Annotated in this window: 54 protein-coding genes, 2 tRNA genes and 1 pseudogene (2 of these 57 running past the window's edge); 23 read left to right on the forward strand and 34 right to left on the reverse strand. The window is 68.4% G+C overall.

The window, feature by feature from the left end; translation table 11 throughout:
* Positions 1-20 (forward strand) — tRNA-Leu (locus ACFY3D_RS20960); it begins 53 nt to the left of the window's first position.
* 139 nt (positions 21-159) lie between these two features.
* Here ACFY3D_RS20960 and ACFY3D_RS20965 read toward each other — a convergent pair.
* The 5 genes from ACFY3D_RS20965 to ACFY3D_RS20985 form a co-directional block, all read right to left on the reverse strand.
* Positions 160-1,566 carry a tyrosine-type recombinase/integrase gene (locus ACFY3D_RS20965; protein WP_389981529.1) on the reverse strand — a complete coding sequence of 469 codons (1,407 nt, stop codon included), beginning with the start codon at positions 1,564-1,566 and terminating at the stop codon, positions 160-162.
* Entirely contained in the window at positions 1,566-1,751 is a 186-nt protein-coding gene (locus tag ACFY3D_RS20970) for a helix-turn-helix transcriptional regulator (RefSeq protein WP_389981531.1), read from the reverse strand. Before ACFY3D_RS20970 ends, ACFY3D_RS20965 begins: the two co-directional genes overlap by 1 nt.
* Positions 1,752-1,913: 162 nt before the next feature.
* On the reverse strand, positions 1,914-3,107 hold the full coding sequence (locus ACFY3D_RS20975; protein WP_389981533.1) for a DUF3631 domain-containing protein: 1,194 nt from the start codon (positions 3,105-3,107) through the stop codon (positions 1,914-1,916).
* Positions 3,108-3,139: 32 nt separating this feature from the next.
* On the reverse strand, positions 3,140-4,042 hold the full coding sequence (locus tag ACFY3D_RS20980) for a bifunctional DNA primase/polymerase (protein WP_389981535.1): 903 nt from the start codon (positions 4,040-4,042) through the stop codon (positions 3,140-3,142).
* On the reverse strand, positions 4,039-4,326 hold the full coding sequence (locus ACFY3D_RS20985) for a hypothetical protein (RefSeq protein ID WP_389981888.1): 288 nt from the start codon (positions 4,324-4,326) through the stop codon (positions 4,039-4,041). The genes ACFY3D_RS20980 and ACFY3D_RS20985 overlap by 4 nt, the downstream gene beginning before the upstream one ends.
* Before the next feature lie 42 nt (positions 4,327-4,368).
* Here ACFY3D_RS20985 and ACFY3D_RS20990 point away from each other — a divergent pair, with 42 nt between their 5' ends.
* Positions 4,369-4,602, forward strand: a complete 234-nt coding sequence (locus ACFY3D_RS20990; protein WP_389981890.1) for a hypothetical protein — start codon at positions 4,369-4,371, stop codon at positions 4,600-4,602.
* A 156-nt stretch (positions 4,603-4,758) separates the two neighbouring features.
* Here the strand turns inward: ACFY3D_RS20990 and ACFY3D_RS20995 are convergent.
* The 11 genes and pseudogenes from ACFY3D_RS20995 to ACFY3D_RS21045 form a co-directional block, all read right to left on the reverse strand.
* Positions 4,759-5,235, reverse strand: a pseudogene (locus ACFY3D_RS20995) (DNA cytosine methyltransferase); the annotation flags it as partial.
* Positions 5,232-5,450: a hypothetical protein gene (locus ACFY3D_RS21000; protein WP_389981537.1), complete on the reverse strand. Its 219-nt coding sequence runs from the start codon at positions 5,448-5,450 to the stop codon at positions 5,232-5,234. The gene ACFY3D_RS21000 and the pseudogene ACFY3D_RS20995, both read right to left, overlap by 4 nt.
* Before the next feature lie 140 nt (positions 5,451-5,590).
* On the reverse strand, positions 5,591-7,504 hold the full coding sequence (locus tag ACFY3D_RS21005) for a cell division protein FtsK (RefSeq protein WP_389981539.1): 1,914 nt from the start codon (positions 7,502-7,504) through the stop codon (positions 5,591-5,593).
* Positions 7,456-7,872: a hypothetical protein gene (locus ACFY3D_RS21010; protein ID WP_389981541.1), complete on the reverse strand. Its 417-nt coding sequence runs from the start codon at positions 7,870-7,872 to the stop codon at positions 7,456-7,458. The genes ACFY3D_RS21005 and ACFY3D_RS21010 overlap by 49 nt, the downstream gene beginning before the upstream one ends.
* Positions 7,869-7,997 carry a hypothetical protein gene (locus ACFY3D_RS21015; protein WP_389981543.1) on the reverse strand — a complete coding sequence of 43 codons (129 nt, stop codon included), beginning with the start codon at positions 7,995-7,997 and terminating at the stop codon, positions 7,869-7,871. The genes ACFY3D_RS21010 and ACFY3D_RS21015 overlap by 4 nt, the downstream gene beginning before the upstream one ends.
* The gene (locus tag ACFY3D_RS21020; protein ID WP_389981545.1) at positions 7,994-8,983 is read right to left on the reverse strand and encodes a hypothetical protein; all 990 of its coding nucleotides are present in this window, start codon (positions 8,981-8,983) and stop codon (positions 7,994-7,996) included. The genes ACFY3D_RS21015 and ACFY3D_RS21020 overlap by 4 nt, the downstream gene beginning before the upstream one ends.
* 12 nt (positions 8,984-8,995) lie before the next feature.
* A complete protein-coding gene (locus ACFY3D_RS21025) occupies positions 8,996-9,160 on the reverse strand; it encodes a hypothetical protein (RefSeq protein ID WP_389981547.1) in 165 nt (54 codons plus the stop codon).
* A gap of 2 nt (positions 9,161-9,162) precedes the next feature.
* Positions 9,163-9,303, reverse strand: a complete 141-nt coding sequence (locus ACFY3D_RS21030; protein ID WP_389981549.1) for a hypothetical protein — start codon at positions 9,301-9,303, stop codon at positions 9,163-9,165.
* Positions 9,304-9,320: 17 nt separating this feature from the next.
* The gene (locus tag ACFY3D_RS21035; protein ID WP_389981551.1) at positions 9,321-9,779 is read right to left on the reverse strand and encodes a DUF3307 domain-containing protein; all 459 of its coding nucleotides are present in this window, start codon (positions 9,777-9,779) and stop codon (positions 9,321-9,323) included.
* A 196-nt stretch (positions 9,780-9,975) separates the two neighbouring features.
* On the reverse strand, positions 9,976-10,320 hold the full coding sequence (locus ACFY3D_RS21040; protein ID WP_389981553.1) for a WhiB family transcriptional regulator: 345 nt from the start codon (positions 10,318-10,320) through the stop codon (positions 9,976-9,978).
* A 215-nt stretch (positions 10,321-10,535) separates the two neighbouring features.
* Positions 10,536-10,706 (reverse strand): hypothetical protein, encoded by a 171-nt coding sequence (locus ACFY3D_RS21045; protein WP_389981555.1) that lies wholly within the window; start codon positions 10,704-10,706, stop codon positions 10,536-10,538.
* A gap of 298 nt (positions 10,707-11,004) precedes the next feature.
* Here ACFY3D_RS21045 and ACFY3D_RS21050 point away from each other — a divergent pair, with 298 nt between their 5' ends.
* Positions 11,005-12,411, forward strand: coding sequence for a hypothetical protein (locus tag ACFY3D_RS21050; protein WP_389981557.1), 1,407 nt, complete (start codon positions 11,005-11,007; stop codon positions 12,409-12,411).
* Here the strand turns inward: ACFY3D_RS21050 and ACFY3D_RS21055 are convergent.
* The 3 genes from ACFY3D_RS21055 to ACFY3D_RS21065 all read right to left on the reverse strand — a co-directional run bounded on the left by ACFY3D_RS21055 (position 12,408) and on the right by ACFY3D_RS21065 (position 16,484).
* Positions 12,408-13,316, reverse strand: coding sequence for a phosphotransferase family protein (locus ACFY3D_RS21055; RefSeq protein WP_389981559.1), 909 nt, complete (start codon positions 13,314-13,316; stop codon positions 12,408-12,410). The two genes, ACFY3D_RS21050 and ACFY3D_RS21055, sit on opposite strands and share 4 nt — an antisense overlap.
* Positions 13,313-14,044 (reverse strand): GntR family transcriptional regulator, encoded by a 732-nt coding sequence (locus tag ACFY3D_RS21060; protein WP_389981561.1) that lies wholly within the window; start codon positions 14,042-14,044, stop codon positions 13,313-13,315. The genes ACFY3D_RS21055 and ACFY3D_RS21060 overlap by 4 nt, the downstream gene beginning before the upstream one ends.
* A 154-nt stretch (positions 14,045-14,198) precedes the next feature.
* Complete coding sequence (locus tag ACFY3D_RS21065; RefSeq protein ID WP_389981563.1) at positions 14,199-16,484, reverse strand: tetratricopeptide repeat protein; 2,286 nt, start codon at positions 16,482-16,484, stop codon at positions 14,199-14,201.
* A 573-nt stretch (positions 16,485-17,057) separates the two neighbouring features.
* Between ACFY3D_RS21065 and ACFY3D_RS21070 the strand changes: the two genes are divergently transcribed.
* From ACFY3D_RS21070 to ACFY3D_RS21090, 5 genes are all read left to right on the forward strand, one after another.
* Positions 17,058-17,159: transfer RNA gene (locus ACFY3D_RS21070), tRNA-OTHER, on the forward strand.
* A 212-nt stretch (positions 17,160-17,371) separates the two neighbouring features.
* The gene (locus ACFY3D_RS21075; protein ID WP_362509416.1) at positions 17,372-17,755 is read left to right on the forward strand and encodes a helix-turn-helix domain-containing protein; all 384 of its coding nucleotides are present in this window, start codon (positions 17,372-17,374) and stop codon (positions 17,753-17,755) included.
* A 147-nt stretch (positions 17,756-17,902) separates the two neighbouring features.
* The gene (locus ACFY3D_RS21080; RefSeq protein WP_389981565.1) at positions 17,903-18,688 is read left to right on the forward strand and encodes a Bax inhibitor-1/YccA family protein; all 786 of its coding nucleotides are present in this window, start codon (positions 17,903-17,905) and stop codon (positions 18,686-18,688) included.
* Between the two features lie 187 nt (positions 18,689-18,875).
* Positions 18,876-19,103, forward strand: coding sequence for a DUF4287 domain-containing protein (locus ACFY3D_RS21085; protein WP_350950018.1), 228 nt, complete (start codon positions 18,876-18,878; stop codon positions 19,101-19,103).
* Between the two features lie 68 nt (positions 19,104-19,171).
* Positions 19,172-19,582: a PPOX class F420-dependent oxidoreductase gene (locus tag ACFY3D_RS21090; protein ID WP_350949991.1), complete on the forward strand. Its 411-nt coding sequence runs from the start codon at positions 19,172-19,174 to the stop codon at positions 19,580-19,582.
* Between the two features lie 106 nt (positions 19,583-19,688).
* On the opposite strand, the gene ACFY3D_RS21095 is transcribed toward ACFY3D_RS21090, so the two are convergent.
* The 3 genes from ACFY3D_RS21095 to ACFY3D_RS21105 form a co-directional block, all read right to left on the reverse strand.
* A complete protein-coding gene (locus ACFY3D_RS21095; RefSeq protein ID WP_389981567.1) occupies positions 19,689-20,909 on the reverse strand; it encodes an acetyl-CoA C-acetyltransferase in 1,221 nt (406 codons plus the stop codon).
* Positions 20,910-21,096: 187 nt separating this feature from the next.
* Positions 21,097-22,440, reverse strand: a complete 1,344-nt coding sequence (locus tag ACFY3D_RS21100) for a PQQ-binding-like beta-propeller repeat protein (protein WP_389981569.1) — start codon at positions 22,438-22,440, stop codon at positions 21,097-21,099.
* A gap of 59 nt (positions 22,441-22,499) precedes the next feature.
* Complete coding sequence (locus ACFY3D_RS21105) at positions 22,500-23,474, reverse strand: SGNH/GDSL hydrolase family protein (RefSeq protein ID WP_350949988.1); 975 nt, start codon at positions 23,472-23,474, stop codon at positions 22,500-22,502.
* A gap of 134 nt (positions 23,475-23,608) precedes the next feature.
* On the opposite strand from ACFY3D_RS21105, the gene ACFY3D_RS21110 reads away from it, so the two are divergent.
* Entirely contained in the window at positions 23,609-24,979 is a 1,371-nt protein-coding gene (locus ACFY3D_RS21110) for a cystathionine beta-synthase (protein ID WP_389981571.1), read from the forward strand.
* Positions 24,980-25,003: 24 nt separating this feature from the next.
* On the opposite strand, the gene ACFY3D_RS21115 is transcribed toward ACFY3D_RS21110, so the two are convergent.
* Positions 25,004-26,299: a histidine kinase gene (locus tag ACFY3D_RS21115; protein ID WP_362898860.1), complete on the reverse strand. Its 1,296-nt coding sequence runs from the start codon at positions 26,297-26,299 to the stop codon at positions 25,004-25,006.
* Positions 26,300-26,619: 320 nt separating this feature from the next.
* Between ACFY3D_RS21115 and ACFY3D_RS21120 the strand changes: the two genes are divergently transcribed.
* Positions 26,620-27,759, forward strand: coding sequence for a cystathionine gamma-synthase (locus ACFY3D_RS21120; RefSeq protein WP_350949985.1), 1,140 nt, complete (start codon positions 26,620-26,622; stop codon positions 27,757-27,759).
* 188 nt (positions 27,760-27,947) lie between these two features.
* On the opposite strand, the gene ACFY3D_RS21125 is transcribed toward ACFY3D_RS21120, so the two are convergent.
* Complete coding sequence (locus ACFY3D_RS21125) at positions 27,948-28,376, reverse strand: hypothetical protein (protein WP_389981573.1); 429 nt, start codon at positions 28,374-28,376, stop codon at positions 27,948-27,950.
* A 169-nt stretch (positions 28,377-28,545) separates the two neighbouring features.
* Positions 28,546-28,734 carry a hypothetical protein gene (locus ACFY3D_RS21130; protein ID WP_389981575.1) on the reverse strand — a complete coding sequence of 63 codons (189 nt, stop codon included), beginning with the start codon at positions 28,732-28,734 and terminating at the stop codon, positions 28,546-28,548.
* A 272-nt stretch (positions 28,735-29,006) separates the two neighbouring features.
* Between ACFY3D_RS21130 and ACFY3D_RS21135 the strand changes: the two genes are divergently transcribed.
* On the forward strand, positions 29,007-29,429 hold the full coding sequence (locus ACFY3D_RS21135; protein ID WP_389981577.1) for a DUF6292 family protein: 423 nt from the start codon (positions 29,007-29,009) through the stop codon (positions 29,427-29,429).
* 128 nt (positions 29,430-29,557) lie between these two features.
* On the opposite strand, the gene ACFY3D_RS21140 is transcribed toward ACFY3D_RS21135, so the two are convergent.
* Positions 29,558-31,501 (reverse strand): hypothetical protein, encoded by a 1,944-nt coding sequence (locus ACFY3D_RS21140; RefSeq protein ID WP_350949981.1) that lies wholly within the window; start codon positions 31,499-31,501, stop codon positions 29,558-29,560.
* 9 nt (positions 31,502-31,510) lie between these two features.
* Entirely contained in the window at positions 31,511-32,908 is a 1,398-nt protein-coding gene (locus ACFY3D_RS21145; RefSeq protein WP_389981579.1) for a sigma 54-interacting transcriptional regulator, read from the reverse strand.
* Positions 32,909-33,269: 361 nt separating this feature from the next.
* On the opposite strand from ACFY3D_RS21145, the gene ACFY3D_RS21150 reads away from it, so the two are divergent.
* Together ACFY3D_RS21150 and ilvA are read left to right on the forward strand one after the other, a co-directional pair.
* Positions 33,270-34,451, forward strand: coding sequence for an FIST N-terminal domain-containing protein (locus tag ACFY3D_RS21150; protein WP_389981878.1), 1,182 nt, complete (start codon positions 33,270-33,272; stop codon positions 34,449-34,451).
* A 56-nt stretch (positions 34,452-34,507) separates the two neighbouring features.
* Positions 34,508-35,716 (forward strand): threonine ammonia-lyase, encoded by a 1,209-nt coding sequence (ilvA, locus tag ACFY3D_RS21155; protein WP_350949979.1) that lies wholly within the window; start codon positions 34,508-34,510, stop codon positions 35,714-35,716.
* Positions 35,717-35,779: 63 nt separating this feature from the next.
* On the opposite strand, the gene ACFY3D_RS21160 is transcribed toward ilvA, so the two are convergent.
* The 3 genes from ACFY3D_RS21160 to hppD form a co-directional block, all read right to left on the reverse strand.
* On the reverse strand, positions 35,780-37,255 hold the full coding sequence (locus tag ACFY3D_RS21160; protein ID WP_389981581.1) for a M1 family metallopeptidase: 1,476 nt from the start codon (positions 37,253-37,255) through the stop codon (positions 35,780-35,782).
* Between the two features lie 73 nt (positions 37,256-37,328).
* Positions 37,329-38,024: an RDD family protein gene (locus ACFY3D_RS21165; RefSeq protein WP_389981583.1), complete on the reverse strand. Its 696-nt coding sequence runs from the start codon at positions 38,022-38,024 to the stop codon at positions 37,329-37,331.
* A gap of 101 nt (positions 38,025-38,125) precedes the next feature.
* Positions 38,126-39,235: a 4-hydroxyphenylpyruvate dioxygenase gene (gene hppD, locus ACFY3D_RS21170; protein ID WP_362898873.1), complete on the reverse strand. Its 1,110-nt coding sequence runs from the start codon at positions 39,233-39,235 to the stop codon at positions 38,126-38,128.
* Positions 39,236-39,337: 102 nt separating this feature from the next.
* Between hppD and ACFY3D_RS21175 the strand changes: the two genes are divergently transcribed.
* Both ACFY3D_RS21175 and ACFY3D_RS21180 read left to right on the forward strand, forming a co-directional pair.
* On the forward strand, positions 39,338-39,817 hold the full coding sequence (locus ACFY3D_RS21175; protein ID WP_350950016.1) for an Lrp/AsnC family transcriptional regulator: 480 nt from the start codon (positions 39,338-39,340) through the stop codon (positions 39,815-39,817).
* 102 nt (positions 39,818-39,919) lie between these two features.
* Positions 39,920-42,100, forward strand: coding sequence for a transglycosylase domain-containing protein (locus ACFY3D_RS21180; protein WP_389981585.1), 2,181 nt, complete (start codon positions 39,920-39,922; stop codon positions 42,098-42,100).
* Between the two features lie 578 nt (positions 42,101-42,678).
* Here ACFY3D_RS21180 and ACFY3D_RS21185 read toward each other — a convergent pair.
* The gene (locus ACFY3D_RS21185) at positions 42,679-44,691 is read right to left on the reverse strand and encodes a thioredoxin domain-containing protein (protein WP_389981587.1); all 2,013 of its coding nucleotides are present in this window, start codon (positions 44,689-44,691) and stop codon (positions 42,679-42,681) included.
* Positions 44,692-45,345: 654 nt separating this feature from the next.
* Between ACFY3D_RS21185 and ACFY3D_RS21190 the strand changes: the two genes are divergently transcribed.
* Genes ACFY3D_RS21190 through ACFY3D_RS21200 form a run of 3 tightly spaced genes read left to right on the forward strand, consistent with a single transcriptional unit; the run spans position 45,346 to position 47,981 of the window.
* Positions 45,346-45,918: a DUF2243 domain-containing protein gene (locus tag ACFY3D_RS21190; protein ID WP_389981589.1), complete on the forward strand. Its 573-nt coding sequence runs from the start codon at positions 45,346-45,348 to the stop codon at positions 45,916-45,918.
* On the forward strand, positions 45,876-46,769 hold the full coding sequence (locus tag ACFY3D_RS21195) for a cytochrome c oxidase assembly protein (protein WP_389981591.1): 894 nt from the start codon (positions 45,876-45,878) through the stop codon (positions 46,767-46,769). Before ACFY3D_RS21190 ends, ACFY3D_RS21195 begins: the two co-directional genes overlap by 43 nt.
* Before the next feature lie 51 nt (positions 46,770-46,820).
* Positions 46,821-47,981 carry a hypothetical protein gene (locus ACFY3D_RS21200; RefSeq protein ID WP_389981593.1) on the forward strand — a complete coding sequence of 387 codons (1,161 nt, stop codon included), beginning with the start codon at positions 46,821-46,823 and terminating at the stop codon, positions 47,979-47,981.
* A 203-nt stretch (positions 47,982-48,184) separates the two neighbouring features.
* Here the strand turns inward: ACFY3D_RS21200 and ACFY3D_RS21205 are convergent, their stop codons facing one another.
* The 3 genes from ACFY3D_RS21205 to mca form a co-directional block, all read right to left on the reverse strand.
* Positions 48,185-48,502, reverse strand: a complete 318-nt coding sequence (locus ACFY3D_RS21205; protein WP_362924282.1) for a GNAT family N-acetyltransferase — start codon at positions 48,500-48,502, stop codon at positions 48,185-48,187.
* A gap of 137 nt (positions 48,503-48,639) precedes the next feature.
* The gene (locus ACFY3D_RS21210) at positions 48,640-48,840 is read right to left on the reverse strand and encodes a hypothetical protein (RefSeq protein WP_350950386.1); all 201 of its coding nucleotides are present in this window, start codon (positions 48,838-48,840) and stop codon (positions 48,640-48,642) included.
* A gap of 34 nt (positions 48,841-48,874) precedes the next feature.
* Positions 48,875-49,771, reverse strand: a complete 897-nt coding sequence (gene mca / locus ACFY3D_RS21215) for a mycothiol conjugate amidase Mca (protein ID WP_362898887.1) — start codon at positions 49,769-49,771, stop codon at positions 48,875-48,877.
* A 227-nt stretch (positions 49,772-49,998) separates the two neighbouring features.
* Between mca and ACFY3D_RS21220 the strand changes: the two genes are divergently transcribed.
* The 5 genes from ACFY3D_RS21220 to ACFY3D_RS21240 all read left to right on the forward strand — a co-directional run.
* Complete coding sequence (locus ACFY3D_RS21220) at positions 49,999-50,427, forward strand: DUF4307 domain-containing protein (protein ID WP_362924286.1); 429 nt, start codon at positions 49,999-50,001, stop codon at positions 50,425-50,427.
* A 112-nt stretch (positions 50,428-50,539) separates the two neighbouring features.
* Positions 50,540-51,040 carry a transcription elongation factor GreA gene (gene greA / locus ACFY3D_RS21225; protein WP_350950305.1) on the forward strand — a complete coding sequence of 167 codons (501 nt, stop codon included), beginning with the start codon at positions 50,540-50,542 and terminating at the stop codon, positions 51,038-51,040.
* Between the two features lie 198 nt (positions 51,041-51,238).
* Positions 51,239-52,534 (forward strand): C40 family peptidase, encoded by a 1,296-nt coding sequence (locus tag ACFY3D_RS21230; RefSeq protein WP_389981595.1) that lies wholly within the window; start codon positions 51,239-51,241, stop codon positions 52,532-52,534.
* Positions 52,535-52,836: 302 nt separating this feature from the next.
* Positions 52,837-53,364 (forward strand): hypothetical protein, encoded by a 528-nt coding sequence (locus ACFY3D_RS21235; RefSeq protein ID WP_389981597.1) that lies wholly within the window; start codon positions 52,837-52,839, stop codon positions 53,362-53,364.
* 290 nt (positions 53,365-53,654) lie between these two features.
* Positions 53,655-55,131, forward strand: partial view of a phosphoenolpyruvate carboxykinase (GTP) gene (locus tag ACFY3D_RS21240; protein ID WP_389981599.1) — the 5' portion only. Its footprint extends 323 nt past the window's final position; the window shows 1,477 of its 1,800 coding nt (coding positions 1-1,477); it begins with the start codon at positions 53,655-53,657; its stop codon lies beyond the right edge, outside the window.

The following is a 55,131-nucleotide window of genomic DNA, read 5'->3' on the forward strand; positions in this document are numbered from 1 at the left end:
TTCGAGTCCCTCCGGGGGCACCTAGGAAGGTCTGCCTTAAAGGCCCGTGACCAGTGAAAACTGGATCACGGGCCTTTTGGCGTTGTCCGGCTGTCTACGGCTGTCGCCGAACGGCTACGGGTGATCGTCCCAAATACGTCCGCAAAATTTTGAGGTTACCTAATTGTGATCGGTCTCCTTGAGAGCATCCGAGACTCGCTGACGGGCGAGGTCTTCCTGTCCTTCGATGCACTTCGCGTAGACGTAGAGCAGCACAGCGACGCTGTGTCCCGCCCACTCGGCAACCTGGGTAGCGGGTACCCCGGCATTGAGCCATGTGGACACAGCCGCATGGCGTAGGTCGTAGGGCCGTTTGGCCAGAGGTGAGGCGAACTCCTCCTCGGTGAGGACTGCCTTTCGGGCTCCCCGCCACGTCCGGTGGTAGGTGCTCTCGTATAGGTCGCTGTCGTCCCCGATCGCGCGAAATAGCCGCCCGTCCGCAGCTGTGCCATGCCTTCTGAGATGGTCATGTAACAGACGGGTCAGTGCCGGTGGGCACGGGATATTGCGGGTGTCTCCCTCCTCTCGATGTTTGAGCGGGCCGGGATCGCGACGCTCCCCGCTGTTGGACCACGCGGAGCCGGGAGCCGGGTTGGCTTTCTCCAGAATGAGCTCTCCCCATCCCTCCTCGGGAAGGAGGAGGTTGTGCTTGCGGAGGTTGACGGCTTCCTCCGGGCGCAGTCCCGCGTAGTACATGACCCCGAAGAACGCCACCAGCCGTAGCCCTGTTCGATCCTGTCCGCCAGCGGTGATGGGCTTGCCCTGCTTCCCGACCGCTTCCAGGAGTCTGCGGGCCTGGACCGGGTTAACCACCTTCCGCTTGTCCACCTGTTTGACGGATTTTGACGATCGGCGCGGCAGCGCTTTGACGGTGTTCTCGCCGAGTAGTTCGCGCTTCATGGCGTATTCCAACGCATTGACCAGGACACCGCGGATGCGCTGCACGGTGCTGGGCGCGGCGCGCTTGCCGTCCCTCTTGGTGGAGAGCACCGCCATGACCTTCCGGGCCGTCTCGGAGTCGGAGAGCACAGCCACCTCACATGTGTTCTCGCGCAACCAGCGCACCGCCATGAAGAGATCGTCAGGTGGGTCACCCGCCTTCCGGCGCGGGGTGTTGAGAACCCATTCCATCAGTGCGCGCTTCAGGATCGCCTGCTCTGGGCGGTTCTTCCCAGCGGTGAGAAGAACGAGGGTCGCGTCTCGGAGCGCGGTGGCCGTGATTCGGCGAGAGTGGCCAGCGAGGTCGGGCCATTTCATATCCATGTAGGCGCAAATGAAGTCGTACCAGCTCATGGTGTTCTCGTCTCGCGCCCACGAGACCGGGCGGCCGGTGTCGAGGCTGAACGCCTCACCCTTGCGGGTAGCGGTGAGCAGCTCCGAGCGGAACGCGTCGGCCTGAGCGGCATTCCGGTACGGTTCCCGCCAGCGCCTGCCGCCCACCTTCCAAACCACGTAGTAGCTGGTGACCTTCTGGCCTTTGTAGACATCGGTCTTGTAGACCCTGACGTCGTAGGTGATGCTCTTCATCAGGCAGCGTCCTCCAGGCTGGCCAGCCAGCGGTCATAGTCGGCGCGACGGACACGGAGATCTCCGTTGGGGAGCTTCATGCACTTGGGGGCGCGACCCTTCTGGCGCCAGTCGTAGAAGGTGGATCGGCTGATGTCGAGGTCTTCGCAGATGTCGGCGATGGTGAGCTTTTCGCCCTTGGGCATGGGTGTCTCCTGGCAGGTCCGCGGCAGGTCGGAGCAGTTTGGGGAGGGGGAGCCGTCCAAGCCGTCCCAGCATCGTTTGTGCTGGTCAGGCTGGGACGGCTCGCTGTGGTGGGACGGCTTAGCCGTCCCAAAGACAGGAGGCGATGGGAATCGTTGGGACGGCTAAGCCGTCCCACGGATGGAAGGCGTCCCGCGCTGACCTGCAATGACGAGGTTGGGACGGCTTGGACGGCTACCCCCCTCGAACAGGGGAAGCTCGGTGTTCTTCGGGGTGTCCGGGAGGTTCGGCAGGGGGCAGTAGCGCGCCCAGGCGTCGAGGAAGTCGGCGCGCTGGTAGCCCTTGGCCTGGGTGCCGTCGAGGAAGCGGATGTTGGCCGAACGGATGTCGTACTCCCGCAGAATCACGCCCAGCTTCATCGCGCTCAGTCCGGCGGGGCCATAGTCGGCCCACGGCGCTTCGGGGTCGGCCTTGAGCCGCTCCAGCAGGACAGAGGTAGGGATGACGGTGTCGGTGCCGAACGCGGTCCGGCAGTCGGTCAACAGTCGGACCTTGGTCGAGGGCTGTCCCTGGTCGTCGGCTTCGGCGGTCAGAGCGAGCACCGCGGCGCGGGCGCGTTCGGGCCAGTGGCCTCCGGCGTGGTCGGCGACGGCGACCAGGGGTTCCCAGGTGTCGGCGGCGCGGTCTTCCACCGGCATGGCGGGTTCGGCCTGCTCCAGGGTGGGCAGGTCGGCGCGTAGCCACGCGGACAGGTCTTCGGCCAGCTGGCGCAGCAGGGGCCGGTCTCGGCGGTGCCGGTAGGGGGCCACCGTCTCACCGGGGCCGCGCCGGCGCATCCGGACTACGACGGCGCGGTCTTCGATGGTGTCGGGCATCGCGCCGATTCCGGCGAGTGCGGCCATGGCGAACGTCGGGATGGACTCCACGCGGCCGGTGTTGGCGTCGTAGCGCTTGGCCGGGCGGTTGCGCTGATGTCCGGCATTCAGCAGCCCGCGCAGGTCCTCGTTCCCGTCCGCTTTCGGGCCGAAGATGGTGTCGGCCTCATCGACCAACATCGTGGGCGGGTCGTCGCTGATCGAGCGGTAAACCGCGGCGCTACTGCTGTTGACGGTGATGAACGGGTCATGGCAGCACGCTTCGACCACGTCCAGCAGCCGGGACTTGCCGCACCGCTTTTCCGGGGCGCGGATCACCAGCCGCGGGGCGTGTGCCCACGCGGGTTGGCCGTGGGTGGCGGCGATCCACAACACCACCGCGTCGGCGGCCTGCGGGGTCGGCAGGATCACGTAGCGGGTCAGCGCGGCCAGCAGCGCGTCAAGCAACATCGCGCCGTGACTGACGGGTTCGGTCGGGCTCATGAGATCTGCTCCTGTGCTGTTGTGCGGGCTGGTCATGCGGCGACCGTGCGGGGCCGCTTGGCACCGGCTTTCAGCCCGGAGGCGATGGTGTGGACGGTCTCGGCGCGGCTCAGCCCGGCATCGACCCCCTGTTGTTCCAGCAGGGTTGTCACCTCGGCCTCGGCGAGCGCGCCACCGGCGACGAGTTGGCCCAGGGCGATGGCGGCCAGGTAGAGCGAGCCGTTGCGCTGCCCCTGCGGGGCGGTGGCGACACGGTCCAATTCGCGGGTGATCGCGCTGTGCAGGTAGGCGCCATGCCGGGTGTCGGGCAGGGCCAGGCGTACCGGTTGCGGCGCCGGTCGGGGCGGGGGTGAAAGCTGCTGGAACAACCAGGGGGGCAGCGGGGCCGGGGTCGTGTTGTGAACCACCTCGTAGCTGCCGGTGCCGTCCGGGAGATCCACGAAGCTGCCAGGTCCCAGCACGTAGCCACCATTGGCGCGGGTGTCGATCAGCCAGCCCAGCCCGTTGCCCTTGTCGCCCTCGGTGTTGCCCAGCCGGGCGCGGTCCGGGGCGGTGAAGTACAAGTGCATGCCGCCGCGTCGGGTACGCACGGTGAAGGTCTCGAACGGCAGGGGTTGTCCGGCGCGCTCGCACAGGACGGCCAGCACGTCGGCACCTTCGTTGACCCCCGGCAGGTCCCAAGTGGGCGGCGGGCTTTGCCCGTCCTTTCGGGTGTCGAGATCGATGACGACCAGGTTGGAGGGGCCGCAGGCAATGCCGATGTTGTAGGGGGCGTGAGACCAGCAGCGCCGGATCACGTCGGGGTCGGTGGTGGCGTTGGTCTCCCAGTCGGTGAAGCCCTTGATCGGGGGCTTGTCGCCGATGGAGATGGGGAAGACGTGCCAGCCGCGGGCGGCGGCGGCCAGCGCGTAGCGAAGCTGGGGGTTGGGGTTCATGACGCGATGCCCTCCGGAGCCGATGTGGTGGCCGAGGGGTAGGCGGGCAGCAGGGTGTGCAGGGCGGCGATGGCTTGGGCGGGGACCACGCCGTTGCCGAGGGCGTGGAGCTGCTGGTTGCGGGTCAGGGTGGGAACGTCGGTGACCCATCCGGCGGGCAGGCCCATTACCCATTCGACGAAGGCGGGGGTAAGGCGTCGTCGATCGTCAGTTGGCCGGGGTGCGGGGCAGCCGAGGATGTGCTCCCAGCGTCGGATGGCTGGCTCGTATGCACCCCATGCCACGCCCTCGGCGCTTCCTCCAGGCTGGTCAGTTCCCTTGGCAAGATGCCCGAAGCCAGCTCGATCGCCTGGTCCAGGCTGGGCGAGGACCGGCTGTCCGGGCGAATGATCGCTGACCGGCTCGTCCTGGTGGCTGCGACTCTCGGCGTCGGGAGCAGGGAGGCCACCTCGGCGGCCAGGCACAGCCCGTGCGTGCTCGCCTCCTGCGACGGGGAGCGCTTGGTCTGCCGGTTCTCCCGCTCCGATGCCCTCGGAGTGGGCAGCAGCGAGACCGTGTGACGCAGGTTCATCCCGCCCTGGGCGGCATGTCCTGCTCCGGTGCCCTCGGACGTCGTCGGGGTGGGCAGCAGCTCGGCCACCGCCGGCAGGCCGTCGGGGTAGCCGCGGCCCTTGGAGTCGCGGGCTCCGAGGGGCGGCGGGCCAGGCCAGGCAGAACCAGCGTTCGCGGCGGTGCGGGGCGCCGACGTCGGACGCGCGTAGACATGTCCATTCCGCATCGAAGCCGAGCGCGGCAAGGTCGGCGGCGACGACGTCCAGGCCGGGTCGTCGAGCAACGATCGCTGCCACGTTCTCAAGGACGACGAGTGCGGGTCGTAGTACGCCCACGGCGTGGGCGACGGTCTTCCACAGTCCACTTCGAGTGCCTTCCTTGATGCCGGCGCCACGTCCGGCATACGACAGGTCTTGGCAGGGGAAGCCCGCGGTGAGGACGTCCACCGGCGGGACGGTGGCCCAGTCGACGGCGGTGATGTCGCCGAGGTTGGGCACGGTGGGGTAGCGGTGGGCCAGGATGCGGGACGCGCCGGGGTCGGGGTCGGCGACCCAGACCGGGCGGGTGTCGAGCACGGCGCAGACGGCGAGATCCAGGCCGCCGTAGCCGGTACACACCGATCCGGCGGTGAGGGCGCTCATCGGGTGCCGTCGCGGTGCAGGCGACGCAGGTGGACGAACAACTGCCAGCCGAGGCGGGGCCGCATGCCGGTGCCGTCGCAGGCGCGGCAGGTGCGGTTCCTGCCTCCGGGACGGCACCGGGTGCAGGTCCCCCACGGGGAGATCAGACACCGGGCGAGGTAACAGAATGTGACGACGAGTAGGCAGAGTCCTAGCAGGACAATGGCGGTTGCCATACGGGCCTCCGGGGCCGTTTCCAGGGGTTTTCGCAGGTGGCGCTCTAGGCGCTAGGTCGCTGGTAGGTCCGCGAATGGGCCTCTAGCGGGGCCTCTAGGTCTAGAGGGGGCAGCCTCTAGACCTAGAGGCGATCAGCGGGTCAGGAACCGGTCCCGGACCCCTTCTTTCCGTCACGCTCGGTGATGGCGTTCAGGATGTCGTCGCGGACGATGCCGATCCGGTTGGCGCCCTTACCGCCCCCGGTCGGGGCGCCCCACACCTGGCCGGTCTTGACGCCGTAGGGCTTGAGCGCGTTGGTCAACTGTGCGGTCTTGGCGCCGCCCTCCTGCTCGGCCCACGGCCCATACACGTCAGGCCGCAGCTCGGCGAGGCGGTCCACCACGATCTCGTTCCACACCTTGGCCTCGCCCGCGGCCAGCACGGCGGCGATGTCGGCCAGCAGGTCATAGGCGGGCGCGGTGGCTTCGGGCTGCTCTCCGGCGGCGTGGCCGGACAGGGTTCCGGCGGCCTTGCGCAGCGCGTACGCCCGATCGGCGATGAGCTGGGTGTTGGGGGTGTCGAGGTAGGCGCTCTTGACGACCTTGGGCATCGGGGTCGCACCGACCAGGTAGCCGGTACCGGCGTCGCCGCCCTTCTCCGGCGGGCCGGGGACGAACAGCGTGGAGCGGATGCCGTTCTTGTAGGCCGACGTGCCCAGGATCATGTCGTTCTCGACCTGGCCGGCCACCCGCAGGCAGAACCGGATGGACACGTTCGCCGAGATGCCGGTGGGCAGGCTGTCCTTGTCGGGCCGCTGGGTGGCCAAGATCAGCACCACGCCCAGGGCGCGGCCCAGTTTGATGATGAACTCCGCGTCCTCGCCGGCCTGCTTGCCGTACTTGGGGTGGGCGAACAGGTTCTGGCACTCGTCGATGATGCAGGCCAGCGGATGCAACCCCAGAGAGCGCCTGTCGGCGATGGCGCGGGTGACCTTGCGGTCCGGGCACAGGTCCGGCGGCAGCGTCTTGAGCACCCCAGCCCGGCGCATGACCTCCTTGCGCAACAGCGCCAGAGAGTCGGCGGCATAAGCGATGGCTTCGTCTTCGATGCCGGAGACGTAGCGGTGGCAGACCTTCTCGTACGGGTCCAGGTCACCGGAGCCCTTCAGCTCGTGAAACCACGGCTCGGCGGTGACGTCGAGCACGATGCCCGCGGCCAGCTCGCGCACCGAGGCGGTCTTGCCCTGGCCGGGAAGGGAGCCGATGAGCACGTTGTGCTCGATCAGCGGCACCGTGATCAGCCGTCCGCGGGGGTCGTTGCCGAACGGGATGCCCTTGAACACATCGTGGGAGGTGGCCTTGAGCAGGGGTGAGGTGACGATGGTCTTGGACAGGTCCTTGTCGCCCACCCACAGGATCAGTCGTCCCTCGTGGACGGAGGAGTCGCCCTCGGGCCAGATGCAGCCCAGCGGACGGCGCAACGAGCCGGACAGGCGGTCGCGCTTGTCCATGACGTCGCCCACGGTCACCCCGTAGGGCAGGTCGATGTCGGCGCGCCAGCCGGGGCCGTCGCGGGTGATCGGGGCCACGAACCGGATCGCGTCGCCGGGATGCTTGGCGATGGCCTGGGTGATTCCGGCGATGCCCAGCGCGCTCAGGGCGCGGATGACGATGTCACTGGTGAGCTTCTCCACGCGGGTCGGCAGAACCGCGCGGTCGATCAGGGGGCGGTCGGCGGGCTTGCCGATGACGCCCAGCACGGCCAGCGCCACGGCCAGCGCCGACCATTGGGCGACGGTGGGGGCGGCGGCCACCAGCAGGGCAGCGATCAGCAGCGTGACTAGCGCGACCCCGGACACCCACACTCGCAGCCGCACCCGAGAGTCCCGCTGCCTGCTCAGCTTCAGGTACGCCTCGGGGTCGGCCTTCTGCACCGCGGTCAGCCGGACCGGCTCGCCCTCCAGATCGAACGTCCAGCGCACCACACCGGAGATGAGGCGGGCCAGGCCGCGCGGCGCGCGGGCGGTCAGCCGACCGGCGTACAGCGGGGTGCGGGCGAGCTGGTAGCCGGCCACGTAAGCGGAGTACTCGCCCGCCCACGCCAGAGTGTCGAGGGCTTCGCGGCGCGAGCGCAGCCACAGCGGGATGATCGGGCGGCGGGTGCGGGACTTCTCGGCCAGCTCGGCGCGCCAGTCACGCTCGGCCTCGCGGGGGCATCCACCCGGATGACCTCGCCCTCCAGCACCGGGGCGTACCGCTCCGGTGCGGCGGGGGTGGGCGGGTAGGGGTGACGGCGGTCACGGACGGTCTCCAGGGAGACCACCTCGGCCCCATCGGCGGGCGGCTTGTCGTCGACCGGTCCGCCCTGCTCGGGGATCGCGGCGGCCACTTTCAGAGTCCATTCCGGGCGGTGGCCGTTGGTCTCGGTCGGGATGTCGGTCATGATGAGGTCACCTCGTGCTGATTGATGGCGGCGGGGTTGCGGGGCGCGGCCACGTTCTTGGCGGAGTGGGGCCGCGTCCCGTAGAAGCGGTTGGTGGGGGCGTCGGTGCTGGGGCGGTGGATCACGTCGCCTCCTTGACGAGGGCGTCGCGCACAGAGCGGGCGGTGTCCATCCCACATCGAGCCGCGCGGCGGATCGCTGCGGCGCTGGGGTAGGCGGGCAACTGTCCGGCGGCGATCAGGTGCCGCACGTGCGCGGTCACGGCGTCGAGGCCCTGGCCGGGGTCGTCGGAGTGCTCGCGCGGGTCGGAATCGGCGCTGGTGTTCGCCCTGTACTCCAGGGGAGTAAGGGGGTTACCGGATCTTGCATCCGTGCCGTGATCGAGGCGGGTGAAGGCGGCCAGGATGATCGGCAACGCGGTCACGATGGCGACGGCGACGACCGGACCAAGGATGTGCAGCACCAGCCGGGAGATGCTGAACGTCTCGGCGACGCCGGGCAGGTAAGGCCAGGCGTTCATACCGAGGGTCAACGCGAGGAACAGCCACTCGATCCGGACCAGGGTGGGCGACTCGATCGGCTGCCCGCGGGTGCCGAGGTAGGCGCGGGCGCCGACCACGACCAGCAGGGCCAGGCTCATGAACGGCTCGACCAGCCAGGCGAACACCCACGAGGGCGACCAGGCCGGGGCGCCGTCGGCGGCGAAGGTCTGCACACCGGCCGTCGACCACGCCAGCGCCAGGGTGAGCGAGACCATGGCCGCGGCCACCAGGACGCGACGCATCCGCGCGGCCTGCCAGGCACGCATAGCCGGGTCCTGACCCAGCTCGTGCAGCCGGGCCGCTTCGCGGGCCTGCTTGCGGCGCTTACGCACCTTGGCCGTGTCCACCAGCAGCGGCGCATCGTCACCCTGGAGATCGGCCAGCAGGTGCGCCTCGGCCACCTCGGCACGCAACCGCTGCACACGCTTCGTCTGGCCGACGGTCTCGATCGGGCGAGCGGACGGGATGGCAGGGAGCGGCGGAGCCTGCTCGCCGAGGTGACGTTCCAGCTCGGCCAGGCCACGCGCGACATCGTCAGGGGAGGGTTCCGGGGTCGGAGTGGTCATCATCTGTCCGTCCTCCTACTTGGTGGTGGGCTTGGTGATGAAGGCGCCGCCGGGGAGCCGCACGGCCTTGGTCTTGGTGCTGGACTCCTGGTGGACGATGTGGCGCCCGTCGCGGTCGCAGGTGACGGACTCGCCGCCGTCCCTGGCGATGAACGTGGCCTCACACTTCTTGCCGGCCATGGCTACTTCTCCTGCTCGGTGTCGTCGGTGTCGGTGGTGGTGGTGTCGAGGGTGAGGGCGGTGATGCCGACCTGCTGGCCGTCGATGATGATCCGGCCGTTCTTGGTGACCTTGACCGGGCCGTGGTGGTGGTAGACGGGCATGGAACGGGACCTGCCTTTCAGGTGGCGATGATGAGAGCGGCGATGAACAGGAAGCCGATGTGCCAGGACTGATCGAGGGCGTAGGCGCCTGTGCCCAGGTGCGGGGCGTCGGCCGTATCGGGGCGGGGTGCGCCCAGGTGGTAGAAGTCGCCCTTGCCCAGGCGTTCGGCCAGCGCGGCGAGGGTGACGCGCCGGTCGGCCCAGTAGTGCGACAGGGCGTCCACGATCAGGCCGGTCAGCAGCGTGATCGGGTGCAGCGTCAGGTCGGCCACCAAAGCGAGCGCGGCCAGCGCGGCGGCCTTGGTCAGGGTGAGGGTGGCCACGTGCCGCAGGCAGGCCAACCGTCCGGCAACGGTGGGGGCGCCCTTGGCGCACGCCTGGTGGTGGGTCTGCACCCAGTGATCCCCCACGGAGTGGGCGGCGTACAGGGCGACGAAGACGGCGGCGAGGGTGGCCAGGGTGTTGGTCGTGCTCATGCTGATCTCCTTTCTCCTTTTGCTCAGATGGACTGAGAGCGGGCGAGGGTGCGGCACAGTCGGCAGGCAGCCCGGCAGCGGGCGCCGTGAACGGGACAGCGCTGGACCTGACGGCCGGTGGTGGTGCCGCAGCGGCGGCAGCCGATGGCGCTGGCCGAGCGGGACCGGCAGTCCAGGCAGACGAAGCGGGCCATCTTTAGGCCACCTCCTGTCCGTTGCCGGACGGGGAGCGGCGGTACAGGGACAGGGCGCGGATCTCCTCGGCGGTCAGTGCCGCCCACACGCCCTCGGCGGGGCGGGTGAACAGGGCGTAGGCCAGGCACTGCGAGCGAGCCGGGCAGGTGGCGCAGATCCGCTTGGCCGCGGCTTCCCGCTCCCGCCGTGCCGTCTCCGGCTCGGGCTCGAAGACGTCGGGGGTGGTGAACAGGTCGGCGGTGGTGTCGTCGCAGGCCGGTCCGGCGGCGAACATCGCCACCCGCAACGCCTTGCGGTGCGCCTTCTGGGCGAGGTAGGCGCGGCGCAGCGTGGACAGGGAGGTCATCGCCGGCACCTCCGGCACGTGGTCGAGGTGCGCGGGTTGATGCCGCCGCAGCGGCATACCCAGGTGCTCGCGGTGCCGGGCGGCAACCAGGGAGAACCGCTGGCGGTCCTCTTCCTGATGGACTGGTGGGTCATGATGGTGGTGCTCCTTTTCGGGGAGTTCGGGAGCGGCCCATGTCTTGGCGGATGGGGGCCGCTCCCTCTCGTTTGGGCGGATCAGCCGAGGGCGCCGGCGAAGGTCACCAGCGAGTCGGTGACCGTCATCAGGCCGGTGAAGGCGCTCGTCGCGAACTGAGCGGCGTGGGTGGGCTCCCGAACGATGAAGAACAGGGCCACGATCACGAGCAGGACGGGGAGAAAGCGGCGGGGCTTCGGGGTCGGAATCATCGAGCGGACTCCCTCTCGGGTCTACGGGCCTGCTAGACAGGTCCTGTGAGATATAGAACATGTACAGTTGCCAAGAGTCAAGACTTGGGGATCCTGTTTTCTGGGGAGGTCCCGCCGTGTGGCTCGTCGGCTCTTGCTGAGACCAGAGAACCTCATGCTCAAGAGGGGCGGGCAGGGTGATTGCGGGGGTGCCTGGGTGCTCGGGGGGTGCTTTTAGGGGGTGATTGCGGGCTTGACCAGGGAAATAAGCCCGGAGGATTTTGGGCAAATAGGTGGTCTAGTGGCTTTGACCTGAGTCATGCTGACTTTGTCGGCAATGACGGAGGTGGCAATGTCTCGCGTGCCTAATCTCGGCTTGGCTGATGCCATGCGCAGGGCTGATTGCTCGAACAAGAGGCTCGCGGAGCGCGTTCGACTCGTCGCCCAAGAAGAAGGCGTCATACTCCGATGCACGCATGTGGACGTCAAGCGGTGGCTTGATGGTGTCCAACCTCGCTCGTCGACCGCCGGCTTCATTGCAGAGGCGCTCAGTCGTAAGGCCGCGGTTCGGTTCTCTCTCGAAGACATCGGGATGGCGGGTGTTGTCACGCCTGCAACGCTTGAGCGAGGACTTGAGTACTCAGATGATGTTCCGGATGCCGTTTCTCGGCTCCTTGGCATCACCCGGAGAGATTTGGCAGACGATCCACTTGCTTTGGAAGCTTCCATTGTTCCTACGGCCTGGGTTCAGCCGCTTCTTACATGGTTGCTGTCCAGAGCAGAACCTTTGCCCGTAAGAGCTGGCGCGCAGGCGTCAGTAGGGGAGTCTGACGTAGCCGCAATCCGCACGACTACCCAACTTTTCATGAAGCTGGATTTTCAGTACGGGGGTGGTCATGCTCGCGCGTCTTTAGCTCAATATTACGTTCGCGAGGTCGGCCCTCTTCTGGAAGGAAAGTTCACGGAGCCGGTTGGTCGGATGCTGTTCTCCGCTGCTGCTGAGGTCGCCCAGCTCCTTGGTTGGACCGCGTACGACATAGGCCGTCATGGGCTTGCTCAGCGATATCTGATTCAAGCTCTGCGCCTCGCTCAAGCTGCCGATGACCGCATGATGGGCGGGAGAATCTTGGGCAACATGAGCCACCAGGCGAATTACCTAGGAAATTTTAGTCAAGCAGTGCAGCTGGCGCGTGCGGCCCAGGAGGGTTCTAAGGGAGTCGCGAGCGCCACCACAATGGCCAGTTTTCTTGCGATGGAAGCCAGGGCGCACGCGGGTAGTGGTCATGACCCATCGTGCTCGCGGGCTCTGCGTGAGGCTGAAAAGCTCTTTGAAGGACGAAACATCTTCGATGATCCCGAGTGGATCAGCTATTTTGATGACGCTGAGTTAGCGGGTGAGGGTGCCCACTGCTTCCGTGACTTGCGAAACGCCCGTGTGGCGCAAGAGTTCGTTGGGCGTTGCCTGGAACTTACTGATCCTGTCTACGTCAGGACCTTGGCGTTCATCAGGTTCGTTGAAGCGGCGACGTACATTCATCAAGGAGAGCCGGGCCAAGCGGTCGCACTGGCTAAGCAGGCGATAGAGCTTGCGGGCTCCCTGAAATCGGGGCGCTACCTTCGATACGTTTCCGACCTGTGTGCAGAGCTTGAACCATTCCGAACCGACAGTGAAGTAACGGCATTTCGTGAGCTGGTCTCTCGGAAGTATCCATCCCTCAAGGTCTAGAACGGGCTCCATCCACGAGGTGTGTCGTCATTATGAAGAGATGACAGGCGTATCTGGAATTCGCGAGCGATCTTGTCGCTCTCATTGACGTTTTGCATAAGCCAGGTTGTCATTTTGAGTTCGTTGATTGATCGTAGAACTGTGAAGCCCTCCCACTCCATGACATCGAACCCGTACGACTTTGCAAAGCTCGAATAGTCATCGGGAGTATGCCAGCCAATAAGATGCTCTGTTGCGGTTACAGCTAGATCGGATTCGGGAGGGCCGAAGGCAAACCGCTCGAAGTCGATGAGGAATATTCCGCCGTCAGTCGACTTTATTAGGTTTTGCTGGTGGGCGTCACCATGGACAGCGCAGAACTCAAGTGGGTAATGAAGGTTTTTGTGCTGCTCTCGTAAGTCGAACAACCGCTTAATGAGAAATTCTTGATCCTCATCGCGCAGTGTATCGGCTTTGGTTATACGCTCTGTCACTCTTCCGAAGATATCGAACTTAGGTAAGGGAAGATCCGGGGGAACGGGAAGGTGGTGAAGTTGCCGAAGGATACGAGCGAGGTCACCTGTGGTTGCTTTTTCTCCGCTGTCATTAATGAACTGCCAGAAGGTGACAGGTCGATCGCGAACTATGATCGGCTGTTCGTGATCGGTGGGTTCGGCGGCGGGCAGTCCCGAATCGCGTAGCCACTTCGCAACGGCAACCTCTTTGGTCGCGTCGGCGAGCACCTCGGCGCTTCGAGCGATTCGGACGATCACCTTCTCGGCCGGAAGGTCGAAGATGGCGTTTTCGCCAAGGCGGATCAGTCGTGCTTCTTCGCTCTGTAGCCCGGTCCTACGGCATGCCTCGCTCAGTGTCTTGCTTGCTTCGGTGACGGTGAAGGGGAGGGCGGCCGGATCGGCTGTTGTCACGTGGGGAGCCTCTTCGCTGGGGTTGCGGTTGCTTCGCTGCCATCAGGTTGAGTTGTGTGCTTGGTGACGATCCGTCCCTGTCCGCGCCTGCTCTCAACATGGCCCTCTGCCTCTAGGGTCGCAATCGCGCGTCTCACGGTGCCGCGCGCAACCTCGTACCGCTGGGCGAGCTGGTTTTCTCCGGGGAGAGGGGCGCCCACCGGGATGCCGCCGGAAACGATCTGTTCGCGGATCAGGTGGGCAATCTCATCAGCTCGGGTCAGGGGTGTCTGCGCATTGCCCACGAACCATCCTTTTCCGTGAACCGCCGTGATCACCCCTTCACCTGCCAACACCTGAAGTGCTTGCCGTACGGTGCCCTTCGATACGGCGAACTGATCGGCTAGAGCTTCCTCGCTGGGAAGACGCTGCCCCTGACCAAGCGACCCACCTTCTATCTGTCCGCGAAGAGACTGGGCTATGGCCTCGTATCGCGCCGCAATGGGGCCACGCCCGCCAGCTGTTTCCCCTACGACTCGCCGGCCCTTGCCCATCTCGCTCGCCACCACTCCGAGACTCTCCAGCTCGGCAAGAGCTTGCCGTACGGTCCCGCGTGCAACGCCATAGGAGCGCACAAGCGAAGCCTCGGATGGCAACATGCCACCAGCAGGAAGGTCGCCACTCTGGATCTGGGCACGCAGATCATCTGCTATACGGGCGTAGACGGGCCGGTCATTCCCCTGACTCATCGTGCTCCCTTGGCGAGACATCGCTCTAAGGCTAGGACACTGGGGACAACATCAGCTGGGAGGCGACCGAGTGGATCAGGCTGCTGTGACGAGCGAGAAGCTGACAATACGCGCTTTAGTCACCACCTCAGGCTAGGAGTGGCAAGCTTTTCCGTCAGTCACCCTTGATGTCTTTGACTTCATTCAGGATTCGGGCCGCTTCGTCGGGCCGGTCCAACTTCAAGAACATCAGCGCGAGGTTGTTCAGTGTGCCAACCATCTCGGGGCGGTGGCGGTCGGGGTAGGTCTCGGCTAGTTTCCGGTAGATGGCCACAGCCTCCTCAGTTGCTGATAGTGCCTCAACTGGACGTTCCAGATCTGACAGTCGGTTTCCGAGGTTGTTCAGCAAGCGGGCCAGGATAGGGCGGTGGCGGTCGGGGTAGGTCTCGGCTAGTTTCCGGTAGATGGCCACAGCCTCCTCAGTTGCCGATAGTGCCTCAACTGGACGACCCTGGCCCGACAACCGGATGCCGAGATTGCCTAGCGCGCCAGCCAGGGTAGGGCGGTGGCGGTCGGGGTAGGTCTCGGCTAGTTTCCGGTAGATGGCCACAGCCTCCTCAGTTGCCGATAGTGCCTCAACTGGACGCTCCAGATCTGACAGCCAGATGCCGAGGTTGTTCAGCAAGAGAGCCATCTCGGGGCGGTGGCGGTCGGGGTAGGTCTCGGCTAGTTTCCGGTAGATGGCCACAGCCTCCTCAGTTACCGATAGTGCCTCAACTGGACGCTCCAGACTTGACAACTGGCTGGCAAGGTTGCTCAGGTTGCCGGCCAGGCTAGGGCGGTGGCGGTCGGGGTAGGTCTCGGCTAGTTTCCGGTAGATGGCCACGGACTCTTCAATTACTGGTAGTGCCTCAACTGGACGCTTCAGATCTGACAACCGGCTACCGAGATTGCCGAGCGCGCCAGCCAGATAGTGGTCGTGGCGGTCGGGGTAGGTCTCGGCTAGTTTCCGGTAGATGGCTACAGCCTCCTCAGCTATTGCCAGTGCCCCAGTCAGGCGCTCCAACTCCGCGAATGTCAGGCTGAGGTTGCTTAGCGAGCGGGCTAGGGCGGGGCGGTGCTCCGAGTTGGTCTTGGCCAGCTCCTGGTAGATGGCCACGGTTTCCTCAACTTGCGATAGCGCCTCAGTGGGACGCCCCAACTCCCAAAGGTGACCACCCAAGCTGGCGAGCGCCTCGGCTAGGGCGGGGCGGTACTCCGAGTTAGTCTTGGCCAGCTCCCGGTAGATGGCCACGGCCTCCTCAGCTACCGGTAGCGCCTCAGTCAGACGCCTCACCTCGGCTAAATGCATCCCAAGAGCTGCTAACCAACGTGCCTGTTCCGCGACATCTGCATCAGCCGGAACACTGTCGAGTAATCGCCGCGCAAGTAGGACATGCGCGTCAGCCAACATCAGGGAGGGGCGAGGCAGCGCCTCGTACAACGCCAGCAGGGTTTCACGCGGTGCCGGGACCGATCCCACCTCGCCAGCGACCGACGGCAACAACTTTTGCAGCATCTCACCAGCGGCCTCCAGTTCCTGCGCCGCTCGTGCCAGCGTCACCAGCGCCCTCCGCCCCTGCTGCGCATCCAGTTCGTCCAGACATGCCTCCAGTAATTCCGCAGACCTACTGAACTCCCGAGTGATGTGCAGCTCCGCTAGGCGGTCCGGCCGCAATCGCCCCAACCACTCTCGGTCCTCATCTGGTGGATATAACTCTCTTAACCAATCGGCCACCCGCACTGACGCCATCCCGTCAGGTACTCGGCCCACTACCTCTACAGCTTGCGCCCGGTCCTTTGCCCCCAGCAGCGTGCTGACCGCTACGGTCTGTCTAACCGTCTCCTCGCTCAATCCGAAAAGGCCGTCCATCAGTCCTTGGGCGCGGGCGCTCTGTATCCAAAAACGCCGCTCATGCCCCAAAACCTCCTCCAACACCTCATCCACCCGCACCACAACCTCGCCCACACCTGGTCGCGTTGACCTCAACACCGCCACCAGCGCCGCCGCGTGTAAGTCCAAGATCCGTTGTGGCCCATCACCTAGCACTGCCTCAAACCTTGCAGGCCGCTGCACTTTCAGTGCAGCGGCGAAATAAGGCACTGCTGTAGCCACGATTTCCTGATCAGACGTGCCTGCCTGGACTCCTTCTGCCAGCTCTATTTCCATAGCCCCAGCAGCTGTCACCATCTGCCGTACCCGCGCTGACTCCGCGCCCAACTGCCGCCACCATTCCCCTGCCGTGCGCGCCAGCAGCAGTACCCGTACCCGGCGCCCGTCATCATTGGCAACCTCACGTAGCAGCGCCGCCAGTCCTGTCCGGGTTTCGGCATAATCCACCACTAGTAACACCTGCTCATCAGTCACCGCTCGCCACCGTGCCAGCGCCTCTGCTTCGGTGTCATCGGCGACCTGCAGCATCCCCCAACTGCTCCCTAATTCTTCAGCCAGTTGTATCGCTAGTCGGGACTTGCCGACTCCACCTGGGCCAGTCACTAACCGTAACCGTTCGGCATTGGCGTCAGCACACCATGCCTTTAGCTCCGCCAACTCCCGCTCTCTGCCAGTGAATGGCACCACACCCCGCGACGGATGCAACAACGACGCTGGCCCATGTCCATCTGGCGACGGCTCCGCCGTCTTCTTCAGGGCTTCAACAGCCTCAGTATGTGCGCGGTGACGTTCTAGTAGCGTTGGAGCGAACGCTCCGCACAGCCCACCGATCACTGCCCCTAGCATCGCCCCCAATGCCTTACCGTCCAACGCGGCGGCCACCACTGTCCCCAGTGCAGCCATCAAAACGATCAAAAATGTACGCCACCAACCGGCCATGTCGTCATCTGTAGACCATGCCAACAGGTCAGAGTGTGCTTCGTTACCTAACCGCAAACCAGATATCTCAGATCATCGCGATCCTCCAGTGGCCCAGCCCTTGGCAAGCTGGCTCCATCAGAGCTTGATCATCATCAATACGTCCACAGATCCTGTCCTCAAGCTCCCTGGATTGGACTAAGCACTAGGTCGGAGCGTCGTAGATCCTGACTTGACCCACCCCTTAAAAGGGTTCGAGTGAGGGTTCGAGTCCCTCCGGGGGCACTCATGATGATCTGCGGAACAAGGCCCGCGACCAGTGAAAACGTGGTCGCGGGTCTTTTCGTGTTATCCGGCTCCGTGCGACCCGTGCCGAACGGTCGGGAGTACCCCTCCCAAATGTGCTCGCAAAACTTTTGGAGTTACATAACTGTGATCATTCTCCGTAGAGTGCGGAGGGCCGGGATTCGATGTATCCCTGGTATAAAATAGTAACCATGAGTAGCGAGGCGAACCTGGAGTCCGTGCTGGGGGCGAACGGGGTCGCCCGGCAGTTGATCGGTCATATCGGGGACAAGTGGTCCCTGCTGGTGATCGCGGCGCTGGGGCACGAGGCCCAGCGCTTCTCCCGGCTCAAGGCGCGGATCGAGGGGATCAACCAGCGCATGCTGACCCGGACGCTACGGGCCCTGGAGCGTGACGGCATCGTCGAGCGCAACGTCTACCCGACCTCGCCGCCCACGGTGGAGTACGTGCTCACCAGGATGGGGCGCGACCTGTCGGTGGCCGTGACCGGCATCTGCGAGTGGGCGCGCCGCAATCTCGAAGAGGTCGAGGCGTCGCAGCGGCTCTTCGACGAGCGAGCGGCAAGACAGATGTGAGGCCCGGGAACCGAAGGCGCCACCTGTTCGTTGGCACCATCGGCGGTAGCCGTACGGTCGCCTGGACAACATGGATATCAGCACGATACGGCCGTGTGACAACCGATCTAATACGCTGATCGCGTAGGTCGCAGCGTGGAGGCAGCGATGGAGAGCAAGAACCCCGTATTCAGTCGGCAGGCCAAGGGCCAGCAGCAAGGTTGGGGCATGCCGACCCCCACCCCTGACCAGCTTCAGGGCATGTACAACACGCCGTCATACGCGCCGCCCGCACAGCGGACGATGACGATTGACGACGTGGTCGTGCGTGGTTTCATCACGCTTGGCACGCTTGTCGTCTCGGCGGCGGTCGCCTGGGTGCTCAACCTCGGCATGGTCGCGGCGATCGCCGGTGTCATCGTCGGCCTGATCCTCGCCCTGGTCATCTCGTTCAAGTCCAGCACCAACCCCGTTCTGATCCTCGGCTACTCGGTCGCCTACGGTGTCGCCGTCGGTGTGATCAGCCACGTCTACAACGATCTGTACAGCGGCATCGTCTTCCAGGCGGTGGTCGGTACGGCTCTGGCCTTCGCCGCCATGCTGACCGTTTACTCGCTGCGCATCATCCGCGTGACGCCCAAGTTCACCAAGTTCGTCGTGGCCGCCGGGCTGGGCCTGATGGGTCTCATGCTCATCAACCTGGTCGCCGGGTTCTTCATCGAGGACGGCATCGGCATCCGGTCGGGCGGCCCGCTGGCCTACGTGTTCAGCATCGCCGCGATCCTCATCGGCTGCTTCTTCCTCCTCCTCGACTTCGACCAGGTCGAGCAGGGCGTGCGGAACGGAGCTCCGGAGAAGTACTCGTGGCTGATGGCCTTCGGCCTCACCGTCACCCTGGTCTGGATCTACCTGGAGATCCTGCGCCTGCTGAGCTACTTCTCGAGTAGCGACTGACGACAGCACGGAGAGGGCCCCGCCGGACGCGTTCCGGCGGGGCCCTCTCGTTTTTTCCGGCGACGGACGAGTGAACGGAAGGCAAAGGGGGATGGACGAACCACGAAGGAAGAGAGCATCTCAGGGCTTGCCATCTGGGCTTTCGTGATGCACTGTCGAGCAAAGGAGCCTATCCGTGGAGGTGCCCATGTCGTTGAACCACTCGATGGAGACGCAGAGCAAGCTGATCGCCAGGGTTCCGGACATCACCGGACGTGCACTCCCAGAGTGGTTTCAAGCCATCGACAACGGCCCGTCGTTCCTTCGCTGTGACGAGCGGGCCACCTGGCTCGCCAACGAGCACGGGCTGACCCACGGCTACGCCGCGGCCATCGTGCACGAGCACGAGCGGCACCGCCGTACCCGCCACCTGTAAGCCGTCTATCTCCGTGAAGCCCGCGCCGCTTCGGTGGTGCGGGCTTCGGCGTGGGTCATGATGGAGTCATGGATCATGACAAGGCGCGCGGGTTCATCCGCGCCAACCACCGAGCGGTCATGCTGACCTCGCACGCCGACGGCCGCCCGCAACTCTCCCCGGTCACCGTGGGGCTCGACGCGGAGGGGAACGCGATCGTCAGCACCAGGGAGACGGCGGCGAAGGTACGCAACCTCCGCAGGAATCCGCAGGTCTCGCTCTGCGTGACGACCGACGCCTTCTTCGGCGAGTGGATCCAGATCGACGGCGTCGCGGAGATCGTCTCCCTGCCCGAGGCGATGGATCTCCTGGTCGGCTATTACCGTGACATCTCCGGCGAGCACCCGGACTGGGACGACTACCGGGCCGCGATGGAGCGGGAGCGGCGGGTGATCCTGAGGATCGCGATCACCCGAGCCGGCCCCGACGTGCACGGCTGACCGCGTCCCGGGACACACCCCGGCCGCGCGCTCGCCTGACCGGGGTGGCCCGCGTCGGGAGATCTCCCCGGTACGCGGTGCCCGACGACACCGCGCCCGGCCCGGTTCAGCTGAGGCGTTCCAGGACCATCGCCATGCCCTGGCCGCCGCCGACGCACATGGTCTCCAGGCCGATCGACCTGTCGTGGAAGGCGAGGCTGTTGATCAGCGTGGAGGTGATGCGGGCGCCGGTCATCCCGAAGGGGTGCCCGACCGCGATGGCGCCGCCGTTGACGTTGAGCCGGTCGATGTCGATCCCCAGGTCCTGGTAGGACGGGATGACCTGGGCGGCGAACGCCTCGTTGATCTCGACGAGGTCCACGTCGCCGATGGCCATGCCCGCCCTGGCCAGGGCCTGCTTCGAGGCCTCGACCGGGCCCAGGCCCATGATCTCGGGGGACAGGCCGGTCACCCCGGTGGAGACGATCCGGGCGAGCGGGGTGATGCCGAGTTCGGCGGCCCGGGTGTCGCTCATCACGATCACGGCGGCGGCGCCGTCGTTCAGCGGGCAGCAGTTGCCCGCGGTGACCGTGCCGTCGGGCCGGAAGACCGGCTTGAGCTGGGAGACCGCCTCGTAGGTGGTCCCCGCCCGAGGGCCGTCGTCCTTGCTCACCACGGTCCCGTCGGGCAGGGTGACCGGGGTGATGTCCTTCTCCCAGAAGCCGTTGGCGATGGCCTTCTCCGCCAGGTTCTGGGAGCGGACACCGAACTCGTCCTGCTCCTGCCGGGAGACGCCCTTCAGCCCGGCGAGGTTCTCCGCCGTCTGGCCCATCGCCACGTAGACGTCGGGCATCAGGCCGTCCTCGCGCGGGTCGTGCCAGACTCCCCTGCCGCCCTCCGCGGCACTCGCCGTGCGGGCCTGGGCGTCGAGGAAGAGCGGGTTCGTCGTGTCGGGCAGCGAGTCCGAGCTGCCCTTGGCGAAGCGGGAGACGCACTCCACGCCCGCGGAGACGAACACGTCCCCCTCGCCCGCCCTGATCGCGTGCAGGGCCATCCGGGTGGTCTGCAGCGAGGACGAGCAGTAGCGGGTCACGGTGGTGCCCGGCACGCCGTCCAGGCCGAGCAGGGTGGCGACCACGCGACCCATGTTGAAGCCCTGTTCGCCGCCCGGCAGGCCACAGCCCAGCATGAGGTCGTCGATCGTGGTCGGGTCGAGCTGGGGGACCTTGGCGAGCGCGGCCTGGATGATCTGTACGGTCAGGTCGTCGGGGCGGATGTCCTTGAGGGACCCCTTGAAGGCGCGTCCGATGGGCGAGCGCGCGGTCGCGACGATGACTGCCTCGGGCATGTGGCTCTCCTGGGTTGATGTCTGCTCCTCCTGCGGAGCGTACCGCGCGGTATGCCCAAAACCGCGCCCAGGGGCGTTGAAACAGAACTTTGTACGGGGAGCGCGAGGCCCCTTCCCGACCGGAGGAAGGGGCCCAGTCGCCCTGTCGGTGACGAGTGACGGCGGTACGGCCGTGGACGCCCGGATGTCAGCCGTACATGCCGGGGGAGGTGCCGTCGCCGTCCCTGATCCCGTGCAGAGCGCCCTTCTCGTCGCGCCACATCCGCCAGCCGTTCTGACTGCCGGTGAACCAGAGGGGCGGGGCGCCCGAGCCGGACACCCGCTTGCCGTCGGCCAGCCTGTACTCGCACAGCGAGGCCACCGAGTAGAAACCGGGGTTCTGGCCCTTGAGCGCGAGCGGCTTGGGATCGGTCACGCAGAAGGACCAGGCGCGCTCGTCCTTGACGTCGGCCGCGCGGGCGGTGGGAAGGTCGAAGGCGCTACCCGGCTCGCCGTGCCGCAGGAAGCCGACCTTCTCCATGCGAGGCGGGAAGGCGAGCCACCAGCCCGCCTCGGGCACCTGGTCGGCGGAGATCTGGCCGAGCACCCGGCCGCTCCCCGCCTCCAGTCTGGCGAACCCGCCGTACCGGCCCTCCTGGTCGACCGGGCGGACCACCGGGGCGAAGCCGGGACTGCCGCTGGGATAGACGCGGACCACCGACGGGCGCATCCAGTTGACCGTGCCGTCGGAGAGCTTGACGGAGAACAGGCCGAAGGCGGAGACCTTGCTCGTCTTCGGATTGGTGTAGGGGGCGACGTATCCGACGAGGTTTCCCGCCGTCGCGCCGAAGGACCAGCCTCCCGACAGGTCGACTCCGGCGCCGAGGGGCTGCTCGACGGGGAGCCGCCAGACGGCCTTGCCGGTCTTGAGGTCGTACGCCTCCAGCACGGGGTGGCGGGCCAGACGGAGGAACACCACGCGCGAGGCGTCGGACCACTCGGCCTCGGCGATGCCGGGGATCTTCCACATGGCCTTGCCGGTGGCCGGATCGAGGACGACGACGCGGGCGCTCGCGAGCGCGGTGTTCTCGGACACGCACACGAACGCCCCGCACCGCTGCGGGCCGAAGGTGGAGTGCACCGGGCGACGCCACCTGCGGGCCCCGGTCCTGGCGTCCAGGCCGACGAGCGTGGCCTTCCACCGGCCCCGCCTGGCGGGGTCGATCGTCACCGCGACGGTCTGTCCGGTGGAGGTCTCGACGATCGCGGGGGCGGGCACCCCCATGCCCGGCAGGCGGCCCGCCATGGTCGAGGGGTGGGCCCACAGCTTCCTGCCCGTGGCGAGGTCGAGGGCGACCGTCTCCAGCGTGCCGTCGGGCTTCATGGAGGTCGTCGTGGCGACGCCACCGGCGGCGGTGGTGCGGCTGACCGCGTTCACCTCGGTGTTGTGCCAGGTGGGATGGTCGGGGGTGGCCGCTTCAGTGCCGGAGCAGCCGCCCAGGGTCAAAGCTCCGGCGAGCACCAGGGCCGGTTTCGCGAGGGGCCGGATCACGGGTATTCCACTCCAATGCGGGCGAGGCGTTACGGCTTCGCAGCGGAGGGTGACCGTGTTCAGGCGTCGTTGGGCCGCATCCACGGCCTTCGGCCGAGTATGGTCACCCACCGTCCGTGAGGTCCGGTCGCTCGCCCGGCGACACGGGTCGCGGAGACCTCGGCGCCGGGCTCCTCCGCGGCCTTGGCCGCCGCGAGGTAGATCGACTCAGTGCGCCGGACCCGGGGCTCGGGCCAGAGTTCCAACGCACTGCATACGGAAGGTAGCACCGCGTAAGCGATCTGGAGATAGCCTTGGGTAGATGGGTGAAAACGATCAAGGCCGAACATCTCCGTGGGGTTCGTGTCGAACTCCGGCCCCAGCAGGTCGGCGAAGGCCACCGTCCGCCCGCCCGCCTCGACCACGGCGACGGTCTGCGCGGCGGCGAGCTGGCGGCTCCATCGCCGCGTCACCCAGCGCAGAGGCTGTGCGATCGGCCGGACCGTGCCCAGGTCGGGGCAGGTGCCCACGACCACCTCCGCCCCCGCCTTCCGCAGCCGTTCGACCGCCTTGCGCAGGTGCCGTACGGCGTGGGCGGGCCTGCTCTGCGAGGTGACGTCGTTCGCCCCGATGAAGATGACCGCGATCTCGGGCCTGGCCTTCAACGCCTTGTCCACCTGCTCGCCCAGCTCCGCGGAGGTCGCTCCCGACCTGCCCGTCACGGTGAGCCGAACCGGCCGCTCGGCGATCACGGCCAGCCCGTTCGCGATCAGCACGGCGGGTGTCTCCGCGGGTTCCGAGGTGCCCAGGCCGACGGAGGTGGAGTCGCCGAGCATGACCATCCTGACGGGCTCGCCGTCGAAGGCCCCGTACACCCCGTCCGAAGGCGGTCCCTCCATGCCGTGCGGGCGGCCGACGGTGCGGCGGGCCACCAGTGCCTCGGCCAGCAGCAGGCCGTAGGTCGCCGCGCCGAGCGCGGTGAGGCCCCCTCCGCCCAGGGCGGCCGCCGCGGCGACGCGGCGGGCGACTCGCGCCGTACCCGGTGTCCAGCTCACGTGGCGTCGCTCCCTCCGTACGGGGCGGTAGCGTTGCCTTTGGTGACACAGCCGAGTCCCTGCCACCCCTACGGGGATCGCGGCGATTACGACAACAAGCCGACCGAGCTTTGGTATTTCGAGGTGATATCCCGGTGCGCGTACATGACTCGCTTGTCGAACTGATGGGCAACACCCCTCTCGTCCGACTGAACAAGGTGACAGAGGGCATTTCCGCCCAAGTGCTGGCGAAGGTGGAGTATTTCAACCCTGGAGGGTCGGTGAAGGACCGCATCGCGGTCCGGATGATCGACGCCGCCGAGCAGTCGGGAGAGTTGCGTCCCGGGGGCACGATCGTGGAGCCCACCTCGGGTAACACCGGGATCGGCCTCGCCATCGTGGCCCAGCAGCGGGGATATCGCTGCCTGTTCGTGGTGCCCGACAAGGTGGCCCAGGACAAGATCTCGGTTCTGCGCGCCTACGGCGCCGAGGTCGTGGTCTGCCCGACGGCGGTCTCCCCCGACCACCCCGACTCCTACTACTCGGTCTCCGACCGGCTGGCCAGGGAGACGCCGAACGCCTGGAAGCCCGACCAGTACTCCAACCCGCGCAACACCGAGAGCCACTACCACTCCACCGGCCCGGAGATCTGGGACCAGACGGAGGGCAGGATCACCCACTTCGTGGCGGGCGTCGGCACCGGGGGCACGATCAGCGGCACCGGCCGCTACCTCAAGGAGGTCTCCGGCGGCCGGGTAAAGATCATCGGGGCCGACCCCGAGGGTTCCGTCTACTCCGGCGGCACCGGGCGACCGTACCTGGTGGAGGGCGTCGGCGAGGACATCTGGCCGGCCAACTACGACACCACGATCTGCGACGAGGTCATCGCGATCTCCGACAAGGACTCCTTCACCATGACCCGCCGCCTGGCCCGCGAGGAGGCGCTGCTGGTGGGCGGCTCCTGCGGCATGGCGACGGTCGCGGCGCTGCGCGTGGCCGAGCGGGCCGGACCGGACGACGTGATCGTGGTGCTGCTGCCCGACGGCGGCCGTGGTTACCTGTCGAAGATCTTCAACGACGAGTGGATGGCCGACTACGGCTTCCTCACCACCTCCAGCGAGGAGGGCCTGGTCAGGGACGTGCTGACCCAGAAGAGCTCCGGCATGCCGGAGTTCGTGCACACCCACCCGCACGAGTCGGTCGACACGGCCATCTCGATCATGCGCGAGTACGGGGTGTCGCAGCTTCCGGTGATGAAGGAGGAGCCGCCGGTCATGGCCGCCGAGGTGGTCGGCTCGATCCTGGAGCGCGACCTGCTCGACGCCCTGTACCGGGGCCGGGTGCGGCCGACCGACCCGCTGGCCGCCCACATGTCGCAGCCGCTGCCGACGATCGGCGCGGGGGAGCCGGTCTCCATCGCCGTCGAGGCACTGGAGAAGGCCGACGCCGCGGTCGTCCTCGACGACGGCAAGCCCGTCGGCCTGATCACCCGGCAGGACCTGCTCGCCTTCCTCGCCAGCCACTAGCCCGTTCTTCAGGAGAGGGCGGGGTCAGAGGGGAAACTCCGCCGTCACCTCCCAGGCCCCGGAGCGGGTGGGGCCGGCCAGCAGACGGCCGCCGAGAGCCTCGACGCGCTCGGCCATGCCCACCAGGCCGAACCCACCGCCGAGGCGGGCGACCCTGACGTCGGCCAACGAGCCGTAGTTGCGCACCCGCAGCCGCACGGCGCCCCCGGTGGGTGAGGCGCCTTCGCGAGGCGGGGGGCCCGCCGGGGCGGAGGCGGTACGCCGGGCCCGCGGGTCCTGGTCGTTCCCCGTCTTCACGCGTACGCTCTCGGCCCAGGCGCGCAGGTCGGAGCCGTCGGTGAGCTTCAGGTCCGCCTCGACCCAGTCGGTGCCGGGGGCGTGCCTGCGGACGTTGGTCAACGACTCCTGAAGGACCCGGTGGAGGGTGGTCATCACCTCCGGGGCGACGGTGCCCTCGGCGATGCCCTGGCCGATGTCGAAGGTGACCTGGGGGCCCGCGGCGGAGAAACGCTCGACCATCGTGCGCATGTCCATGAGCGTGCTGCCCGGTGAGCGGGCGGCCCCGTCCTCCGCGCGCAGCACGCTGACCAGGCGGCGCATCGAGGTGAGCGCGTCGGCCCCCGCGTTCGCGATCGCCTCCAGGGAGGGGACCACGGCCTCGGGTTTCTGCTCGGCGACGACCTTGGCGGCCTGGGCCTGCACCACGATCCCGGTGATGTGGTGGGCGACCAGGTCGTGCAGCTCCCTGGCCAGCTCCAGGCGTTCGGACCGCCGTACCGTGTCGACGGCCTCCCTGCGGCGCTCCAGCTGGAAGCGGAGGTAGGCGCCGATACCGGCGGCGCAGGACCAGCAGACGAAGAGCAGGAAGCCCGAGGCCGTCGCCGGTTCCCCGCTCATGAAGTTCAGGCGGACGGAGGAGGTTTCGAGCACGATCATCGTCGCCAGGGAGAACAGCGCGGCCCGCCGCACCGGCTCGATCGCGCGCAGCCCGCCGACGGTGAGGACCAGCAGCGACCCGATCTCGGCCACGCCGGGACTGCCGTCGCCGTCGGTGATCCCGATGATCAGGGACGACAGGAACGACACCGTCAGCAGGGTGACGAGCCCGCCGACCCGCCAGCGGCGGCGTCGCGCCACCGCCACGACGCCCACCAGGCCGCACACGGGGCTCAGCAGCATCGCCGGGTTGAGGCCGCCCCTCGACGACATGATGGCCGAGACCACCATCACGTCGATCAGCAGGAGCAGGACGAGCCAACCGATCAAAGCGATCTCGCTGAGTCTTTTGACCCAGTAGATCAGCCGGTTCGTCTCTCCCACGGTCCCCGAGCCTAAGCCTCGCGGAGGAGTGGTCATATCGGCCGTTCGGCCGAATCGTTCCCCGGGGAACCGGTCGTTCAGCGGAAGCGGCGCGGGGAACTCGTCGCCGATGCTTGAGAGGTCGAAGGGGGAAAGAGATGACCATCATCGGGATCGTGCTCCTGCTCGCCGGGCTCGTGGTCGGTGCGGCCTTGACGCTCGCCGACCCGGTCCTGCTCTCGCGGATCGGCGGGGAGCGCGCGGAGTAGGCGGCCGGAGGCTCCCTGGGTGGCGTTTTCCGCTGCTCTGGGGCACCCTGCGCCGCGAGTAACGTTGACCTCATGAACCAAGGATTCGAGACGCTGGCCATCCACGCAGGTCAGGAACCCGACCCCTACACCGGGGCCGTGGTGCCGCCGATCTACGCGGTGTCCACCTACAAGCAGGACGGCGTGGGCGGGTTGCGCGCCGGATATGAGTACAGCCGGTCCGCCAACCCGACCAGGACCGCGCTGGAGGAGGCCATGGCCGCCGTCGAGGGCGGCAGCCGTGGTCTGGCCTTCGCCTCGGGCCTGGCCGCCGAGGACGCGGTGCTCCGGGCGATCTGCAGGCCGGGCGATCACGTGATCATCCCGAACGACGCCTACGGCGGCACCTACCGTCTGTTCGCGAAGGTCCACGAGCGCTGGGGGCTGCACTACGACCCGGCGCCGCTGGGCGACCTGACGGCGGTGGCGGCCGCCGTGACCCAGAAGACCAAGATCATTTGGGTGGAGACGCCCACCAACCCGCTGCTCGGCATCGCCGACATCGCGGCACTCGCCCAGCTCGCGACCGAGTGCGGCGCGCTGCTGGTGGTGGACAACACCTTCGCCTCCCCGTACCTGCAGCAGCCGATCGCGCTGGGCGCGGACATCGTCGTGCACTCCACCACCAAGTACGTGGGCGGTCACTCAGACGTGGTCGGCGGCGCGCTCGTCGCGCGGGACGCCGGAGTGGGCGAGGAGCTCGCCTACCACCAGAACGCGATGGGCGCGGTGGCCGGGCCGTTCGACGCCTGGCTGACGCTGCGCGGTCTCAAGACACTCGGGGTGCGGATGGACCGCCACTGCGAGAACGCCGAACGGGTGGTGGACCTGCTGCTCGCCCATCCTCGGGTGTCCTCGGTGCTCTACCCGGGCCTGGCCGACCACCCGGGGCACGAGGTGGCGGCCAAGCAGATGAGGCGTTTCGGCGGCATGGTCTCCTTCCGGATGGCCGGAGGCGAGGCCGAGGCCGTCGAGCTGTGCAACAGGACCAAGCTGTTCACCCTGGGCGAGTCGCTCGGCGGCGTGGAGTCGCTGATCGAGCACCCCGGTCTGATGACCCACGCCTCGGTGGCGGGCTCGCCGCTGGAGGTGCCCGGCGACCTGGTGCGCCTGTCGGTCGGCATCGAGTCGATCGACGACCTGCTGGCCGACCTCAGCCAGGCGCTGGGCTAGGATCGGGCGCCGGTCCAGGAGCCGGATCCTGGGCCGAGAGCAGGCGTCCGGCCGGGATCGAGCGCCGGACCGGGTACGGGCGCCCGGCCGGGAACCGGCGCCGGGCAGACAGCGGCCACCGGGTCGGAAACGGGCGCGGCCGGGAAGCGGCCGTGGCCCGGAAGGGGGCGCGGTGGGAAAACGCGGGCTCAGGCCGGGCTTCCCCAGACCATCAGCACCAGGATGACCATCCAGATCAGCACGATCACGCCGGAGAGGGCGGCGATCCGGCCGACCTGCACCTTGGCGTCGTCGTCCGGGCTCTCATTGGTGAGGACCCGGATGGCGGTGCGCTGGTCCCGCTCCACCATGACCAGCAGCACCGCGGCGACGATGAAAAGCGTCATGGATACCGACAGATACGGCCTTCCAAGGAATTCGCGGCCCAGCAGCGCCCCGAACAGGAAGACACCGACGGACGCGAAACCGTAGATGCGCGTGGTCTTGTGGAGATAACGCAGGACATCGACGTTCTTGGCGCGGATGAATCTGGGAGTCGACATCGTGGCGGCGGTGATCGGCCCCAGGGCGAAGATCGCGAAACCGATGTGCAACCAGAGCAGCAGGTGGTCTGTCATGCGCCAGACATTAGTATCCGGTGATCTCGTCTGGGTACGGCTCGCACGGTGTCATCCGACGGCGTGGTCTTCCTTAATGATCGTTTGAAGGGTCTTCCCACGGAGTGGGCGGACGTGCTCCTCGTCCTTCGTCTTTTCGCCGGCTCCGTGGCCGAGATGTCGCCATCGTTCACGACAGGGACGGTTCACCTTCGACGGTGTCGTACCTGCCCGGACGGTCGTCATCGCGCTCATGGTCCGAGGCACTGCGATCCGAGATCGCGTTCTCCTCACGCGCGTGTGGCACCATGCACACCTCGAAACAGACGCAGACGATGAGCATCAGCACCACGAGAATTCCCGCGAGCATCGGGCTCACTTCTTCCCCCTCCACAACGGTGTTCTTCCTTTATCGGGTAGACAGCGCGGACATCGATGCGGTTGTCACGAAAAGGTCACGGTTGAGGTGAGGGGTGGAATTGACGGTACGCGATTGTCGATCTTCGCGTTCCGCGCGGAGCACGTCCGCGGCGTTAGTAGGATCGTGGGCGAGCTCGTTACCGTGTGATGAGACCGGCGGTGGTGAAACCGTGGTCGTGCCGGACGGGCGTTCGACCAGACAGAGCAAGACGGCACAAGGGAGTGCCCGCCGTGGGTGTCAAACATGTTGAGCCGTATACCGAGGAGTGGCGCGACCAGCCGTCCCGCTATGCCGGCCTCGTCGTCGAGGCGCTGGGCGAGGCGGTCGAGAGCTGGTGGCAGGGTCCCTGCGACCCGCGCACCGTCACCATTCGCCTGACCGGCGGCGACGCGCTGGTCTGGGACGAGGAGAGCGGCTGGCGCCGTGGCCGCTACGCGAGCGGCGACCCCGCCACCCCCACGGTCCTCACCGACGCCCGCTATCTCGGCGGAGGTCTGCTGCCCTCCCCTGAGCGGGTCCCCTCCGCGATCGCCGACGCCCGCGCGGGCGTCGGCAACAGCACGGCATGGCGACCCTGCTACCGCTCCTACCGCCACTATCGCGACGGCTTCGATCTGGCGCTCGACGGATACGCCGCCTACGCCAACGCCTGAGCCCGCCTCGGGCCGTGAGCCCACGTCGACCCGGGCCCGCCTCGGCGAGTGCGGCGGGCCCGCAGGAACAGGAACACGTCAACGCCTGGTCCGCCTCGGGCCGGGAGTCCAATCACCCCGGGCCCGTCTCAGCGGGTGCGGCGGGCCCGCAGGAAGTCGCTGACGACGTACTCGCCCAGGCGGTCGGCGCCGGGGGAGAAGACCCGGCCGCCGTTGCGTCGTCCGACCTCGTTCACGAACTCCTTCAGTCGCTCGTCGTCGGCGAGCATGAAGACGTTGAGCGTCGCCCTGCGCCGGGTCATCTTGTCGACCTCCGCGAGGGTCAGCTCCAGCGTCTCCTGGGTCGGTGGCCACTCGAAGGCCGCCGAGCCGTTGCGCCGCAGGTGGGCGGTGGGTTCGCCGTCGGTGACCACGAGCACGACCGGCTCGAAGTCGGGGTGGCGGTCCAGGTGGCGTCCGGCGATCAGCAGGGCGTGGTGCAGGTTCGTTCCCTGGACCATGTCCCACTCCAGCCCCGCCAGTTCGTCGGGCTGCAGCACCCTGGCGTAGTTGGAGAAGCCGATGATCTGCACCGAGTCCTGGGGGAACTTCGAGGCCACCAGCGCCTGCAGCGCCATCGCCGTCTGCTTGGCGGCGGCCCAGGTGCCGCGCAGCGCCATCGAGTAGGACAGGTCGACCAGCAGGCACACCGCGGCCGCCGTGCGCCGCTCGGTCTCGGCGACCTCGAAGTCGTCGACCGACAGGGTCACCGCGCCGCCCCCGCCGCGCCGGACCCCGTTGATCACGGTACGGACCACGTCGATCGGCTGCTCGTCGCCGAACCGCCAGGGCCGTGAGGACCCGGTGAGCTCACCGGCAGAGCCCGCGTCCACCTGGTCGTGGTCGCCGCGGCGCCCGCTCTCCAGGGAGGAGAAGACGCGGCGCAGCGCGGTCTCTCCCAGGCGTCGTACGGCCTTGGGGGTGAGCTCCAGCTTGCCGCGCCGGCGCAGGAGGTAGCCCTGCTGCTCCAGCTCGCGCTCGACCTGCCTGAGCGCCTCCAGGTCGTCGACGGCGGAGCGGCCCAGGGCGCGCCGGATCGCCGCCTCGTCGATGTCGTCCAGGCGGGCGCCGGGGTAGTCCTGGCGGAGCGCGGCCTCCAGCTGGGTCAGGTCGGCGAGCTCGTCCAGCGCGCTCACGGCGTCGGACATCCCCATCGGCTCGTCGCCGCTCAGCCGCTCGGGGGTGTTCCAGGCCAGGTCGGGGCGGCGGGCGTGGAGGGACTCGCCCAGGCGGCGCATCTGCTCGTCCAGCCCGGCCTGCTGGAGGGTCTGCTCGATCAGGTGGTCGAGCTCCTCGCGTTGGGCCGGGGTGAGGGAGGCGAGCAGGCGCTGGGTGGCCGCCGCCCGCCGGGCCAGGGTGTCGACCAACTCCTCCAGGTTCCGGGGCGACTCCGGGAACATGTCCCCATATTTCGACATGAACTGCTCGAAGTCGGCCTGGGTGTGCTCACCCCGGGCATCCCGGTCGAGCATGTCGTTCAGATCGGACATCATCTCCCTGACCCGCTCCATGGCGGCCGGGTCGGGGTTGGCCAGAGACTGCCGCATGCCGCGGAACTGGCTGTCGAGCACCTCCCTGCGCAGCAGGTCGCGCAGCTCCTCGAAGGTCTGCCCGGCGGCGGCCGAGCGCCACCGGTAGGCGCCCAGCTCCCGGATCGCGCTCGCCGTGTCGTCGGGAAGAGCGGCCAGCTCCGCCTCGCGCAGCCGGGCCTCGTCGGAGGGGTCGGGGAACAGCTCGGCCCGCTCCTGGCCGATCGCCTTGTCCAGCAGCGCCCTGGCCCGCTCCAGCGTGCCGTCGATACGGCCGCGCTCGCGCAGCTCACGGCGCCGCCTTCGCACCTCGCGGAGAAGCTCCTCAAGGCCACGACGATCCTGCGCGCCCGGCAGGCCCTCCTTGAGCAGGTCGCGCAGGGCATGGGACGGGTTGGAGCCGGACAGGATCGCGTCACCCATCCGGTCCAGCGCGGAACGGACGTCGTACGGCGGGGCGAGCGGGTCGGGCCCGTCCCGGTATTCGCCATAGCGATAGCTCATGCGGACACCTCAGGTGCGGTAGACCGTCGTGCCGTCCACCTCGTCCTTGGACAGCCGACGCAGGAGGTAGAGGCCCTCCATGGCGAATTCCAGCGCGGCGGCGGCGTGCCCGGGGGACTCGTCGCCGATGCCGAGCTGGGACATGATCTTTGCCAGGCCCGGAACGGGGCCGACCCTGCGCAGCAGCTCGCCCGCGGGTACCGCCACGCCCGACTCGACCTGGACGCCCTCGGAGAACTTCTCCAGCAGCGGGTTCAGGTCGCTGCCGCCGAGCGTGCCGCGGAACGTCTCGGCCACCGCCCTGCGCAGCAGGTGCGCGAGCACCTCGGTCTCCCGGCCCTCCTCGCTGACCTCGAACTCCACCTTGCCGCGCAGCGTGTGCACGATCCCCGGCAGGTCGGCGACCCTCGCCACCGCGTGATCCTCGCCGGTCAGCGCCGCACGCCGTACGGCGGAGGCGGCCGCGGTCTCGGCGGCCGCGATGGAGAAGCGGGCCGAGACCCCGGAACGGGCGTCCACCGCGGTGGACTCGCGGACCAGCCGGGTGAAGCGGGCGATCACCTCGATCAGGTGGTCGGGCAGGTCGGCGCCCACCTGGTCGAGCGCGGCCTCCTGGCGGATCAGGACCAGCTCGCTCTCGATCGACAGCGGGTAGTGGGTGCGGATCTCGGCGCCGAAGCGGTCCTTCAGCGGGGTGATGATCCGGCCGCGGTTGGTGTAGTCCTCGGGGTTGGCGCTCGCGATCAGCAGGATGTCCAGGGGCAGGCGCAGGTTGTAGCCCCTCACCTGGATGTCTCGCTCCTCCAGCACGTTGAGCAGCGAGACCTGGATGCGCTCCGCCAGGTCGGGCAGCTCGTTGACGGAGAACACCCCGCGGTTGCTCCTGGGGACCAGGCCGTAGTGGACGGTCTCCGGGTCGCCGAGCGTACGCCCTTCGGCGATCTTGATGGGGTCGATGTCGCCGATCAGGTCGCCGACGGAGGTGTCGGGGGTGGCGAGCTTCTCGCCGTACCGCTCGTCCCGGTGCTTCCAGGAGATCGGCAGCTCCTCGCCCATCTCGTCGGCCAGGCGGCGGCAACGGACGCACGAGGGTTCGTAGGGATGGTCGTTGATCTCGCAGCCCTCGACGGCGGGGGTCCATTCGTCGAGGAGCCCGGTCACGGTGCGGATCAGCCGGGTCTTGCCCTGACCCCGCTCACCGAGCAGGACCAGGTCGTGTCCGGCGAGCAGCGCTCGCTCCAGGTATGGCAGGACGGTGTCGTCGAAGCCCACGATGCCGGGGAACCGCGGCTCTCCTGCCCGCAGGCGGGTCAGGAGATTCTCACGGATCTCGGCCTTTACCGTACGGTGAATATGGCCGCTCGCGCGCAGCTCGCGCAGAGTACGTGGCTCTGGGATTTGAGGCACGGGATCGAGCCTACGTCCACAACGCCCGATCCGGCACTCTCATCCCTCTTTCGGATCTTGACGATTGCGTGAGGGACAACGTGAGTGCTTGTCTCCCCAGTGGGGAGAATCGCTCCAAGACAAGGTATCGGCCGGTTCCCCCGCCCGGGAGCCGGGGCACCCCCGGAAGGGGCCGCCACGTGGGATCTTCGGCATTCGCGGTCGCACGGCACTGACGGGCCTCACGCTCTCGGCTAACGTCGGTTCACAACGATTCATGGCAGGCTTCAGGGCTTCAGGACGGGCTTCGGACAAGATCCGGACACTCTCCGGCGAGCCACACGACGAGGGACAAGAGGGAGAGGCGAGACAAGTGGCGTTGATGACGAGCCGCTTCGCCGACGGCCTCGCGGTGGGGGCCGATCTGGTCTCCGCGGCCGAGGCGGCGGTACGCCAAGCCCTGTCCGGCTTGTCCGGACCGGCCGACCTGCTCTGTTTCTTCATCTGCGGCGACGATCCCGACGACGTCTCCCGCGCGGGGCTGCGCGCGATGAGCATGGCCCCCGGCGCCGCCGTCCTCGGATGCAGCGCCACCGGGGTCATCGGCGACGGGCAGGGGGTCGAGGTCACCCCCGCGGTGAGCGCCTGGGCCGCCTCCCTGGGCGGGGCCCGGCTGACGACCTTCGCGCTCGACACGCTGAGGGCCGACGACCGCTTCGTGGTGGTGGGTCTGCCCGACCGCGCCCCCGACGATCACGCGGCCATCCTGCTCGCCGATCCCTACAGCTTCCCCACCGACGGCTTCGTCGAGCGCTCCGAGGAGGTCATGGGAAATCTTCCCCTGATCGGCGGCCTGGCCAACGCGATCCAGGGCCGCGGCGCGGTCCGGCTGTTCGCCAACGGGGAGATCCACACCGAGGGAGCCGTCGGGGTGCTGCTCAGCGGTGCCCTCAACGTCAGCACCGTGGTCAGCCAGGGCTGCCGCCCGATCGGCCCGACGATGACGGTCACCTCCGTCGAGGACAACCTCCTGCTCGAACTCGCCGGGCAGCCCGCCCTGGCGCGGCTGGAGGAGATCGTCAGTGCCCTGGACGAGGACGACCGCGACCTGGTCGCCTCGGGCCTGCAGATCGGCGTCGCGATGGACGAGTACGCCGAGAAGCATGAGCGCGGCGACTTCCTGATCCGGGGCGTGCTCGGCATCGACCCCGAGCGGGAGGCCGTGGCGATCGGCGATGTCGTCGAGATCGGCCGCACCGTCCGCTTCCAGGTCCGCGATGCCGCCACCGCCGACGAGGACCTGTACGAGTTGCTGGACGCGCACCGCGCGGAGTTCGGCCGGGTGGACGGCGCGCTGCTGTTCTCCTGCAACGGCCGGGGCTCGGCCATGTTCGGCAGCGCCGACCACGACGCCGTCGCCGTCCGCGACACCCTGGGTCCCATCGGGGTGGCCGGGTTCTTCGCCGCGGGAGAGGTGGGCCCGGTGGGCGGCCACAACCACGTCCACGGCTTCACCGCCTCGGTCCTGGTCTTCTCCTCCCACCAACCGGCCGGCGGTTCGTGACGTGAGCCGGACCGCGCCGTCCGGGCTGTGGGTGCGCTCGTCGTACGATGATCCGCATGTCAGGCACCCAGGTGACCTACGACGACGTGGTCGCCGCGCGTGAGCTGCTGGCCGACGTCGCTCTGCGTACCCCCCTGCTCCACTCCCACGTGCTCTCCGAGATCATCGGCGGGCCCGTCCACCTCAAGTGCGAGCACCTGCAGCGTTCCGGGTCGTTCAAGATCCGGGGGGCGTACGTCAGGATCGCCGGGCTGACCGAGCAGGAGCGGCGTCGGGGGGTGGTCGCGGCCAGCGCGGGCAACCACGCGCAGGGGGTCGCGCTCGGGGCGGGGCTGGTCGGCGCCGGGGCGACGGTCTACATGCCCCTGGGGGCGCCGCTGCCCAAGGTGGCCGCGACCCGCTCGTACGGCGCCGAGGTGCTCTTCGCGGGCGAGACCGTGGACGTCGCGCTGGAACGGGCGCGGGAGCACGCGACACGGACCGGGGCCGTGTTCATCCACCCGTTCGACCATCCCGACGTGATCGCCGGGCAGGGCACGATCGGGCTGGAGATCGTGGAGCAGCTGCCCGAGGTCGGCACGATCGTGATGTCGCTGGGCGGGGGCGGGCTGGCGGCAGGGGTGGCGCTCGCGGTCAAGTCGCTGCGGCCGGGCGTGCGGATCGTCGGGGTCCAGGCGGAGAGGGCCGCCGCCTACCCGGCGTCGCTGGCCGCCGGGCATCCGGTGGAGGTCAGGCCCGCCTCGACGATGGCCGACGGCATCGCGGTGGGCCGTCCGGGCGAGCTGCCCTTCGAACTGATCCACTATCTGGTCGACAGCGTCGTCACCGTCACCGAGAGCCAGATCTCCCAGGCGCTGGTGCTCTGCCTCGAACGCGCCAAACAGGTCGTCGAGCCCGCGGGCGTGGCCGGGGTGGCCGCGATCCTGGCCCACCCGCACGTCTTCGAGCCGCCGGTGGTGGCCGTGCTCTCCGGGGGCAACATCGACCCGCTGCTGATGGCGAAGGTCCTCAGGCACGGCCTGGCCGCCGCCGGGCGCTATCTCACCCTGCGGGTCCGGCTCTCCGACCGGCCGGGCGCGCTGGCGGCGCTGCTGTCGCGGCTGGCGGAACTCGGAGCGAACGTGCTCGACATCGTGCACGGGCGGCTGGGCATGCACCTGGGGGAGGTCGAGGTCCAGCTCCAGATGGAGACCAAGGGGCCGGTGCACTCCGAGGAGGTGCTGGGCTCCCTGCGCGTCGAGGGATACAAGATCATTGTCACGTGAGGGCGCGGCAGTGGACGGACGACCTTCCCGGCCAGGGCGACCGCCCTGACCAGGACGGCCTTCCTACCAGGTGGTGGGCTTCTTCGCGGTGAACAGCCAGGCGTCGAAGAGGGCGCCGAGCTTCTTGCCGGAGATCTTCTCGGCCATCGCGACGAACTCCGGGGTCGTGACGTTCCCGTACCTGTGGGTGGTGTTCCACTCCTTGAGGAGCTTGAAGAACGCCGGGTCGCCGATCCGCTGCCTGAGAGCGTGGAGCGTCATGCCGCCCCGGGTGTAGACGGAGTCGTTGAACAGGTCGTCGGGCTTGGCCTGGCCCGGGGTGTAGCCCCAGATGGGATCTTCGGCCTCGGCGCCGTAGTGCCTGCGGAAGAGCTGCTCGGCGGTGGCCTCGCCCTCGTGCTCCGACCAGAGCCACTCGGCGTAGGTCGCGAAGCCCTCGTTGAGCCACAGGTCCTTCCAGCGCGTGATGCTGAGGCTGTCGCCGAACCACTGGTGGGCGAGCTCGTGGGCGATGATGGCGTCGTCGGGGTCGAACCCGCCGTACATGGGCTTGGTCTGGTTCTCCAGCGCGTAACCGGCGGGGAAGTCGTCGACCACGCCTCCGGTGGAGGAGAAGGGGTAGGGGCCGAAGACCGTGCTCCAGTAGTCGGTGACCCTGCCCGACACGTCGTACAGCTTCTTCAGCGAACCGCGGAACCTCGGATCGACGGCCGCCAGGTTCTTCACACCCCCGGGGGTCGTGCCCTGGAGCATCTCGAACCTGCCCAGCGTCACGGTGGCGAGGTAGCTCGCCATCGGGTGGCTCTCCCGCCACTGGAAGGTCGTCTTGCCCCCGGCCTTCTTCGGCGTGCCGACGAGCTCGCCGTTGGCCAGCGCGGTCAGCCCGGCGGGAACGGTGATCTCGAAGTCGTAACTCGCCTTGTCCGAGGGGTGGTCGTTGCCGGGGAACCAGGTCTTGGCGCCGTTGGGCTGGCAGGTGACGAACGCGCCGTCCTTGGTCGGGATGAAGCCGTACGTGCCCAGGTTGGAGGAACCCCTGACCGGTTTGGGCTCACCGGCGTACGCGACCTCGACGGTGAACGCGGCGGCGTTCGGGATGAACGCGGCCGGGGTGACGCTGAGCTCGGTCCCCGCCCTGTCGAAACTCGCGGGCTTGCCGTCCACGGTGACCCGGCTCACGGTGAAGCCGGAGAGGTCGAGGTTGAAACTCGCCAGGTTCTGGGTGGCCCGCGCCTCGATCCTGGTCACTCCCGACAGGTGCTTGGAGGGCGGGTCGTAGCTCAGCTTGAGCCCGTAGTGGCCGACGTCGTAGCCGCCGTTGCCGTCGGTGGGGAAGTCGGGGTCGCCGATCCCCGCGGTGCCGGGTGTGGCCTCACCGCCACCACCACCGCCACCGGCGACGACGTCGGAGGCGACCGGCTTCACGGAGCCCGTCGGCGGGACGCTCTCCCCGTTCGACGCCGAGCAGGCGACCGTGCCAACGGTCGCGAGCGTGCTGAGAAGAGCGGCGGTCGCCGCGGCCAGCCGTTTGGACGCCATGCGTTAAAGCCCCTTTCCCGGCCGGACGGCCGAGCCCCGTGGAATGGCACACTACGCGACCGACCTGCGTCGATCAGGCGTCTATGACAAGCGTCCTGGCGGCGAGGTCGTGCACGGCCTGCTTGCGTGGGTGAAAAAGGATGAAAGCCACATCTATCCAGCCCAGGCAGCAGGTGGAGTACATCAGCCAGGAGACCAGTTCGCGCAGCGCGACCTGTCCGACACCGGCCCTCCGCCCTTCGGTGTCCGTCACGCGCAGCCGAAAGATCTTCTTGCCGAGCGTCTGCCCGTTCCAGTAGGCGGTCAGCAGCCAGTAGTACAGGAAGCCGATCACCGTGAACAGGAAGGTCTCCGCGTAGGGTACCTGCACCGACAGCCCGCTCGCGGCGCCCGTGACGGTGTTGACGGTCCGGTAGGTGAAGGGCGAGGAGATGAGCCCGACGATGAGAAGGTCGAGGATTCCCGCGAAGAGGCGGCGCCAGCGGCCTCCCAGCCTCATGGCGTCCGACGGGGGAAAATCACCGGGCGGATACCCCTCGGCCGTGTAGCCGAAGACGGGATCGAACCCCCGCCCGTGTTCCCGGCCATGGCCGGGACCCCGCTCATGGCCGGGACCGAGGTCGGAGCCGAAGCCGGGCCCCTGGCCGGGGCGGGGATCGTGACCGGGGCCCGAAGCCGGGTTCGAGCCCTCGTGGCCCGGCCTGAGCGGCTCGGGATCGGACCACGGGTCCGATCCCCGGTCATCCGGCGGTGGCGGTACTGATCCCATCCAAGGATGATCACCTCAGGGTCGCCATCGCAAAGTCAAGGACGGTTATCGTGTTCCTTTCAGTGCGGAGACCTCGCCTTCGGACGTGGGCAGGAAGCCGGTTACAGGTTGCCTCGCAGGTCCTGCTCGCGCTCGATCGCCTCGAAGAGCGCCTTGAAGTTGCCCTTGCCGAAGCCGAGTGAGCCGTGCCGCTCGATCAGCTCGAAGAACACCGTCGGACGGTCCTGCACCGGCTTGGTGAAGATCTGCAGCAGGTAGCCGTCCTCGTCCCGGTCGACCAGGATGCCGCGCTTCTTCAACTCCTCGATCGGCGCGCGGACCTCACCGATGCGGGCGCGCAGCTCCGGGTCGTCGTAGTAGGAGGCGGGGGTGTCCAGGAAGCTCACACCGGCCTCGCGCATGTGGTCGACCGTGCTCAGGATGTCGTTGGTGGCGAGCGCGATGTGCTGCACGCCGGGGCCGCCGTAGAACTCCAGGTACTCGTCGATCTGTGACTTCTTCTTGGAGATCGCCGGCTCGTTGAGCGGGAACTTCACCTTGCGGGTGCCGTCCGCGACCACCTTGGACATCAGTGCCGAGTACTCGGTGGCGATGTCGTCGCCGATGAACTCCGCCATGTTGGTGAAGCCCATGACCCGCCGGTAGAACTCCACCCACTCGTCCATCCTGCCGAGTTCCACGTTGCCGACACAGTGGTCGACGGCCTGGAACAGGCGGCCGTTGCGCACGTCGGGGGCCGCCACCAGGGGCTTCGCCGCGACGTAGCCGGGCAGGTACGGGCCGCTGTAGTTGGACCTGTCGACCAGGGTGTGCCGGGTCTCGCCGTACGTGGCGATCGCGGCCGTCACCACCTTGCCCTGGTCGTCCTCCATGACGTGCGGCTCCACGAGCCCTCGCGCGCCCTGGGCGAGCGCGTGGGCATAGGCGGCCTCCACGTCGGGGACCTCGATGGCGAGGTCGATCACGCCGTCGCCGTGCTCGGCGACGTGGCGGGCGACCCCGGTGCCGGGCCGCACCGCCCCCCGGAACTCGAACCTGGCGGAGCCCGAGGTGAGGACGTACGCCACCTCGTCGCGGCTGCCGTTCTCCGGGCCTCGGTAGGCCACGAGCCGCATGCCGAACGCGGTGGAGTAGTAGTGGGCGGCCTGCTTGGCGTTGCCTACCGCGAAGACCACGCAGTCCATACCGTTCACAGGAAAGTTGTCGCTCATACGAATACTGTCTGTTTTGTTGGGCTGTTTGTGCAACACTGTCTTCGAAGACCAGACAATATGCACACCTACTCGCCGTCCATCGCGGAGCATCTGTACATCATGACGATCGACCAGCTCGACGCCCGGCTCATCGCCCTGCTGGCGGCGGAGCCCCGGCTGGGGGTGCTGGAGTGCTCACGGCGGCTCGGTGTGGCGAGGGGGACCGTGCAGGCACGCCTCGACCGGCTCGCCGCCCGGGGGGTGGTCACCGGGTTCGGTCCCGACGTCGACCCCGCCGCGCTCGGCTACGACGTGATGGCGTTCGTCACCCTGCAGATCCGCCAGGTCAGCGGGTACGATCCGGTCGCCGATCAGCTCGCCGCCATTCCCGAGGTGCTGGAGGTGCACACGATCACCGGCGGTGACGACATGCACTGCCGGGTGGTGGCACGCAGCAATGCCGACCTGCAGCGGGTAATTGACCTGATCGTTGACGTCCGGGGCGTGGTCAGAACCTCGTCGGTGATCGCCTTGGACACCCCTGTGCCATACCGTGTTCTGCCTTTGGTGGCCGATGTCCCGCGCAAGGGGAAGGGCTAGCCGTACCATGCCAAGCAGGGGCCAGACACCGTTATCCATCGTTTACCCTTAACGGTCCGCAACCGTCGGGGGTCAGCGGCGGGTCCTATCGGGGGGTCACGCGTGTCAAAGGGCGGGACGAGCAGTCGCAGGAGGAAACTCCTGAGAATCACACTCATCGTCTTCGGTGTCGGGATCATCTCGGCGATCGGCCTGCTCGGGGTGGTGTGGGCGATCACTCCCATCCCCGACAGCACGCAGCCGAGGGCCACCGCGCAGGGGTCGGTGATCTACTACCGTGACGGCAAGACCGTGCTGGCCAGACAAGGCGTCAACCGCAAGAGCGTGACCCTCGACAAGGTGCCGCAGAGCCTGCGGAACGCGGTCATCGCCGCGGAGAACCGCTCCTTCTACGAAGACCAGGGCGTCTCCCTCTCCGGCACCTTCCGCGCCATGTGGTCCACGATCAGCGGCCGGCAGCTCCAGGGTGGCTCCACGATCACCCAGCAGATGGTCCGCAACTACTACAGCGGTCTCAGCCAGGAACGTTCCATAATCAGGAAACTCAAGGAGGTCATGATCTCCTTGAAGGTGGACCAGTCGAAGTCGAAGGACTGGGTGCTGGAGCAGTATCTCAACACGATCTACTTCGGCCGGGGCGCCGACGGGGTCCAGGCGGCGGCCGGCGCCTACTTCGGCAAGGACGTGAGCAAGCTGAGCGTCGCCGAGGGCGCCTACCTCGCCGCGGTGATCCAGCAGCCCTCCAGGTTCGCCGACCCGCGGGGCCCCGACCTGCACGCGGCGAGGGACCGCTGGAGGTCGGTGGTCGACGGGATGGTGGCCACCGGGGCCGTCACCTCGGAGGAGGCCGCCGCGCTGACCTTCCCCACCCTCCGCAAGCCCAAGGCGATCTTCGCGCCCAAGGGGCAGGAGGGCTACATGCTCGACCAGGTGACGGCCGAGCTGAAAAACAGGGGCTACACCGACGAGGTCATCAACCAGGGCGGGCTGAAGATCGTCTCGACCTTCGACAAGAACCTGATGGCCGCCGCCGAGCGTGCCGTCACCTCGATCCTGCCGGACGACACCCCCAAGAAGGTCCGCACCGGGCTCGCCGCCGTCGACCCCGCCACCGGTGAGGTCGTGGCCTTCTACGGCGGACGCAGCTACGCCGCCAACAAGTTCGACAACTCCTTCTCGGCCAAGGTGCAGGCCGGATCGACGTTCAAGACGTACACGCTGGCCGCGGCCCTGGACAACGGCTTCGGCCTCGACACCAGGGTCGACGGCAACTCCCCGCTCAGGATCGCCTCCGCCGACATCCCCAACTCGGGCGGCTACTCCTACGGCGAGGTGAACCTCGTCAAGGCCACCCAGAGCTCGGTGAACACCGCGTTCGTCGACCTCGGCCAGAAGGTCGGCCTGAGCAAGGTCGTCAAGGTCGCGGAGAGCGTCGGAATCCCCCGCAAGCAGCTCGACCCGCACCGGGGCGCCGCCACGCTCCCACTCGGTGTGGCCTCGGTGAGCGCCGTGCAGAACGCCTCGGGCTACGCCGCCTTCGCCGCCGAGGGCGTCCACCGCGAAGCCCACGTGATCCGTTCGGTCACCGACGCCGAGGGCAACGTCGTCAAGAGCTCGACCAAGGGCAAGCGTGCCTTCGGCGAGCAGGCCGCCGTCGACGCCACCTACGCCCTCACCCAGGTCGTGGAGGGAGGCACCGGCTCCGCCGCCCGCCTCTACGACCGTCCCGTGGCGGGCAAGACGGGCACCACCGACGAGTCGGCGGCCGTGTGGTTCGCCGGGTTCACCCCGCAACTGGCCGTGGCGGTCGACATGTTCCGTGACGACAACAAGCCGGTGACGGTGAACGGCAGCGCCCTGTACGGCGGTTCCTACCCCGCGCAGATCTGGCGGGCCTTCATGACCGAGGCGATGGAGGGCAAGCCGGTCAAGGAGTTCAAGGAGCCGTCCAACTACGGCTACGCCCCGTACGACTACAGCTCGGGCGACCAGCACGGTGACGACCAGACCGGCGGTCAGGACACGACCACGCCCGGCCCCGACGAGGCGGCCACCCCCGGCCCCGACCAGAGCGCCACCCCCGATCAGCAGACTCCAGGCCCCGACCGGACCCCGGCCCCCGAGGACACCGGCAGAGGAACGGACGGTCCCGGGCCAGGCAGGGGTGAGGACCTCGGCGGCGATGGCGGCGGAGGCGGCAGGGGAGACCGAGGAGACAGGAGCGGTGACTTCGGTGTCGACGACCTGGGCCGCAGGCTCGGCGACCCCGGCCTGAACGAATGACCCGGCCCGGAAACCGAACCGGTCGGCGTCTTTCACCTGCCGGTGACGTCGACCATGCCACCCGCACCTGATGAAGGAACGGCCGGTCGAGTTCTCCTCGCTGACGCCTTGCCGGTCCTTACGGCATCGACCCCGCAGTGGTTTCTTACGGCATTGACCCTGAAGTGGTGCGTGAGACACGCGTCAGCTACGGCGATCGGCCCTGGGAGGTCCCGTCGCGAGGGCTTCAGCACCGGAGAGCGCGCTGGGCGGCCGGAGAGTGAGCGACTACGGTCCGCACGCGGTACGGCGGGGTGGAGGTGCGCGGAGGTGGGTGGGTGTTCCGGCCAGCGTATAAAAGCCCGAAACCGTCGCGCCCGAGCAGGCCGGAGGCCTGAAACGCCAGGGAGCAACTGAGACGGCCGGCCGGAGCACCCACCCACCGGAGCGCGCACCTCGGATCAGCCGGAAAACAGCCGCAGCGCACACCCGACCCACCCGCAACCCGAGCTGACCTCGGCCGGGACAGCCGACCTCGATCCGGGCATCCGAATCCGGCCAGGCGACCGCTCCACCCGGCCGTTGATCCCGGTCTGCCGTTACGCCTCGCCCGCCAGCTCGGCTCGAAGAGCCTCGGGGGTGGTGACGGGCATCCTGCAGGTGAAGCCGCGGCACACGTACGCCGCGGGCTCGCCGCCCACCAAACCCCGCCCGCCCAGCAGCGGAACCTCCCCGGAACCGGAACCCGGATCGCCGAGCGCCAGCACCAGACCCGGTAGAGGGGACAGCAGGGCGGTCCTGTGCAGGGCGGTCGTCGCCGGATCGCCCGCCGGGCCCACGATCGCGACCTCGATCGGACCGGACAGCGCGGCCTGGGCCGCGGCCAGCCCCCACCCGGCGAACCTCGCGTGTTTGCCGGCCAGCACGGTGACCGTGCCCAAAGCCGCCTCGGCGGCCTCGCGGTGCCTGGCCGAGCCGGTCAGCGCGGCGTACGAGAGCAGCGCGCCCGCGGCGGCGAACTGGCCGGACGGCGTGGCGTTGTCGGTCGCGTCCCGTGGGCGCTGGAAGAGCGGTTCGGCGTCGTCGGCGGTGTCGTAGAACCCGCCGGAGCCGTCGGAGAACCGCTCCAGGACGGTGTCGAGCAGCGCCTCGGCCCGGTGGAACCAGCGGACCTCGCCGGTCACCCCGTACAGGGTGAGCAGGCCCTCCGCGAGGTCGCCGTAGTCTTCCAGGACTCCGGCGTTGGCGCCGGCCCTGCCGTCGCGGGAGGTGCGCAGCAGCCGGTCGCCGTCCACATGGAGCTCGTCGACCAGCACGGCCGCCTCGCGCGCCGCCTCGACGAGGTCCGGTCGCTCGAACAGGGCGCCGGTCTCCGCGAGGGCGGCGATGGCCAGGCCGTTCCAGGCGGCCACCACCTTGTCGTCCCGTCCCGGCCGCACCCGGCGGGACCTCGCGGCGAGCAGCGCGGAGCGTACCCGGGCGAACCGCTCCTCCTCGCCGGGGTCGGGGTCGGCGAGGAGCTGCAGCACCGAGGTGCCGTGCTCGAAGGTCCCGGTCACCTCGAACAGCTCGATCGCCCAGAGCCCGTCCTCCTCGCCGAGGACCTCACGAAGCTCCTCGCGGGTCCAGGCGTAGAACTTGCCCTCCACGCCCTCGCTGTCGGCGTCCAGGGCGGAGGCGAAGCCCCCCTCGGGGGTGCGCATCTCGGCCAGCAGCCAGTCGGCCGTCTCCAGCGCCACCCGCCTGCCCAGCGCGGAGCCGGTGGAGCGCCACCAGTGCGCGTAGACCCGCAGGAGCAGGGCGTTGTCGTAGAGCATCTTCTCGAAGTGAGGAACCACCCACTCGGCGTCCACGCTGTAGCGGGCGAAGCCTCCGGCGAGCTGGTCGTAGATGCCGCCCCGCGCCATGGCCTCCAGCGTCCGCCCGGCCATGGAGATCGCCGCTTCGGCGGTCGCCCGCCCTCCGTCTCCCTCGGCCGCCGCGCCGTACCGCAGCAGGAACTCCAGCGCCATCGACGGCGGGAACTTGGGTGCCCCGCCGAAACCGCCGCGGACCGGATCGAAGGACTCGGCCAGGTTGTGCACGGCCCGGGTGAGCGTGTCCGGCGTGGGAAGCGGCCCGGACGGCAGCGCCGACCGCTCGTTCAGCGCCTCCACGATCTTCGAGCCCTGTTCCAGCACGGCCTCCCGCTCGCCGGTCCAGGCGTTCGACACCCCGGTCAGCAGCCGCTGGAACTGCTGCCTGGGAAAGTAGGTGCCGGTGTAGAAGGGGTGGCCCCCGGGGGTGGCGAAGACCGTCATCGGCCAGCCACCGTGACCGGTCATGGCCTGGGTGGCCGCCATGTACACCGCGTCGACATCCGGCCGCTCCTCGCGGTCGACCTTCACGTTGACGAAAAGCTCGTTCATCAGAGCGGCCGTGGCCCGGTCCTCGAAGGACTCGTGGGCCATCACGTGACACCAGTGGCAGGCCGAGTATCCGACGCTGATCAGCAGCGGCACGTTCCGCCGGGTGGCCTCGGCGAACGCCTCCTCACCCCATTCGAACCAGTCGACGGGATTGTCCGCGTGCTGCAACAGATACGGGCTCGTCGCGTCCTTCAAACGGTTCATGGGAATCCTTTCTGGCGGGCGACCGGCACTGAAGCAGGAACCCTCACGGGTGACCGTGGGAATCGCCCTCGTTGACGAGCTGACGACGTTGACGACGGGGAGGAGGCCGGGGCCCTTTCCCGCGTGCGCGGTGCGTGAACGGTGGGTCCTCCTGTCAGTGGTGCCGGTCGCAGCTCTTTCCCGCGTGCACGGTGCGTGATTCCTCTCGCGCGGTGCGCGGAGGCCGCGCGTCGTGGTTCTTCCCGCTCGCTGCCCTTCACACCAACCCCGGAGGGGGACGACGCCACGAGCGCGGGTGGGACACCCGTCGCGCGGTCGCCATCGCCATGATCGATCTCCGTGCGGCCGTGGTCGAAATTTTAGGCCGTGAGCGACGCACCCGGGTGCGTCGCTCACATACGCCCGCCGGTGGTTCTGGTGAGGTTTGCCGGGGAACCCCGCCACATCCACGGGCGGAGCGGCCCCTCTTCACGGTGAAGCGGCGGGTCGGCGGGCGGCATGTGATCACGGACCACGTTGACCCGTACGTGGAACGGACAGGACTGACCGGGCGCGAGCCGGGAACGAGGGGGCCGTGATGACGAACGGACCGAACAGGCCGGGCGGGCCGGGCAGGCCGGACGGACAGGACTGACCGGGGGCGAGGGGGCCGTGATGACGAACGGACCGGACAGGCCGGGCGGGCCGGAAGGCAAGGCCGGTGCCGGGCGGATCGCCCTGCCGGGCGCGGTGCTTGGCGTCGGGCTGGGAGGGTTCGTCGATGGCATCCTGCTGCACCAGATCCTGCAGTGGCACCACATGCTGTCCAGCACGAACACCGACAACATCGGGGTGAGGTACTACCCGGTGGACACCGTTCCAGGGTTGCGGATGAACACGCTGTGGGACGGGCTGTTCCACGCGTTCACCTGGCTGGCGGTGCTGATCGGTCTCGGCCTGCTGTACTCGCGGGTCCTGCACTCCCGTGGCCGGGTGTGGAGATCGCGGAAGCTGTGGGGCTGGATCCTCGTGGGATGGGGGGTGTTCAACCTGGTGGAGGGCGTGATCGATCACCATCTGCTGGGCATCCACCACGTACGGACCGGGCCGTACCAGACCTGGTGGGATCTGGGATTCCTGCTGCTGGGCGCGCTGCTGGTGCTCGGCGGGTGGCTGTTGCAACGCGGTGGCGATCCGGTCGAACTGTGCGACGAGGGCGAGCGTACCCCCGCCGCGCCGACGTCGTGATCGCCCTGCCCCAGGGGACGCACGGGGTCCACGGGGTCCACGGGGGCGACCTGGTGGCGGCACTGCCGCCGACGGTCCTCGCCGTGGTGGCGGTGGGGTACGTGCTTCTGGCGGTGCGGCGCGGCCGTGAGCCCAAGGGCTGGAGCCGATGGCGGACGGCGGGTTTCCTCGCGGGCGTCGCGCTGGTCGTCGCCGCCGTGACCGGCCCCGTCGCCGCTTTCGCCGGGACGGACTTTCGCGGGCACATGCTGCAGCACCTGATGATCGGCATGCTCGCGCCGCTGGGCCTGGTGCTCGCGGCCCCGGTGACGTTGCTGCTGCGTTCGCTGCCGCCGGTCCACGGGCGGCGTGTCGGCGCGGTGCTGCGCCGCCGGGCGGTGCACCTGCTGACCGACCCGTGGATCGCGCTGCTGCTCAGCGTGGGGGCCATGGTGGCGCTGTACTGCACCCCGCTGTATCGGATCACCTCCACCGGCGGGCTGCCGCACCACCTGACGCACCTGCATTTCCTGCTGTCCGGGTGCCTGTTCGCCTGGGTGATCGCCGGTCCCGATCCGGCGCCGCGGCGCCCTTCGGTCCCCCTCCGGCTGGTCGTGCTGGGGGTGGCGATCGCCGTACACACCGCGTTGTCGCAGCTGATGTACGCCGGACTCCTCGTCGACGTGCCGGTGCCGGCCGAACAGCTGCGCGGAGCCGCGGAGATCATGTACTACGGCGGGGACATCGCCGAACTGCTGCTGGCGTTCGCGCTGGTGAGCACCTGGCGCCCCGCGCGGGCGGCCGGCCGTGCCGGCCCCGGATCGAGCCCTGAGGCTTTCCCGGCGGGCCCGGCGTCCCGGTACGGGAGGTGACACCGGGCGGGAAGGTGTGTTCGCGGCGCTTCGGGCGTAGGCTCACTGGGCGTGGATCTCGACTTCGTCTGTGTGCACGCCGGAAGGGCGGCTTCCGAGCTGACCCGGCGTGATGTTGCCCGCGCGCTGCTCGCCGTGCCGTCAGGGGTGGCGCTGGTGGCGCTGCCCGATCTGAGGCGGGCGCTGCTGGCGGCGGGAAACCCGCTGTCGGTGCCCTTCTGGGACTCCGCGAAGGCGACGCTCAGCGCGATCGAGTCCGGCGCCGCGACCGTGGGGGATGTGCAGCGCTGGATGGAGTCCACGGGCACCGAGCCGCTCCTGCTCACCCCGAGCTTCTTCGTCTGGCCCGAGGAGGACGAGCGGGGGCCGGTCGGTGAGGAGATGTTCCGCGGGCTCGTCGCCCACCTGGAGGAACGGGTCGCGGCGGGGGAGATCGATCCGGACGCGCTCGCCCGGGGCGACGAGGGGGCGAGGGAGGCCTACGCGGACCTTCAGGAGCGCTGGCTCACCAGCCCGCTGCCCGACGGCCGGGTCCCCGGGACGGCGGTCTCCGACGAGCAGGACGAGGAGCTGTTCGCCGCCTGGGACGAGGAGGAGGCGTTCGCCCTGAGCGAGTTGCGGCGCATCCTGGCCGAACTGCCCGCCCCCGAGCGGCCCGTCAGGGAGTTGCGGGCCGCGGCGAGCAGGCTGCGCGAGGTGCTGGGCAGGCCCGGCTATCCGGGCAACGTGCTGCGGGCCTGTGCCGGGTACGAGGGGGAGCCGCTGCCGGCCGACGACGAGGAGCTCTGGCTCACCGTCACGGCGGGCATCGCGGGGCCGATCTCCGACCTGTCGGAGGAGGACGACCGGCTGGAGATCTTCTCCGATCTGGACGGGGAGCTCAGCCACGAGGACTCGGTGCTGGCCGCCCTGTGCGCGATCCACCACGCCGACTGGCTGGCCGTGGTCGCCGCCCTGGCCAGGCGTGGCCCCGGGGTGCTGGCGTCCCCCGAGCGGATCGCGAGGCTCATCGCCGAGTCGGAGGACATCGACGTCGATCTGGACGAGCCGGAGGACCTGGAGGCGGCCGAGACGCTCTTCAGCTCGGTCACCCCGCTCTGGGCGTGCCTCGGGATCGTCGACAGGACCGAGGTGCTCACCTCGCTGGGCCGATGGGGGCTACCCAAGGCGCTGGAGCGCGCCTGGTCCTCGACGGACACCCTCGGCGACTGACGGGGACGCTCGCGTACGGCCCCCGTACGACCGGGAGGAAGCCAGGATTCCGACGCGTGCCCGTACGGCTCAGGGGAGCCCTCGTGAGCCCGCCGGGGCCAGGCCGTGGCGCCGTACGGTGACCGGCGACCCTCGGGTGACCTTCCGCCCTCGATTCTCGGCCACCGACTCCCCGCTCTCGGTTTCCGGTGCGAACCGCGAGGTCAGGCCTCCTCGTCGAGGAGGTCGCGATAGCCCTCGGGCACCAGATCCCGGTATTCGGGGTGGCGTCGGATGTAGCGGGAGATGAACGGGCAGAGCGGCACGACCGACTGTCCCGACGAGCGGCTCGCGTCGAGGGCGGCGGAGGCGAGCCTGCTGCCCAGGCCCTTGCCCTCGTGCTCGGGGAGGATCTCGGTGTGGGTGAAAATGATCTTCCCGGCGCGCAGGCGGTACGCGGCGAATCCGGCGACCTCGCCCTTCAGCAGGATCTCGAAGCGGAGGGCCTCGGGGTTGTCGGAGACCTCGATGTCGTCGGCCATGCTCGTCCTCGCTCGTTCTCGGGGGTTACCGGTTCGGCCCACTGCCGTGCGTGTCGCACGGTGGCCGGTCGGGGCCGCGGGGCCGGGGATGTGGGCGATCACCCCGGGCACGCCGGAGGTGCGCGGGGTCGCCGGAGCTAGGGAGCGGTCGGCGTCGTGGTGGTGACGTCGGTCTTCTGCTCCCTCAGCTCGGCCTCGGAGGGGACCTCGATCCTGGAGATCTGCTTCCTCATCGACTTGACCAGCATGTAGAGGGCGAACCCCAGACCGGCGATGACGAGGAAGCCCAGGAGGCCCGGACTGACGTCACCCTTGGTGACGATGTCGAATGCAATCACATGTCAAGTTTGCCACCGCCACCCCATGGTCGCGTCAGTGGCAGGCGTGCGAGACCGTGTCCGCGGGGACCTCCGCGTGGACGCCCGTGAACAGGTCGTCCTCGGGAAGCCCGACGTCCACGAGCGATCGGGCCAGGTGGTAGTCCTCGGTCGGCCAGATCTCGCGCTGCAGGTCGCGCGGGCAGACGAACCAGAAGCCGTCCGGGTCGACCTGCGTGGCGTGCGCGAGCAGCGCCTCGTCGCGGAGTTCGAAGTAGTCGCCGCAGGGGATCCGGGTGGTCACCGGCCACTTCTGCGGGCGATCTTCCCAGCGGGAGATCCAGTCGGCGTACGGGGAGCCGATGCCGCGGGCGTTCATCGCCTCGTGCAGCGCCTCGAACCGGTCCTTGGTGAAGCCCATGTGGTAGTAGAGCTTCATGGGCTGCCAGGGCTCGCCGGTGCCCGGGTAGCGGTCGGGGTCGCCGGCCGCCTCGAACGCCTCGACCGAGACGCGGTTGGTCATGATGTGGTCGGGGTGCGGGTAGCCGCCGTCGTCGTCGTAGGTCAGGATCACGTGCGGCCTGAACTCGCGGACGGCCGCCACCAGCGGCGCCGAGGCGATCTCCAGCGGCTGCAGGGCGAAGCAGCCCTCGGGCAGCGGCTCGCTCTCGTCCTCGGGCAGGCCGGAGTCGACGAAGCCCATGAAGCGCTGCCGCACGCCGAGGATCTCGCGGGCGCGCTCCATCTCCAGGCGCCGGACCTCGCCGATGTTCTCAAGAATCTCCGGGCGGTCCATCTTCGGGTTCAGGATCGACCCGCGCTCGCCTCCGGTGAGCGTACAGACCAGCACGTCCACGCCCTCCGCCACGTAGCGCGCCATGGTGGCGGCGCCTTTGCTCGACTCGTCGTCGGGATGCGCGTGAACGGCCATCAGCCTGAGCGGTGCACTCACGGGCTCGGTGTCTCCTTATGTCGGTCGCGCGTCGGATCGTCGTCGGTCGCCTCGCGGACGGCCCGCCTGGCCGTGTCTTCCGCTCCGCTCGACGTGGTGCCCCCGCGCGCCCTCGGCTTACGTCACTCTAGGGAGAGGTTAGTTTCTCTTGGGCGGTCGCGAGGGCGAGGCCCTCGCAGGGGACAATTGTCTCGGATAACACCGAGGTAGTGCAGGGAGATTCCGTCATGGCCACCAGCGAAGCCGAGAAGGGCCGTCGGGACGGTCCCGTCCTCGGCACCCCGGGCGACTTTCCCGACCGCCCGGAGCGCAGGGGGCGTTTCGTGGTGCACGCCGTGATCGCGATCCTCTGCGTCGTGTGCGCCGGGGGGTGGGGCTACGTGATGTGGGCGGCGAAGGGGGACACGGAGGTGATCGACCAGGTCATCGCATTTGACACCAGTCGCGGCGATTCTGCGCAGATCACCTTCGAAGCGGTCAAACCATCCGATCGCGCGGCGCTCTGCCGCCTGCGGGCCACCGATGTCAGCCACGTCGAGGTCGGCAGCAAGGAGGTCAATATTCCGGCTGGTGAGGGGTATGTTCGGCTTACCGAACGGCTAGAGACCAGTGCTCAGGCCACTTCCGTTCACGTCCAGTACTGCTATCTCGTATAGTGAGACATTTGGGGAGGCGGTCGAGGGGTTAACTTGTTAGCCTTTCGAGATTCGACCGACAGCAAACCCCCAGGCACCAAGCACGAAGCCCCCGAGGAAGCAAGGAGAACCCGTGGCCGACTCCCACAACGAGAGCGTCACCTGGCTCACTCAGGAGGCGTATGACCGCCTGAAGGCTGAGTTTGAGCACCTCTCGGGGCCCGGGCGCGTTGACATCGCCAAGAAGATCGAGGCGGCACGCGAAGAGGGCGACCTGAAGGAGAACGGCGGCTACCACGCCGCCAAGGACGAGCAGGGCAAGATGGAGGCCCGTATCTTCCATCTCCGCCAGATCCTGGACAGTGCCAAGGTCGGTGAGGCGCCCCGCACCGAAGGCGTGGTCGGCCCCGGAATGACGGTCACCGTCCGCTTCGAGGGCGACGACGAGGAGGTCGCCTTCCTGCTGGCCTCGCGCGAGGAGAGCGGCGCCCCGATCGACGTCTACTCGCCCAAGTCGCCGCTCGGTTCGGCGATCAACGGCAAGAAGATCGGCGAGAAGGCGACCTACACGATGCCGAACGGCCGTTCCAACACGGTCGAGATCCTTGAGGCCGTGCCGTACATCGGCAACTGACCTCCGCGACCCTGATCGATTCGCTGATCCGCCGGGACGGGCGTCCCGGCGGATTGCCGTGTGCCCAAAGATTTGACAGGCTTTCGCAAAACTTGTGGCTGCATTGCAGATTGGGTGCTTTTCGGTGGGTTTGCGTGCATCGTGGGACGGTCTACGGCACCCTCGTAGGGCTGGAGTTCGCGGGGAAGGGGATATGTCGTGTTCAAGCGGCGACCACGTGTCTCCGACCTGATCCGGGAAGCCCGGCAGGACCTCGCCTACACCCCTCGTCCCCGCTACAGCTACCGCACCGCCCGCCTGATGAGGCGGGCGGTTCCGATCCTGGCGGTTCTGCTCGTCGGCCTGCTGGCCACCGGTCTGATGGTCTTCACCCAGATGCCGGAGACCGAGCCCGAGAAGATCACGATGCGCAAGTCCGTCGCCACCCTGCCGACCCAGGTGGCCAAACCCGTCCAGGGCGGGCAGAACGGTAGCTCACCGGAACCGGTGGCGCCGCTCACCTCGATGCGGCAGCCGCACCTGTTCGTCGTCGCGAACAGGCCGCTCAGCGCGGCCGCGGTCGCCAAGGTCGCCCAGCTCTCCGGGGTGCGGGCGGTGGAGCGCGCCGACGCCGCCGAGGTGGTCCTGGACGGCAAGCGGGTGCAGACCCTCGGGGTGAACCCCTCGACGTTCCGTGCGTACACCCCCAAACCGACCGCGCGCTCCGACCGGCTCTGGCGGAACGTCTCGGCGGGGGAGGTCGCCGTCTCCTTCGTCCTGGGCAACGACGGCGGCATGCCGCTGGGCAAGACCTTCACCACCGCCGGGCGTGAGCTGCGCGTCGGTGCCTACGCCACGATGGGCATGGGCGCCATCGACGCCGTGGTCTCCCGGCCGACCGCCCGCGCCCTGGGCATCCCGGAGAACAACGCGCTCGTGGTGAGCGCGCCGAAGGCCGACTCCGCGAAGCTGCGCCTCACCCTCCTGCGCGCCCTGCCCAAGGGGTCACAGGTCGCGGTGATCAACCCGGTGCTGCGGGCTCCCGGCAAGACCACCGCTCCCGGCAGGACCGTGACTCCCGACAAGACCGCGACGACCTGGTCCGCGAGTTCCTTCATGACCGCCCCGCAGGTCACGACCGCCCTCACCGCCGCGATCGGCAAGCTCGGCCGCCCGTACGTGTGGGGGGCGGAGGGACCCGACAGCTTCGACTGCTCGGGCCTGGTCCAGTGGGCGTACGCGCAGGCGGGGATCAAGGTGCCCCGGGTGACGCACCAGCAGTTCGTCTCAGGACCCCAGATCCCGCTCGCCCAGGCGCAGCCCGGTGACCTGCTGTTCTGGCGGCACGACCCCACCAACCCCGGTTATGTCTCGCACGTGGCCATTTACTGGGGAGACGGCAAGATGCTGCACGCTCCCAGGACCGGCGACGTGGTCAAGCTCGTCCCCGTCACCACCCGCAACTTCGCCGGCGCCGTCCGGATCAGCCCGGGGGTCGCCGCCCGGGTCCGCTAGCCCGGTGTCGCCCGGGTCCGCCGGCCCGGTGCCGAGCGGCCCGGTGCCGAGCGGCCCGGTGCCGAGCGGCGCCGCCGGCCCGGTGCCGCCCTGGTGTGCCGGTCCGGGTGTCGGCCTGGTGGGCAGGTCCGGCTCCGCCGGCCCGATGCCGAGCGCGCGACTTCGATCGCCCTCGGGTGATCGCCCGCCGCGCTCGCCCGGGGACCTGACTTCGGCCACTTCGTTTCCTCGCCCGCGGGCGCCTCTCCGGTCTTCCCCCGCGATGCTGGCTTCGATCTACGAAGCGATGTAATCTAAATTACATGGAAAACGATGAAGCGGTGGAGAAGCTGCGCGGCTGGTTCTCGGGGAGGCTCCCCGAGGAGTGGTTCGAGGGTGGAGTGGAGATCGTGCTCGACCGCGAGGAGATCACGGTGGTCGGCAGGCTCCGGGCTCCCGCGCTCGGTGACGACGTCTCGGAGGTGGAGCGTTCCGCCGCGGTGGAGGGCGGCGTCCTGCGTTTCCGCGAGGAGACGAGGGAGCGGCGCGTCGAGATCGCGCTGGAGGCCGAGCATCGTTTCCGCAGGAAGGTCTCCTGGGGCGTCGCGGTCGGTGACGAGACGGTGATGTTCACCACACTCTCGGTGCCCGTCATGACCCGGCTCAAGCAGTCGGAGCGCCAGGTGCTCGACACTCTCGTCGCCGCCGGAGTGGCCCGCAGTCGCAGCGACGCGCTCGCCTGGTGTGTGCGTCTGGTGGGCAACCACACCGACACCTGGCTGGCGGATCTGCGGGACGCGCTGCAACACGTCGACCGTGTGCGGGCCGCGGGGCCGGACGTGAATTCCTGACCCCATCGGGGAAAATGGCGAAAAAATTGGTCTGAACCTGTCCGGTGATTGGTTTAGACCTTTCTTATTGGCCTATACCACTGGTGGAACGGCTTTTTTTAGAGTCACTTCTTTTGGGTAGGGGTTTCGAAACCCCACGTCTCCTGCCTGGGCATACGTGGGCAGGGGCGTCGGGTCTGGGGTGTCGAGACGTGTGATCGCGTTAATTCAGTGGTCTACGCCAATTGGAGTGGACGCGGTCCGGTCGTCAATGATGCCTTGGTCCCGGGAAGTGTAAAGGAGCCCAAGCAGTGTCTGTTGTCGTAGATGCCACCGCCGTCAGCCCGACCCGCCACGAGGAGCTCGCGGGGTGGGTCAAGGAGATCGCCGAGCTGACCCAGCCGGACCGGATCGAATGGTGCGACGGCTCCGAGGCCGAATGGACCCGCCTGACGAACCTGCTGGTCGAGCGGGGCACCTTCACGCGCCTTTCCAAACGGCAGAACAGCTTCCACGCCGCCTCCGACCCCAGCGACGTCGCCAGGGTCGAGGACCGGACCTACATCTGTTCCGAGCGCGAGGAGGACGCGGGGCCGACCAACAACTGGATCGCTCCCGCCGAGATGCGCCGTACCTTCGGCGAGATCTTCAAGGGCAGCATGCGGGGCCGGACGATGTACGTGGTGCCGTTCTGCATGGGCCCCCTGGGCGGTGAGATCTCCCAGCTCGGCGTGGAGATCACCGACTCGCCGTACGTGGTCGTGTCCATGCGCGTCATGACCCGCATGGGCGAGGACGCCCTGCGGCTCATCGAGGAGCGCGGCGGCTACGTCAAGGCCGTCCACTCGGTCGGAGCCCCGCTGGAGCCCGGCCAGGACGACGTGCCGTGGCCGTGCAACCCCACCAAGTACATCAGCCACTTCCCCGAGACCCGCGAGATCTGGTCCTACGGTTCCGGGTACGGCGGCAACGCCCTGCTCGGCAAGAAGTGCTACGCCCTGCGCATCGCCAGCACGATGGCCCGCGACGAGGGCTGGCTCGCCGAGCACATGCTCATCCTCAAGATCACCCCGCCCTCGGGAGAGACGCGCTACGTCGCGGCGGCCTTCCCGAGCGCCTGCGGGAAGACGAACCTCGCCATGCTCCAGCCGACCCTCCCCGGGTGGAAGGTCGAGACGATCGGCGACGACATCGCCTGGATGCGGTTCGGCGCCGACGGACGGCTGCGCGCGATCAACCCCGAGGCGGGATTCTTCGGCGTCGCCCCCGGGACCGGCGAGTCCACCAACGCCAACGCGGTCAAGACGCTGTGGGGCAACAGCATCTTCACCAACGTCGCCCTCACCGACGACGGCGACGTGTGGTGGGAGGGCCTCACCGATGAGCCCCCGGCGCACCTGACCGACTGGAAGGGCCGCGACTGGACGCCGGAGTCCGGCGAGCCCGCCGCGCACCCCAACGCCCGCTTCACGGTCCCGGCCGCGCAGTGCCCGACGATCGCCCCCGAGTGGCAGGACCCCGAGGGCGTGCCGATCTCCGCGATCCTGTTCGGCGGGCGCCGCGCCAGCGCGGTCCCCCTGGTGACGGAGGCGTTCGGCTGGCGGCACGGTGTCTTCGTAGGGGCGAACATCGCCTCGGAGAAGACCGCCGCGGCCGAGGGCAAGGTCGGAGAGCTGCGCCGCGACCCGTTCGCGATGCTGCCCTTCTGCGGTTACAACATGGGCGACTACTTCGCCCACTGGCTCAAGATCGGCCGGCGTGAGAACGCGCGGCTGCCGCGCGTCTACT

Source organism: Streptosporangium sp. NPDC000509, assembly GCF_042898365.1.
Lineage (GTDB): Bacteria > Actinomycetota > Actinomycetes > Streptosporangiales > Streptosporangiaceae > Streptosporangium.

Excerpts from the sequence above, each read along its gene's own strand:
- ACFY3D_RS20965 (WP_389981529.1), bottom strand. The coding sequence starts at position 1,566 with ATGAAGAGCATCACCTACGACGTCAGGGTCTACAAGACCGATGTCTAC.
- ACFY3D_RS20970 (WP_389981531.1), bottom strand. The coding sequence starts at position 1,751 with ATGCCCAAGGGCGAAAAGCTCACCATCGCCGACATCTGCGAAGACCTC.
- ACFY3D_RS20975 (WP_389981533.1), bottom strand. The coding sequence starts at position 3,107 with ATGAGCCCGACCGAACCCGTCAGTCACGGCGCGATGTTGCTTGACGCG.
- ACFY3D_RS20980 (WP_389981535.1), bottom strand. The coding sequence starts at position 4,042 with ATGAACCCCAACCCCCAGCTTCGCTACGCGCTGGCCGCCGCCGCCCGC.
- ACFY3D_RS20990 (WP_389981890.1), top strand. The coding sequence starts at position 4,369 with ATGCCCGAAGCCAGCTCGATCGCCTGGTCCAGGCTGGGCGAGGACCGG.
- ACFY3D_RS21000 (WP_389981537.1), bottom strand. The coding sequence starts at position 5,450 with ATGGCAACCGCCATTGTCCTGCTAGGACTCTGCCTACTCGTCGTCACA.
- ACFY3D_RS21010 (WP_389981541.1), bottom strand. The coding sequence starts at position 7,872 with ATGACCGACATCCCGACCGAGACCAACGGCCACCGCCCGGAATGGACT.
- ACFY3D_RS21020 (WP_389981545.1), bottom strand. The coding sequence starts at position 8,983 with ATGATGACCACTCCGACCCCGGAACCCTCCCCTGACGATGTCGCGCGT.
- ACFY3D_RS21025 (WP_389981547.1), bottom strand. The coding sequence starts at position 9,160 with ATGGCCGGCAAGAAGTGTGAGGCCACGTTCATCGCCAGGGACGGCGGC.
- ACFY3D_RS21030 (WP_389981549.1), bottom strand. The coding sequence starts at position 9,303 with ATGCCCGTCTACCACCACCACGGCCCGGTCAAGGTCACCAAGAACGGC.
- ACFY3D_RS21035 (WP_389981551.1), bottom strand. The coding sequence starts at position 9,779 with ATGAGCACGACCAACACCCTGGCCACCCTCGCCGCCGTCTTCGTCGCC.
- ACFY3D_RS21040 (WP_389981553.1), bottom strand. The coding sequence starts at position 10,320 with ATGACCTCCCTGTCCACGCTGCGCCGCGCCTACCTCGCCCAGAAGGCG.
- ACFY3D_RS21045 (WP_389981555.1), bottom strand. The coding sequence starts at position 10,706 with ATGATTCCGACCCCGAAGCCCCGCCGCTTTCTCCCCGTCCTGCTCGTG.
- ACFY3D_RS21050 (WP_389981557.1), top strand. The coding sequence starts at position 11,005 with ATGCTGACTTTGTCGGCAATGACGGAGGTGGCAATGTCTCGCGTGCCT.
- ACFY3D_RS21060 (WP_389981561.1), bottom strand. The coding sequence starts at position 14,044 with ATGAGTCAGGGGAATGACCGGCCCGTCTACGCCCGTATAGCAGATGAT.
- ACFY3D_RS21065 (WP_389981563.1), bottom strand. The coding sequence starts at position 16,484 with ATGCTGCAGGTCGCCGATGACACCGAAGCAGAGGCGCTGGCACGGTGG.
- ACFY3D_RS21075 (WP_362509416.1), top strand. The coding sequence starts at position 17,372 with ATGAGTAGCGAGGCGAACCTGGAGTCCGTGCTGGGGGCGAACGGGGTC.
- ACFY3D_RS21080 (WP_389981565.1), top strand. The coding sequence starts at position 17,903 with ATGGAGAGCAAGAACCCCGTATTCAGTCGGCAGGCCAAGGGCCAGCAG.
- ACFY3D_RS21085 (WP_350950018.1), top strand. The coding sequence starts at position 18,876 with ATGTCGTTGAACCACTCGATGGAGACGCAGAGCAAGCTGATCGCCAGG.
- ACFY3D_RS21090 (WP_350949991.1), top strand. The coding sequence starts at position 19,172 with ATGGATCATGACAAGGCGCGCGGGTTCATCCGCGCCAACCACCGAGCG.
- ACFY3D_RS21095 (WP_389981567.1), bottom strand. The coding sequence starts at position 20,909 with ATGCCCGAGGCAGTCATCGTCGCGACCGCGCGCTCGCCCATCGGACGC.
- ACFY3D_RS21120 (WP_350949985.1), top strand. The coding sequence starts at position 26,620 with ATGAACCAAGGATTCGAGACGCTGGCCATCCACGCAGGTCAGGAACCC.
- ACFY3D_RS21125 (WP_389981573.1), bottom strand. The coding sequence starts at position 28,376 with ATGACAGACCACCTGCTGCTCTGGTTGCACATCGGTTTCGCGATCTTC.
- ACFY3D_RS21140 (WP_350949981.1), bottom strand. The coding sequence starts at position 31,501 with ATGAGCTATCGCTATGGCGAATACCGGGACGGGCCCGACCCGCTCGCC.
- ACFY3D_RS21150 (WP_389981878.1), top strand. The coding sequence starts at position 33,270 with ATGACGAGCCGCTTCGCCGACGGCCTCGCGGTGGGGGCCGATCTGGTC.
- ilvA (WP_350949979.1), top strand. The coding sequence starts at position 34,508 with ATGTCAGGCACCCAGGTGACCTACGACGACGTGGTCGCCGCGCGTGAG.
- ACFY3D_RS21160 (WP_389981581.1), bottom strand. The coding sequence starts at position 37,255 with ATGGCGTCCAAACGGCTGGCCGCGGCGACCGCCGCTCTTCTCAGCACG.
- ACFY3D_RS21165 (WP_389981583.1), bottom strand. The coding sequence starts at position 38,024 with ATGGGATCAGTACCGCCACCGCCGGATGACCGGGGATCGGACCCGTGG.
- hppD (WP_362898873.1), bottom strand. The coding sequence starts at position 39,235 with ATGAGCGACAACTTTCCTGTGAACGGTATGGACTGCGTGGTCTTCGCG.
- ACFY3D_RS21175 (WP_350950016.1), top strand. The coding sequence starts at position 39,338 with ATGACGATCGACCAGCTCGACGCCCGGCTCATCGCCCTGCTGGCGGCG.
- ACFY3D_RS21185 (WP_389981587.1), bottom strand. The coding sequence starts at position 44,691 with ATGAACCGTTTGAAGGACGCGACGAGCCCGTATCTGTTGCAGCACGCG.
- ACFY3D_RS21190 (WP_389981589.1), top strand. The coding sequence starts at position 45,346 with ATGACGAACGGACCGGACAGGCCGGGCGGGCCGGAAGGCAAGGCCGGT.
- ACFY3D_RS21205 (WP_362924282.1), bottom strand. The coding sequence starts at position 48,502 with ATGGCCGACGACATCGAGGTCTCCGACAACCCCGAGGCCCTCCGCTTC.
- ACFY3D_RS21220 (WP_362924286.1), top strand. The coding sequence starts at position 49,999 with ATGGCCACCAGCGAAGCCGAGAAGGGCCGTCGGGACGGTCCCGTCCTC.
- ACFY3D_RS21235 (WP_389981597.1), top strand. The coding sequence starts at position 52,837 with ATGGAAAACGATGAAGCGGTGGAGAAGCTGCGCGGCTGGTTCTCGGGG.